A 57,671-nucleotide genomic window follows, 5' to 3' on the forward strand; every position below is an offset into this window, starting at 1 on the left:
GACGACTTCTTGCCCTGGAACTGCGCCAGCAAACTTCCTGGCACTTAAACTCCGCTTCCCAGCGGTGTTGGGCACATCATCAGCTAAAGTAGCGTGGCGCTCAAGACGGCGCTGCTTTGACGCTTACTTTTCGGGCAACTTCTAGACTGAATTAGACCGATACAGCCCGTTCTAGACTGAATTAGACCCCAACTGAATCCGCGGATGCCCCTATGCACCGAGGCCGTACTGCCGCAGCGCATGCGGCTATCTCCGTGCTGGCTTTTTGTCCTAAAAGCTGCTATAGTCGCGGGCTTACCTCTTCCCACACCTGTCTTGACGCCAGGGTGGGCATATTCACAGTCCTTAAGGGAGTTTGCATGCGTCACTATGAAATAGTATTTATCGTCCATCCGGACCAAAGCGAGCAGGTGCCTGCCATGATCGAACGTTACAAAGCATCCGTAACGAGCCGTGGCGGTAACGTACACCGTGTGGAAGATTGGGGCCGCCGTCAAATGGCTTACTCGATCCAGAAACTGGCGAAAGCGCACTACATCTGCATGAACATCGAATGCGACAACGAGACCCTGGTCGAGCTGGAAACCGCCTTCAAATTCAATGATGCCGTGCTGCGTCACCTGACCGTCAAGATGAAGAAAGCGGAAACCGCTCCTTCGCCTATGATGAAGTCGGTACAACGTGAAGATGCAGCGAAATCGCATCGCGCCGAAGCTCCTGCAGCTGCTGCTGCCCCTGCAGCCTAAGAGCTGAAGGAGGCGAACTGAATCAGCTCCAGTTCATTGCCCTGATCGCCGAACGGGAAGCCTTGCGCTACACCCCGGCCGGTATGCCGATCGTGAACGCTGTTCTGCAGCACCGGTCGCAGCAAGTCGAGGCGGGAATTGCCCGGGTGAGCGAGTTTGAAATAGCCGCAGTTGCTGCAGGCGAAATTTCCAACAGCTTTCATCAGGCGCCACTGGGAGGTCTGTATCAGTTCCGCGGTTTTCTGAACAAGAAGAACCGCAATAGCAAAAGCCTGGTGTTTCACATCATTGATTTTAGTGCTGTCCAAGACAGCTCAATTTAGATACAGGAGCCTAAAATGGCATTCGGTAAAAAGTTCGACAAAAACAAGCTCAAGCTGAAAGAAAAGCGCAAGCAACAAAACCCACTGTTCAAACGTAAGAAGTTCTGCCGCTTCACCGCTGCTGGCGTTGAACAAGTTGACTACAAAGACGTCGACACCCTGAAAGATTTCATCCAGGAAAACGGCAAAATCATGCCAGCACGTCTGACCGGCACCAAAGCGCTGTACCAGCGTCAAGTGGACACCGCGATCAAACGCGCTCGCTATCTGGCCCTGCTGCCTTACACCGATCTGCACAACGCTTAATTGCGGCGGCTAGATAAGATTCTGGAGAAGAACTATGCAAATCATTCTGTTGGAAAAAGTTGTCAACCTGGGCAACCTGGGTGAAGTCGTTAAAGTTAAAGATGGTTACGCACGTAACTTCCTGATCCCGCAAAAAATGGCACGCCGCGCTACCGCTGCTGCTGTGGCGGAATTCGAAGTAAAACGCGCTGAACTGGAAAAAGCTGCTGCCGCTAAACTGGCTGCTGCGCAAGCCCAGGGCGAAAAACTGAACGGCATGACCGTGACCGTATCGCAGAAAGCCGGCGTTGACGGCCGTCTGTTCGGTTCCGTAACCAACTTCGACATCGCTGAAGCGCTGACCAAAGCAGGTTTCCCTGTTGAGAAAGCTGCTGTGCGTATGCCTACCGGCCCTCTGAAGGCTGTGGGCGAGCACCCAGTGAGCGTGTCGCTGCACACCGACGTACTGGTGGAAGTGACCGTTGCTGTCGTAGGCGAAGCTGCCTAAAAAACTGGAACAGACGGCAACGTCTGTCTAGTTTTGCAACATCTTTGTAAAAAAGCCGGGTTCGCCCGGCTTTTTTCTTGTCATGATTCTGTAGCACTGCACAAGCAGGTATAATTCGCGCCATGAACGCCCCCTCCGATCCGCAAGTCGATTCGCTCCGCGTCCCGCCGCATTCCATCGAAGCAGAACAGTCCGTCATCGGCGGCCTGCTGCGCGATAATGCAGCGTTCGACCGCATTGCGGATATGATGCATCCGGAAGACTTCTATCGCTACGACCACCGCATCATCTTCGAACAGATCGTCAAGATGATCAATGCGTCCAAGCCGGCCGACGTGATCACCGTGTTCGAGAACCTGACCCAGCTGGGCAAGGCCGACGACGTGGGCGGTCTGGCTTACCTGAATGCGATGGCGCAGAATACCCCGTCGGCCGCGAATATCCGCCGCTATGCGGAAATCGTGCGCGACCGCAGCATCCTGCGCCAGCTGATTACCGTGGCCGACGAAATCTCCGGTCAGGCGTTCAGCCCGCAGGGCAAGGAAGTCAAGCAGATGCTGGACGAGGCGGAATCGAAAATCTTCGCCATTGCCGAGCAGGGCGCCCGCGGCGCCGCCGGCTGGACTGCCGTGCAGCCCCTGCTGACCCAGGTGGTGGAGCGGATCGACGAATTGTACTCGCGCGAAAACCAGTCGGAAATTACCGGCGTGCCCACCGGCTTCATCGACCTCGACCGCATGACCTCGGGTCTGCAGCCGGGCGATCTGGTGATCGTGGCCGGCCGTCCGTCCATGGGTAAAACGGCGTTCTCCGTCAACATCGGCGAAAACGTGGCGATCGAAGCGGGCCTGCCCGTGGCCGTGTTCTCGATGGAGATGGGCGGCGCCCAGCTGGCCATGCGTATGCTCGGTTCGGTGGGCCAGCTCGACCAGCACCGCCTGCGCACGGGCCGTCTGCTCGACGAAGACTGGCCGCGCCTGACCCACGCCATCCAGAAGATGAACGACGCCCAGCTGTTCATCGATGAAACCCCGGCGCTGAATCCGATCGAAATGCGCGCCCGCGCGCGCCGTCTGTCGCGCCAGTGCGGCAAGCTCGGTCTGATCATCGTCGACTACCTGCAGCTGATGCAGGGCTCCACCCCGGGCGACAACCGTGCCTCGGAAATTTCGGAAATTTCCCGTAGCCTGAAAGGGCTGGCCAAGGAGCTGCAGTGTCCCGTGATCGCACTGTCGCAGCTGAACCGCTCGCTGGAACAACGTCCCAATAAACGTCCCGTCATGTCCGACCTGCGCGAATCCGGCGCTATCGAGCAGGACGCGGACGTCATCATCTTCCTGTATCGCGACGAGGTCTACAACCCCGACTCGCCCGATAAGGGAACGGCCGAGATCATTATCGGTAAACAGCGTAACGGCCCGATCGGCGCAGTACGTCTGACCTGGATCGGCCAGTACACCAAGTTTGGTAATTACGTCGGTAACCTGGCCCTGTATCAGGGTGATTAATCTTTACGTAGCCCCTTATCCCCGGGGCGACGATCTGCAGTACTTAATAAACGGAGAATACAAATGTTTGGACGTTTGATGCCCACCGAGGGCAAATTTTTTGACCTGTTTAACCAGCACGCCGACCTGTGCGTCAAAGGTGCAAAAGAGATGCTGGGCCTGATGTCCAATTTCGATGATCTGGAAAATCGCGTGCACGCGATCGAGAGCATCGAGAAGCAGGCCGACAAAATCACTTACGCAACGGTAGATCTGCTGCACAAGACCTTCATCACGCCGATCGACCGCGACGATATCCACAAACTGGTCACCAAGATGGACGACATTCTGGACCTGCTGGAAGATGCGGCCCAGACCGTGTCGCTGTACGACCTGCACTCGGTGACGCCGGAAGCCAAGCGCCTGGCCGAACTGGTGCTGGCCTGCTCGGAAAAAGTACGCGATGCCGTGGCTCTGCTGCACAACATGGATAACTCGAAGCAGATCGTCGCCATCTGCGAAGAAATCGACCGTCTGGAATCGGACGCCGACCACGTGATGCGCGCCGCCATGTCGAAACTGTTCCGCGACGAACCGGACGTGCGCAACTTGATCAAGATGAAAGCCATCTACGAAATTCTGGAAACCGTGACCGACCGTTGCGAAGATGTGGCCAACATCATCGAAGGCATCATCGTCGAAAACGCATAATGCACAACGCATAACTACTACAAAAGAATAGTCCTCTATGCATACCCTACAAATCAGCATCTATGTGCTGGGCCTGCTGATTGCCCTGGCACTGGTGTTCGACTTCATGAACGGCTTCCATGATGCCGCCAATGCGATTGCCACCGTGGTATCGACCGGCGTGCTGAAACCGCAGGCCGCAGTGGCCATGGCGGCGATGTTCAACTTTACCGCGATCTTCGTGGTCGGCCTGCACGTGGCCGGCACGGTGGGCAAGGGCACCATCGATCCCGGCGTGGTCGACCAGTACGTCATCTTCGGCGCGCTGGTGGGCGCCATCGCGTGGAATCTGTTCACCTGGTATTACGGCATTCCTTCCTCGTCCTCGCACGCCCTGATCGGCGGCCTGGTGGGCGCGGCAGTGGCCAAGTCCGGTACCAGCGCGCTGGTGGGCGACGGCCTGATGAAGACCGTGAAATGGATCGTGCTGTCGCCGCTGATGGGTTTCGTGTTCGGTTCGCTGATCATGCTGCTGGTGTCGTGGATCTTTGTGCGTTCCACGCCGCGCCGGGTGGATAGCTGGTTCCGCCGCCTGCAGCTGGTCTCGGCCGCTTCCTACAGTCTGGGCCACGGCGGCAACGATGCGCAGAAGACCATCGGTATCATCTGGATGCTGCTGATCGCCGTCGGCCAGGTGCCCAGCACGGCCACCGAACCGCCGCTGTGGGTAGTGGTGGCCTGCTACACGGCGATTTCGATCGGCACCCTGTTCGGCGGCTGGCGTATCGTCAAGACCATGGGCCAGAAAATCACCAAGCTCAAACCGGTGGGCGGCTTCTGTGCCGAAACGGGCGGCGCCATCACCCTGCTGATCGCCAGCCACTTCGGCGTGCCGGTGTCGACTACCCACACCATTACCGGCGCTATCGTCGGCGTGGGTTCGTCGCAGAAGATGTCGGCAGTGCGCTGGGGCGTGGCCGGTAACATCGTCTGGGCCTGGGTGTTCACCATTCCCGCTTCCGCCTTCGTGGCAGCGCTGGCATGGTGGGTAGGCCATCACATCATGTAATCGACGGCCACCTGCCGCGCCGGCGGGTGGCCAGCTCTGGCAGCGGGCGCAGGCCCGCTGCGGTCGTGTCAGCTTTGTGCTATTGCTCTATCATAGAGCGCTGGCCGCCATTCCCTCCCGTCCCGATGTTCATCCCTCGAAGCAAACTCTATACGCGCCGCAGGCAGGTGCTGCAGTCGTGCCGCCATGCGCTGCTGCTGGGCGGCTTGCTGCGTACGCTGAGCTACCGGCTAGGCCTGCACGGCCGGCTCGGAGTGAGCACGCACCATGTTATGCTGCCGCCGCGCCAGCGGCTGGCCCGTCCGCTGAAAATTGCCTTCGCTTCCGATCTGCATGCAGGGCCGTCTACCCATCCGGCCATCTTCGCGCAGCTGTTTGCCCGCATCCGTCAGGAGCAGCCCGATCTGCTCTTGCTGGGGGGGGATTATGTGGCCGGCGCGGCCCGCCATGCCGCTGCGCTGTGCGCCGGGCTGGCAGCCTGCCAGCCGCCGCTGGGCAAGTTCGCCGTGTTCGGCAACCACGATCTGGCCACCGATGATGGCCTGATCGGCACCCTGTTTGCCCAGGCTGGCGTGCAGATGCTGGTCAACCGCGCGGTGGGGCTGGCGGCGCCGTTCCAGCAGGTGTCGGTGTGCGGCATGGATGATCCGTGGACGGGCGAACCGAATCCGCGCCTGACGTTTGCGCGTGCCGGTGCGGTGCGGATTTTTCTGGTGCATGCGCCGGACGGGCTGCTCAAGCTGTCGGGCCAGCGCTACGATATTGCCTTTGCCGGCCACACCCACGGCGGCCAGATCGCGCGCCGCAATGGCCGGCCGCTGGTCTGGCCCAAGGGGCCGCTGTCGCGCCAGCTGTATCACGGCCGCTACGCCGTGGCCGGCAATGGCGATCTGATCGTCACGCGCGGGGTGGGCTGCAGCACCATCCCGGTACGCCTGAATGCCGATCCGGAACTGGTGATCTGTACCCTGCAATAAGCGGCCGGTGCCGCGCCAGCCACTACTACGCGTCAGTTCAGTTCTACCGTCATGCCTTCGTAGGCCAGCAGCACTTTGAGCTCGCCCAGCTGGCCCGCGTAGCGCTCCATCACTGCGGCAAACACGGCTTCCAGTTCGTCGTCGCTGCGGGTGGGTTCGTGGTGGGTGCAGTACAGCGCCTTGACGCCGCAGCGCAGCGCCATGGCCAGCGCCGTATCGAAAGTGCCGTGGCCCCAGCCCTGTTTGGCCGGATATTCTTCGCGCGTGTAGGAGCAGTCGGCAATCAGGGCGTCGACGCCCTGCACCGTGGCGTCGATGGCGGCGTTGCGCTCCTCCATCCAGCGCGCATAGGCCGCATGTTCGCTATGTCCGGCCGGGTAGATGTTGTACAGCGGTTCGTGGTCGCCCGTGAAGAACAGCGACTTGCCGCCCGATTCGATGCGGTAGCCCAAGTCCGTGGCCGGATGGTTCATCACCACATTGCGCACCACTGCGTCGCCCAGCACATACGGCTGTTCCACCTCCAGCGTCTGGTATTCGATGGTGGCATCCATCTGGGTTTCGCTGACAGGGAAGTAGCTGTTCTGCAGTTGCACCCCCATCACATGCTCGATGCCGTTGCCCGTATCGGGATCGGTCGCGCCGTGCAGGCGCACGCGGCTATCCTTGACGAACAGCGGAGTAAAGAAGGGCAGGCCGTGAATATGGTCCCAGTGGCTATGGGTGATGAAAATATTGGCGTGGATAGGGCCGTTTTTATTCTGCAGCAGCGACTGGGCCAGAGGGAAGATGCCGGTACCGCCATCGAGGATGAGCAGCGTGTTGTCGGCGCTGCGCACTTCGATACAGGTGGTGTTGCCGCCGTAGCGCGCCGTGCGCGGCCCTGGCGAGGGGATGGAACCACGCACCCCCCAGAATGTAAATTTCATGTGTTCTTCCCTGATTTTTTTGCCGTTGCTGCGGGCGATGATAGCTTTTTTTTTCGATAACAGGGAAAAAGTGACAATATCTGGCACAAATATATGAGGCCAATCATTTCTTCCTATACAACAGCTTGCACCGGAGATACACTCCTGATATGCACCGCGCCGGACCGCAGCGCGCACCTCTCCTACCCGCCGTTACACGAGTCACCATGCAAGAGTTGAATCAGACACAGATTGCCCAGCGCCTGGAACAGCTGATAGAGCTCAGCGTCGAACTGGGCAAGCGCCATGACACCCATGCCTTGCTGGAGCGTATCTTGCTGGTGGCGCGCGGCATGAGCAATGCCGATGGCGGTACGCTGTACCGCCCCAGCGAAGATGGCCGTACGCTGGAATTTGCCATTCTCTACAACAAGACGCTGAACATCCATCAGGGCGGCGTGGGCGGGATGCCGGTGACGGCGCCCGGCGTGCCGCTGTACGACGCCAACGGAGAAAAGAATCTGGCGGCGGTGGCCGCGTATGCGGCCCATTTCGGCCTGTCGGTCAACATCGAGGATGTCTACAAGGCCGATGTGTTCAACTTCTCCGGCATGGTCAAGTTCGACCAGATGAATGGCTACCATTCGCAGTCCTTCCTGACGGTGCCGATGAGCGACCATGAAGGCGAACTGGTCGGCGTGCTCCAGCTGATCAATTCCATCGATAGCGAAACGGGGCAGATCCGCGCCTTCACCGAAACCGATCAGCGTTTCATCGAAGCGCTGGCGGCCCAGGCGGCCGTGGCCCTGACCAACCAGCGCCTGATCGCCCAGCTGGAAAATCTGCTGGAAGCGCTGGTCAATCTGATCAATATCGGCATCGACGATAAGTCGCCCTACACGGGGCGGCATTGCCAGTTCGTGCCGGAACTGACCATGATGCTGGCCGAGGCCGTGCACAACACGGCCAGCGGGCCGATGGCCGAGTTCCGCATGAGCGACGCCGACCGCAAGGAGCTCTGGCTGGCCGGTCTGCTGCACGATTGCGGCAAGATCACCACGCCCGTGCACGTGGTGGACAAGGCCAGCAAGCTGGAAACCATCTACGACCGGATTGCCACCGTCGATACCCGCTTCGAAGTGCTGCTGCGCGACGCCGAGATCGCGGCGCTGAAACGCAAGCTGGCCGGCGACGGCGATGCTGCCGCCATCGATGCCGAACTGGCGGCGCAGCAGGCGGCGCTGCGCGCCGAGCGCGATTTCATCCGCTTTGCCAACGTGGGCGGCGAAGCCATGGCCACGGCCGATCAGGAACGGGTGCGCAGCATCGCCCAGCGGCGCTGGACGGGCCCGGACGGACAGGCGCAGAACTTCCTCAGCGAGAACGAGGTGCAGAACCTGACCATCAAGTACGGCACCCTGACCGAAGACGAGCGCAAGCAGATCAACAATCACATCTCGATGACCATCAAGATGCTGGAAGCGCTGCCCTGGCCCAAGCATCTGAAGAACGTGCCTGAATATGCAGGCGGCCACCACGAACGCATGGACGGCAAAGGCTATCCGCGCGGCCTGACGCGCGAGCAGATGTCGGTGCAGGCGCGGCTGATGGCGATCGCCGATATCTTCGAAGCGCTGACGGCAGCCGACCGCCCCTACAAGAAGGGCAAGATGCTGTCGGAAGCGCTGCACATCCTCGGCAACTTCTCGCTCAATGGCCATATCGATCCCGACCTGTTCGATATCTTCATCCGCAGCAAAATCTATCTGCAGTTTGCCCACAAAAATATGGATCAACGGCAGATCGACAGCATCGATGAAAGCCGTATTCCCGGCTACACCCCCTGAGTCCGGGCCTGACCATGCGCCTGCCTGATCGCTGGAGTAAGACGCTGTCGAAATACGGCCTGCGCTGGCTGCTCAGCGCGCTGGTCACGGCCATCGGCGTGGCCTATACGCTCAACTACTGGCAGAGCGACGCCGTGGTGCGGCTCGATAATCTGCTGGCCGGCGAGCGCATGAAGCTGGAACAGCCGGTGCTCGATCCGCGCATCGTCATCGTCGATATCGATGGCAAGGCGCTGACCGAGTTCGGCCGCTTCCCGTGGAGCCGCAACGTGCAGGCCCAGCTGATCCGCCAGCTGACCGGCCACTATCAGGTCAAAGCCGTGGGCTACGATATCTCCTTCCCCGAGCCCGACACCAGTTCCGGCTATGGCGTGCTGGAAAAACTCTCGGCGCGCGAATTGCGCGATGTGCCCCAGCTGAAAGACAAGCTGCAATCGCTCAAGACGGCGCTCGACTACGACGGCCTGTTTGCCAGCGCCCTCCGGGGCCAGCCGGTGATCCTCGGCTTTAATCTCTCGCCCGATCAGGTCAAGGGCGCGCTGCCGGCACCCCTGTTCAGCGAGGCGGACCTGAACGGACGCGAACTGCTGGCCTATAACGCGGCCGGCTACGAAGCCAATGTGCCGGTGCTGCAGCAGGCGGCCGCCGGTGCCGGCAGTTTTTCCGTGGTCACCGATCTGGATGGCGTGGTGCGCAATGCCTACCTGATCCAGCAGGTGGGCGAGCACTACTATCCTTCGCTGGCGGTGGCCACCAGCATGCTGTATCTCGATGCGCTGGCCGTCAAACCGCTGCTGACAGAATCCGTCGACCAGCTATCGCAGAGCCAGCTTGATAGCGGCGGCTACGATGCCCTGACCATATTGCTGCCGGGGCGCAAGCAGCGCCTGATCCCCGTGGGCGAGGCGATGAGTACGGTGGTGCAGTTCCGTGGCCGTGGCGGCCCCGCCGGCGGCGCATTCCGCTATGTATCGGCGGCCGATGTGCTGACCGGGCGGGCGCCGCAGCAACTGCTGAAAGGGACGCTGGTGCTGATCGGGACCACGGCGCCGGGACTGGTCGACTTGCGCGCCACGCCCGTCAATCCCGAATATCCGGGGGTGGAAATCCACGCCAACATCATCAAGTCGATACTCGACCAGCGCTTCAAGTCGCGCCACTACATGGCGTTCGTGCTGGAGGCCGGCGAAATTCTGCTGCTGGGGCTGGGCCTGGGGCTGGCGCTGGCCACGCTGTCGCCGCTGCGTTCCATCCTGCTGGGCGTAAGCGTGATGGCTGCCAGCGTGGGCCTGAACCTGTATCTGTACCGCGAGCTGGACCTGATGTTCAATTCGGCCATGCTGATCATCGTGCTGTTGGCCGTGTTTGTGCTGAATGTGGCGTGGGGCTATTTCTTCGAGGTGCGCAAAGGCCAGGCGCTGGTGTCGCGCTTTGGCGAATACGTGGCGCCCGAGCTGGTGGCGGAAATGGCGGAAGACCCGGAAAAATACAATATGGACGGCGAAAGCCGCGAGCTGACCGTGATGTTCGTCGACGTGCGCGGCTTCACCACCATTTCCGAAGGCCTGACGCCCAAGCAGCTGCGCGAATACATCAATCTCTATCTGACGGCGATGTCGGAAGATATCCGCGACAGCCACCGCGGCACGCTGGACAAATACATCGGCGACGCGGTGATGGCGTTCTGGGGCGCGCCGGTGGCGTTTGCCGATCACGCCAGCCGCGGCGTGGCCACGGCGCTGCTGATGCAGGCCAGCGCCAGGCGGCTCAATACCGACTTCCTGGCCCGTGGCTGGCCCGAGCTGAAGATAGGCATAGGCCTCAATTCGGGCCTGATGCACGTGGGCGACATGGGCTCCAGCATACGCCGCGCCTACACGGTGATGGGCGATGCGGTGAATCTGGCGTCGCGGCTGGAAGGCATTACCAAGGTGTACGGGGTGGGCATCGCAGTAGGGGCGGCGACCCGCGCTGCTGCGCCCGAGTTTGCCTACCGCGAGCTCGATCTGGTGCGCGTCAAAGGCAAGAACGAGCCGGTGGCGATCTTCGAGCCGCTGGGACTGGCCGAGCAGATCAGCCATGCCGAACGGCGCGAACTGCAGGACTGGCAGGCAGCCTTGCAGCTGCTGCGCCAGCAGCAGTGGCCGGCGGCGCAGGCGGCGATTGCCGCCTTGCAGCAGCTGGCGCCCGAGCGTTATCTGTACCAGCTTTACCAGCAGCGCATCGCCTATTATTGCGAGCATCCGCCCGGCGCCGGCTGGGATGGCGTGACGACGTTCGACACCAAGTAGGCATTCGTGCGGAATAGCTGCATTTACTGTCATTTGGGAAACTAAATTGGCAAATTTCTATTCGAAGCGCTGACACTCTGACATATAATTTGTTTCCAGTGGAATAATGCTTTTTGGCATATATTCGCTGGAACAGTTCACTGCGCTAAGGAAGTTGCCATGAAATCTACCCACCGTCGTCCGTCTGCCGGACGGGCGCCCGCGCCATTGCGCCGCAAAGTCCTGGCCGTACTGGTAGCTGCCTGCTATTCCACGGCGCAGGCCGGACCGCTGGCGCCTAACGTGGTAGCAGGGCAGGCCAGCTTCAGCCAGCAGGGCAAGACCTACACCATTACTAACCTCCCCAATACCATCATCAACTGGCAGGGCTTTTCGCTGGCCACCGACGAAATTGCCAAATTTGTCCAGCAGAGCGCCGATAGCCGCGTGCTCAACCGTATTACCGGACAGGACCCCAGCGTCATCCTCGGCGCTATCCAGTCCAATGGCAAGGTGTTCCTGATTAATCCCAACGGCGTGCTGTTCGGCGCCGGCGCGCAGGTGGATGTGAACGGGCTGGTGGCTTCCAGTCTGGCTTTATCGAATAGCGATTTCCTCGCCGGTAAGAACAACTTCAGCGGCAGTCCTGACGCGGGCAAGGTCAGCAATGCGGGCACTATCCGCACGCCGGCCGGCGGGCAGGTCTTCCTGATTGCGCCATCAGTAGAAAACCGCGGCATCATTTCGACGGAAAATGGCGAGGTGGTGCTGGCAGCGGGCCATAGTGTGCAGCTGTTCGAAGCGGCCGATCCGAATCTGCAGGTGGTGGTGTCGGCCGCCAGCGATCAGGCGCTGAACCTGGGCCAGATCGTGGCGCAGGGCGGGCGTATCGGCGTGTATGGCGCACTGGTCAACCAGCGTGGCCGCATCAGCGCCGATAGTGCCGTGCGCGGCGCCAATGGCAAGATCATGCTCAAGTCCAGCGGCACCACCTTGCTCGAAGCGGGCAGCAGCACCAGTGCCACCGGCAGCAATCTGAATATAGGCGGCGACATCATGCTGCTGGGGCCGCAGGTGGGGCTGACCGGCGATGCCGTGGTCGATGCCAGCGGCGCTGCCGGCGGCGGTACGGTGCTGCTGGGCGGCGACTATCAGGGCCGTAATCCGGCTATTGCCAATGCCAAACAAAGCTATGTAGGCAAGGATAGCGTGATCCGTGCCGATGCGATCAGCGCCGGCGATGGCGGCAAGGTGATCGTGTGGGGCGATGACGCTACCCGTATGTATGGCAGTATTTCGGCGCGCGGCGGCGCGCGCAGCGGCAATGGCGGGCTGATCGAAACTTCCGGCCATGTGCTCGATATGCGCGGCCAGGCCGATACCCGTGCGGCGCAGGGCAAGACCGGCACGCTGCTGCTAGACCCGGCCAATATCTATATCGCCGACGAACTGGCTACGGCCATCAATCTGGGCGGCATGTCGGAGGATCCGGCCAACTACAGCATCCTGAGCGGTGACACGCCGTTCTCGGCCACCGGGCCGAAAGGGGCTTCGCTGCTGACGACCGGCACGCTGGCCGCGGCGCTGCAAGGCAGCAATGTCAGCATCGTCAGCGTCGCCAGCAACGACACCATGGCGCCTGGCGCTGGCAACATCAAACTACTCAGTTCGCTGAGCTGGGATAGTAACAAGACCCTGCGGCTTGATGCGACCGGTAATATCGAACTGCGGGCCGCCGTCAGTGCCAGTCAGGGCGGACTGGATCTGCATGCTGGCGGCGCCATCAGCCAGTCCACCAGTCCGATCGATGCGCTGCAGCTGAAAAACCTGTCGGCCATTGCGGCGGACTCGCTGAATCTGATCAATGAATACAATCAGGTGACCAATGCGGTCAGCCTGCAGTCGACCAGCAGCGCGGTCAGCCTGTCCGGCCACAATCTGCTGCTGGGCACGGTGAGCGCGCAGGACACGCTGACAGTGGCGGGCAGCGGCACGCTGACGGTGAATAACGGCGCCACGCTGACCTCGGGCGCCAGCATGACCCTGTCGTCTCTGGCGTCTGATGGCAATCTGGTGATCGGCTCGAGCAGCCATCTCAATGCCGGCAGCGCCATTACGCTCAGCGTGCCGGACACGGGCAACCACCGGATTACCAATAATGGCAGCGTGCATGCCAGCGGCAGCCTGCTGGTGAGTGCAGGCAAGATGACGCTGGCCAGCGGCTCGCTCTATGGTTCCGGCGGCACCACGCTCAGCACGGGCAACCCGATCAACCTCGGCGTCAGCGGCAACGCAGCCGATACGCTGGAGCTGGTGGATAACGACTTTTACGGCGTGTCGAATACGCGCGTCTATCTGACTAGCACCCAAGCCGCCGCGGCCGATAGCATACTGGTCAGCGGCGCCCTCAGCCTGGGCCGCAGCGTGACCATGACCACCAACGGCAGCATACGCTTCGCTGCGCCGGTCCAGCTGGGCGACTACAGCGGCCTGACCCTGTATGCCGGCGATGGCCAGACGGTGACGGCCAGTAGCGCGCTCGATATCAGCGGTACTTTCTCGCTCCAGCGCGGCAACTGGAATCAGGTCAGCGCTACGCTGCCGGCTTTCAGCGCAGGCAATTTCGTCATCGGCGCCAATAGTACTTTCCTGCGCGCCAAGGGCGGCAACGGCAGTTCGGCCACGCCGTATCTGATCAGCGATATCTACGGCTTGCAAGGCGCCGCCGGTCTGGCGATGAGCAACTCCTACACGCTGACCAATAACATCGACGCCGCCGGCACGGAAGACTGGAACAGCCACGCCGGCTTTGTCCCTATCGGCAGCGAAGGCAATAAGTACACCGGTGTGTTCGATGGCGGCGGCTTTGCCATCAGCGATCTGACCATCCATCGTCCGTCGCAGCAGAACGTCGGCCTGTTCGCCTATCTGGGCAATGGCACAGTACGCAATCTGACGCTGGCCAGCGGCGAGGTAAGCGGCGCCGGCGTGGTGGGCGCGCTGGCCGCTGCCACCGATAGCAGCAGCCAGATCAGCAATGTCAGCAGCGCCATCGATGTGGCCGGCGACTGGGATACGGGCGGTCTGGTGGGCCAGAATCGCGGCAGCATCAGTCACGCCGGTTTCAGCGGCACGGTGACTGCGGGCGACGCCGGACAGCAATCGAATATTGGCGGCCTGGTCGGTTATAACGGGGGCAGTATCAGCTACTCGCAGTCCAGTGGCAGCGTGCATAGCACCTCCGTGACGGGCAATGTTGGCGGGCTGGTAGGCAGCAATCATGGCCAGGGCAGCACCTCGGCAGAGATCAGCAATTCCTATGCGACCGGCGAGGTGTATGGCGCCGGCCAGAATGTCGGCGGACTGGTGGGCGATAATCTGGGGGGGATCATCCGTACCTCCTATGCCAGCGGCAGCGTCAGTGGCGGGCGCAATATCGGCGCGCTGGCCGGGCACATGGACGCTGATGGCAGCCTGTATCCGCTGATCGAAAATTCCTATGCCACGGGCAATCTGAGTTCGAATGACGCCAGTGCCATCGAGCATGAGAATATGGGCGGCGCCGTGGGACTGATGGCGGCCGGCACCTTGCAGCAAGTATTTTATAGCGGCAGCTTGGATGGCTCGGCTATGCAAGGCAATGTGCACCCGCTGGTAGGCAGCGCCGCTGGCGGCAGCAGCGCGCATCTGTATTACAACAGCGAAACGGTGAACGCCAGCGGCGGCCCCGGCACGGGTCTGACGGCGGCGCAGATGATGCACGCAGAGAATTTCAGCGGTTTCGATTTTGCCAGCACGCCGGTCTGGCGTATCTACGAGGGCTACACCCAGCCGCTGATCAAGAGTCTGCTGACACCGTTGACCGTCACACTGAGCGGCGGCAGCAACGTCAGCAAGACCTTTGATGGCCAGAGCTCGGTGCTGAGCGGCGTCACCACCAGTGCCATACCGAATGGCGTGAGCGGTACGCTGGGCTGGGCTGGCGCACGCAATGTCGGCACCTACAATGTGGGCGGACTGTATTCGACCCGGTATGACATCAGCTACGCCGGCAGCAGCCCGCAGCTGGTGATCACGCCGCGCCAGATCACCGCCACTGCCACGGCAAACAAGGTGTATGACGGTCTGGCCACGCTCTCGCGCGCGCAGTACGGCTTCACCATCCACGGCGCGATCAGCAACTACGGCGATCTGGAGGTGGAAGCCGACGCCACGTTCGCCAACAAGAATGTCGGCGCGGGCAAGGCGCTGACAATTTCCAGCGCCACGCTGTCCGGCAGCGAGGCCGGCAACTACACGCTGGTGGGCAGCGTAACTGGTACGGGCACGATCACGGCGCGGCCTATCTACCTGAATAACCTGTCGCTGCAATCGACGCGCCCATACAACGGCAGCGATATTGCGCAAATCACGGGCGGCACCAGCATAGGCTCCGCGCTCAATGGCGACGACGTCCACCTCGCCACGGTGGGCACGGCCAGTGCCTATTTCAGTAACAAGAACGTGGGCAACAATAAGCCGGTGACGGTGATCCTGAGCGGCTACCAGCTGGGCGGTAACGACGCCGGCAACTACATGGTCAGCGTGGCCAACGAACTGACGGCCAGCATTACGCCGGCAGCGCTGACGCTCAGTGGCGTGACGGCGCTAGACCGCGTGTATAACCGCAACCTCGATCCGGGCAACGGCTACGCCACCGGCACGCTGGCCACGCTCAATACCAGCCAGAGCGTGCTGACCGGTATCTACGGCAGCGATCAGGTTTCGCTGGCCGGCGCGACGGCATCGTTCAGCGACCGTAACGTCGGCACGAACAAGAGCGTGACCGTGCATGGCGCCACGCTGAGCGGCGCCGATAGCGGCAACTATATGGTGAGCACCCTGCCGACCGGCCTGACGGCCTCGATCACGCCCGTCAGCCTGAACCTGACGCTGGCCAGCCGCCAGTACAACAATAGCACGCTGGCTAATCTCGAAGGTGCCGCACTGAGCGGCGTGCTGACCTGGGGCGAGGGCGGTTCCGATAACGTGACGCTAGTGCCCGGTTCGGCCGTCGCCACCTATGCCGACAAGAATGTGGGCGTCGCCAAGGCCGTTACGATCAGCGGCGGCGCGCTGACACTGGGCGGCAGCGATGGCGGCAACTACGTGCTCAACCCGGCTATCGTCGGCACCATCACGGCCCGTCCCGCCTCGACCTGGATAGGCAGCGGCGGCGGCTTGTGGAGCAGCGCTGCCAACTGGCAGGATGGGATTGCCCCCGATGGCAGCAATGTGCTGGCCGCCGTGCTGGGCAGCGGCGCCGGTACGGTGACCTATGACGCCAGCGCTGGCAATACCAGCGTCAACACCCTCAGTGGCGGCAGTGGCACCTCGCTGACCTTGACGGGCGGCAACCTGACGCTGGCCAGCGGCAGTTCCAGCCTGTCTGGCGGTGCGCTGACGCTGAACGGCGGCAATCTGGCGGCGAACGGCAATCTCAGTGTGGGCGTGCTCAATCTCAGCAGCGGCGTGCTGAGCGGAACTAATAGCGGCGCGGTGCTGACGCTGGGCCAGATCAATCACACGGGCGGCAGCATCAATACCAGCGGCATGCTGACGCTGGAAGGCAGCGGTAATATCGCCATGGGCACGGTGCGAGCCCAGCACGGCATCGTGCTGGCGACCAGCGGCGGCGCCGTCAGCCAGACGGGGCCGTGGACTAGCGACAGCCTGACGGTCTCGGCCCATAGCGGCGTGGTGCTGAGTAATCCGGACAATCATGTGAACGCTTTCAGCGCCACCAGCGGCAGCGGCGATATTACCCTGTATAACAACGTCAGCAGCGGCGCGCTGATGCTGGGCACGCTGTCCACGGAAGGCAATATCCTGATCGATAACCACGGCGGCATCGTGCTCAATGGCCCCGTCCATGCCCTGCACGCGCAGGCCAGTCACGGCCACGTATCGATCACGGCGCACAGTCCCGTCACCGTCAACGATGTGGTGGAGGGAACGGAGCTGGCGTTCTCGGCCAGCACCTCGATCAACTTGGGTTCGGCGGCGGCCCTGAATGCCGTCAACCAGATCCAGCTCACGGCCGGTACCGACATCGTGCTGGGCGGCGCCCTGAGCGTGACGTCGGGCTCGATTACGGCCACGGCCACCAATGGCAGTATCTCCGTCGGCAGCGCTACCTCGATCTCGACCAATGGCGGCAGTCTGAGCCTGAGCGCACCCCAAGGCTCGGTTAGTTCGAGCAATATTACGCTGGGCAGTAATACGGTGGCGACCATCGATTCCGGCAGTGCGGCGGCCGCTGCCGCTGCCGCGGCTCAGGCTGCGGCCGCCGCCGATGCGGCCGCTAAAGCCGCCGCCGATGCGGCCGCCAAAGCTGCCGCCGATGCGGCCGCCAAAGCTGCTGCCGATGCCGCCGCCAAAGCTGCCGCCGATGCTGCCGCCAAAGCTGCTGCCGATGCCGCCGCCCAGGCTGCCGCCGATGCGGCCACCAAAGCTGCTGCCGATGCGGCCGCCAAGGCTGCCGCTGATGCCGCGGCTAAAGCGGCGGCTGATGCAGCGGCCAAGGCTGCGGCTGATGCGGCGGCCAAGGCTGCGGCTGATGCAGCGGCCAAAGCGGCGGCCGATGCTGCGGCTCAGGCGGCGGCTGCTGCTGCCGCCAAGGCTGCTGCCGACGCGGCTGCCAAAGCTGCGGCGGACGCCGCCGCCGATGCTGCGGCTAAAGCGGCCGCGAATGCCGCTGCCGGCAGCGGCCAGCCATCCGAACCGATTACCCAGATTATCAATACCACGGTGAATCTGGTGAATGTTGCGCCTTTAGTCCAGACTGACCAGTACCGCGAACCGCCTCATGCAGTTGCCCCCGCCAGCGTCCCTGCGGCCAGCGGCAGCGGCAGCGGCAGTGGCAGTGGCACAGGCGCGGGCGGCAGCACGGCCCAGGCCAGCAGTGGCGGCCCTAGCAGCGGCAGTGCCCCGCCCGACGACAAGAAAACGGAAGAAAAAACCACCGATAAGGCTGCGGACGTGAGCAAACCGGCGACGGAAAAACCGCTCGCCAAGACTTATTGCAATTGAGCGCCCCAAGACCGACCTATGAAAAAACGCCACGAGTCTGTTTCCCCCGTACTGCATCCTGCCAGCATGCTCGCTGGCGCCGTGCTGGCCAGTGCCTTGCTGCTGCCGGCGCTGTCCCGCGCTGCCGACGACGACATCGTCCGGTTTGAAATCAGCCGCTTCGAAGTGCAGGGCAACTCCCTGCTCAGTGGCGCCGAAATCGATACGGCACTGGCGCCCTACACGGGCCGCAACAAGGATTTCGGCGATGTCCAGCGCGCGCTGGAAACGCTGGAAGCCATCTACCACGGGCGCGGCTACCGCATCGTCACGGTCGAACTGCCGGAGCAGGAGCTCAATGGCGGCAAGGTGCTGCTGCGTGTGGTGGAAACCCGCATAGGCCGGGTAAGGGTAGTGAACAACCAGTATTTCGACGAAGCCAATATCCGCCGCACCCTGCCTGCGCTGCAGGAAGGCCGCTCGCCCGACCTGACGGCGCTGTCGGCCAACCTCAAGCTGGTCAACGACAATCCGGCCAAGAATGTCACCATGAAGCTGCAAAGCGGCGAGGCCGATGACGAAGTTGATGCCGAACTCGAGGTCAAGGACCAGCGGCCATGGAAAGTCATGGCCAATCTGGACAACACGGGCACCGAGCAGACCGGCAAGACCCACGTCAGCACGGTGCTCCAGCATGCCAATCTGTTCGGGCGCGACCATGTGGCCACGCTGCAGTACACCACCACCGCCGAGGAGCCGGGCCGTGTCAAGGTGTATGGTGCCGGCTACCACATTCCCCTGTACCAGCTGGGCGATACGGTGGATCTGTATGCCAGTTATTCGAACGTGGATTCGGGCAAGGTGACGGCCGGTATTTTCAATCTGGCCGTCAGCGGCAAGGGGGCCACTTATGGCGCCCGCTACACCCACAATCTGGCCAGGCAGGGCGAGCTGGAGTCGCAGCTCTCGCTGGGGCTCGATTACAAGGCCTACAAGAACAGCGTACTGTTGCAGGGGCTGGAGCTGGGCAATGATGTGACCGTGCATCCGCTTAGCCTCGGCTATCAGGCCAGCCTGAGCAGCGGAGCCGGCAGCGTGAGCGGACAGCTGACCCTGTCGCAGAATCTGCCGGGCGGCAGCAAAGGCGACCAGCATGCCTTCAATGCCGTGCGCGACGGCGCCAAGGCCGGCTATACGGTGCTGCGCGCTCTGGGTAGCGCGGTAAAGGGTTTCAGCAATGACTGGCAGGTGCGTGCCATCTTCAATGGCCAGTACAGCCCGCACGAGCTGGTGCCGGGCGAGCAGTTCGGCGCCGGTGGCGCCAGTTCGGTGCGCGGCTTCCTTGAGCGCGAAATTGCCAATGACTCCGGTGCCACCCTGAATCTGGAAGTGTATGGCCCGAATCTATGCCCGCGCGAAGGCTGGAATTGCCGCCTGCTGGGTTTTTATGACAGTGCCTATATCCGCCGCAGTCATCCTGCTGCAGGCGAGCTGGCCAGCACCAGCATCGGCAGCGCCGGTATCGGCGCCCGTTTCGTGCTGTCCACCTACGTCAATCTGCAGTTCGACCTGGGCCACATCGTCAAAATGGGCGCAACCAGCCATCACGACGCCAACCGTCTGCACATACGCCTGGGCCTGGCCTACTAGGGAAGGAAATCTTCATGTTTTGCCTGAATTTCAAGTCATATGTCCGCTGGCTGCAGGTGCTGATGCTGGGCCTGCTGCTGGCCGGCGCCAGTGCGGCCTGGGCGGCGCAGGTGGCCGGCACCATCGTCCAGCTGAGCGGTCCCCTGCTGGCCAAAAAAGCCGATGGCACGGCGCGCATCCTGTCGCTCCGCTCGGAAGTGGAGGGCGGCGATACGCTGATGACGGAGAAGAACACCTATGCCATGGTGAAGTTCATCGACAACAGCGAAATTACCCTCAAGCCCAACACTACCTTCAAAGTGGAGAAATTCAGCTATGAGGCCGACAAGCCGGACGGCGACAGCGCTTCCTTCAATCTGGTCAAGGGCGGCTTGCGCTCCGTGACTGGCCTGCTGGGCAAGCGCAACAAGGAAAAGTTTTCCATGAAAACGCCGAGCGCCACTATCGGTATCCGTGGCACCACCTTCACGGCCGACTGGATAGCCCCCGATGCCGAAGCGCTGGCCGCCTACAACATGGCCAGCACGGCGGCGCTCGATCAATTTGCCGCACCGGTGAAACCGCTACAGCTGGCGCAGGCGGCGAATATGCCGAATGCGCCCAATGCACCCGGCTTGCAGCCCGGCCTGTATGTGCAGGTCATCGACGGGATGATCAATCTGAGTAACAGAGGCGGTAGCCAGAATTTTTCCGCTGGCCAGTTCGGCTACACGGCCACTTTCACCCATCCACCGGTAGTGGTGCCGGCCAATCCCGCCTTGCAGTTCAATCCGCCGCCGTCATTCAACTCGTCGCAGAACAGCCCTGGCAGCAGCACGGCCACACCGGCCAAGCCCAAGGATGTTGATTGCATCGTGCGGTGACGCTGTACTACGCAGACAGCGCTTGACCTTCCCATCGTGGGATACTCGATGCTATGGTTACCGAGTTGTCCCGCGAGATCATCATGCCTGCTACTAACACTCCTGCGCACACCCTGTCCTTCAAAGTCGAGGGCATGACCTGTGCATCCTGCTCCGGCCGCGTCGAGCGGCTGCTGGCGGCCATGCCCGGCGTGGCCGCGGCTAATGTCAATCTGGCGACGGAAACGGCGCGCGTCAGTTCGGACCAGCCGCTGGCGTTCGATACGCTGACCCAAGCCATAGCACAGGCCGGCTATCACGCGCTGGCACCGGCTGCGCCGCCGCAGGCTGCGCCCCTGCTGGCCACGGGCGGCGGTACGGCCGTGCTGCTGGCGGCCCTGTTTGCGCTGCCGCTGATGCTGCCCATGCTGCTGGAACTGGGCGGCAAGCACTGGATGCTGGACGGCCGGCTGCAATGGCTGCTGGCCACCCCCGTGCAGTTCTGGCTGGGCGCGCGTTTCTACAAGGCCGGCTGGGCGGCGCTGAAAGACCGCAGCGGCAATATGGACCTGCTGGTGGCGCTCGGTACCAGCGCGGCCTACGGCCTCAGCGTGTACCAGCTGCTGGCGGCGCCCAGCACCATGCCGCACCTGTATTTCGAAGCCTCGGCCGTGGTGATTACCCTGATCCTGCTGGGCAAATGGCTGGAGGCGCGCGCCAAGCGCCAGACGACCTCGGCCATCCGTGCCCTGCAGGCGCTGCGGCCGGAAACGGCGCGCGTGCAGCGCGGCACGCAGGAGGTGGAACTGCCCATCGCCGCGGTGCAGGTGGGCGATCTGGTGCTGGTGCGGCCGGGCGAACGGATCGCCGTTGACGGCATCGTGCAGCAGGGTGCCAGCCATGTGGATGAAGCGCTGATTACCGGCGAGAGCCTGCCGGTAGCGCGTAGTGCAGGGCAGCGCGTGACGGGTGGCGCGATCAACGGCGAAGGCCTGCTGCTGGTGCAGGTGACGGCGGTGGGCGCGCAGAGCACGCTGGCGCGCATCATTGCGCTGGTAGAGGATGCGCAGGGGGCCAAGGCGCCGGTGCAACGGCTGGTCGACCGCGTTAGCGCGATCTTTGTGCCGGTGGTGGTGGTGCTGGCGCTGCTCACGCTGGCGGGCTGGCTGCTGGCCGGTGCCGGAGTGGAACACGCGCTGATCAACGCGGTGGCCGTGCTGGTGATCGCCTGCCCCTGCGCGCTGGGGCTGGCCACACCGGCGGCCATCATGGCCGGTACGGGCGTGGCGGCACGCCACGGCATACTGATCAAGGATGCCACGGCGCTGGAACTGGCGCACCGCATCAGCAGCGTAGCGTTCGACAAGACGGGGACCCTGACCGAGGGCAAACCGGCGCTGCTGGCGCTGCATGCGCTCGATCACGATCAGGATGGTTTGCTGCGGGCAGCCGCCGCCATCCAGCGCGGCAGCGAGCATGCGCTGGCCCGTGCCGTGCTTGATGCTGCGGCGACGCGCGGGCTGGCACAGGATCTGGCTGCCAGCGAACTTTCAGCGCTGCCGGGACGGGGCGTGGCGGCGACGGTGGCAGGGCGGCGCCTGTTGCTGGGCAGCGGCCGGCTGATGAGCGAACAGGGCGTATCGACTGCGCCGCTGCAGGCCGAGGCCGACGCACTGGCACGGCAAGGCCGCACCATTGCGTGGCTGGCCAGCGTGACGCCCGCACCTCAGCTGCTAGGCCTGCTGGCCTTCGGCGACCGCATCAAGCCGCAGGCGCAGGCGGCGCTGCAGGCGCTGCACGCGCTGCATGTGGAAACCATATTGCTGACGGGCGACAATCAGGGCAGTGCCGATGCCGTAGGGCGCGAACTGGGCCTGACGCGGGTGATCGCCAATATGCTGCCAGCCGATAAGGCGGCGGCCATCACGGCGCTGCAGCAGCCCGGCGCCTGCATCGCCATGGTGGGCGACGGCATCAACGATGCGCCTGCGCTGGCGGCGGCCGATGTGGGCATCGCCATGGGCAGCGGCACCGATGTGGCCATGCATGCAGCCGGCATTACCCTGATGCGCGGCGATCCGGCGCTGGTGGCGGCGGCCATCAGCATCTCGCGCCTGACCTACCGCAAGATTCGGCAGAATCTGTTCTGGGCATTTATCTACAATCTGGTGGGCATACCGCTGGCCGCTTTCGGCCTGCTCAACCCCATGGTGGCAGGGGCGGCGATGGCGCTGAGTTCCGTCAGCGTGATCAGCAATGCGCTGCTGCTGCGGCGCTGGAGGCCAGCATGAATATCGGACAGGCCGCTGCCGCCACGGGCGTCAGCGCGAAAATGATACGGCATTACGAGAGCATCGCCCTGATCCCGCCCGGCAAGCGCAGTGCGGCGGGCTACCGTATCTACGCCGACAGCGATCTGCACGCGCTGCGCTTCATCAAGCGCAGCCGCAGCATGGGTTTTTCGCTGGAACAGATACGCGAACTGCTGTCGCTATGGCAGGACCCCAGCCGCGCCAGCGCCGACGTGAAACGCCTCGCGCTGGGCCATGTGGCGGAACTGGACACGCGTATCGCCGAGCTGACGGCCATGCGCAACAGTCTGCAGCAGCTGGCGGGCTGCTGCCATGGCGACCAGCGCTCCGAGTGTGCCATCCTGCAGTCTCTGGCCGACTAGTCTAGAACGATCTAGATCGCACTAGATCGGTCTAAAAAGGTCTAGAACGGGCTAAAAACGAGGGGGATAGTCTGGAACAGACTAAATCGGCCTAATATAGACTGGTCTAGACCGTATTAGACTGATCTAGACCTGTTTAGACCTGTTTAGACCGGATTAGACTAGGCGCGGACAAACATCCACACGGTCAGGCTGGCGCCGACCAGCACGACAAAACCGCGCATGACTTTTTCCGGCAGGCGGTGGATCAGCCAGCCGCCGACGAAGCCGCCCGCGATGCCGCCGGCACACAGGGCCAGCGCGGCTGGCCAGCTGATCAGCGAAGAGCTGGCGAAGATGGCGGCGGCCGCAGCATTCATGGCCATGGCCAGTACGTTCTTGGTGGCTGCTGCAGCGCGCACCTGCTGGCCGGCGATGGTCAGCGCGGCCAGCATCAGAAAACCTATCCCGCCACCGAAGTAGCCGCCGTACACGGCGATGCAGCTCTGCACCAGTATCAGGGTCCAGCGCGGCATGCTGCTGGCGGCGTGCAGCGGTTTTTTGCGGAAGCTGCCCCAGGCGAACACGCTGGTGGCGAACAGCACCAGCCAGGGCACCAGCCGGGCAAAGAAGGAAGGCGGCGTATTGAGCAGCAGAATGGCGCCGAACAGGCCGCCGATGGCGCTGATGATCAGCATCTGGCGGAACGTCAGCGGGCCCACATCGGCCACCAGTTTGCGGCCGGCATAACCGGAAGTGATCTGGCTGGGGAAGAGCGCGATGGTGGACGTCATATTGGCTGCCAGCGGATTCAGGCCGGCCAGCAGCAGGGCCGGGAAGGTAATGAACGAGCCGCCACCGGCAAGAGCGTTCTGTACGCCGGCCAGAAAACCGGCCGTGGCAACCATCAGTATCAGGGTAAGATCAAGCGCGGGAGCGAAGTGCATGGGAGAGGCGGCCGGCGGGTGTAGCGCAACGGTTAAAGTGAAATGGTTACCGTTGATTATAACCGCGCCAGCCACAGCCGGCCTGAACCGGCAGATTTCCCGCTGTGCCGGGGCTAGGCTGCTGAGGTGACGGGGTAACCGGCTTGCACGATGGCAGCCGTCAGGGCGGGCAGCGCCGAGCTGCTGTCGATACGTACCTGTTTGCTGGCCAGATCGATCTCGACGCGGGCGGCAGCATCGACTGCCTGTACGGCTTTGGTGACGGCGCCCACGCAGTGGCCGCAGCTCATGTTTTCTACCTGTAATTGATACATCGTGATTCTCCTGTTGGGGTGACGATGATCATACTGTAGCCCTTGCCACCGTGGGAAGGGCAAGCATTCTTCAGGTTTCCGGCGGATCGTCGAGTTTGGAGAGGTCCAGACAGACCAGCGCCCAGATGCCGCCAGCGTAGTCGGGCTGGCTGGACAGGCGCTCCACTTCCGAGGGTTTGATTTCGAAGGCCTTGCCCTGTTCCACCAGCTGGCCCACATGGCCATAGATGGCTTTGGTGGCATTGCTCATGGCTTTGCCCATGGTTTCGCCGCTGGTGACGCAACCGGGAATATCGGGCACGGTCACACCGTAGCGGCTGCCGTCTCGCTTGCGGATCAGGATAGGAATGTCCATGGTCACACCTCGGTTCGGTCCGTGGGGCAGGGAATACAGGGCTAGGCAGTCTAGTGTCATACAGCTTGCAGCCGGTTTCAAGCACTTTCGACGCCGATTGCGCGCGAGCGTAGCGAAAAATTTATTCCTGTTATTGATTGTTTCCTCAGGGGATAATTTTCCCGGATTCCGGACTGTGGGTGCGGCAGCGCTGGCAGGTGAAGCAAGGCGTGGCTGTCAGCGCTGGCAGCGGTGACGAATTCCTGTTGTCTGTGTGCGACAAGCACCGGACGGAACTGACTGCCGGCTCGGCTGCAGGCCGGCCGGCTCGCTTCAGAATTCCGTGTGCAGCCGTACCGAGCTCACATCTACCGGGCCGCGCGCGGCGTTGTAGGCGGGATGGCGGATGCGCTGCCAGTCCAGCGTCAACGCCAGCGATTTGCTGATGGCCAGATTGTAATAGGCTTCCACGGCCTGTTCCTGACGGTACTGCAGGGCGCCGTCGCCGATGAAGAAACTGATGCCGCCGGCGGCCAGATAGGCCCGGCGCTGGGCCGACAGGCCGTTGCTGGCCACGGCCAGGCCCACAGTATCCTGCGCACGCTGCCAGGCTGCGCCCTTGAGCACGGCGCCAGCCGTGATCGACTGGTCGATTTCCGTGAAGGCATAGGTTTCCGTCTTGCCGTCCGCCTTGCTGTAGCGCCCGAACAGGCCCAGTTCGGGGCTCACAGCCTGCTCGAAGCTGAGGCCCAGACCACGCTTGTGCTGGTTGCTGTTGCGCACCAGATTGATGTCGGGCGTGCTGCCGCTGCGGGCTCCCAGTTCGCTGGCATCCTGATAGCGCGCCATGCGCAGATGACTGTTGAAGGCCAGCAGCCGTACGCGGCCCGGCTGGCCGGCCAGCGTGTGAGCGTGTTCGAGTTCGATCTGGTCGCCATAGTGCTGCCAGATTTTCGGATCCAGCACCTGCTGGTTGGGCTGGCGCGGCTCGATAAAGCGGCCGGCCCGCAGCACCCAGTCATCGTGGTACCACTCGAGCGCGGCGCCCCAGGTGTAGCCGCGCGCATCGGCGGCGTAATCGTAGGCGCCGTAGGTCATCATGGCCCAGTTGAGGAACTGGGTACGCGGATCATGGCTATAGCTGTTGGGATCGAACACGTCGAGGATGGACAGATTGCCCGCCGTGAGCACCCAGCGGCGCCGGCTCTGCATGCCGGCCAGCTGGTTGGCGGCCGATTCCACGGCATCCTGTTCGCCTTGCTGTTCGCCGCCTTCCGGCCAGCTCTGGCGCAGGAACAAGCGGGCGCGGTAGATCTTCAGCGTCTTGCCGGAAGCTCGGCCCATGTCGCCATTGGTAAAACCGCCCAGACCCGTCAGGCCGGACAGGGGCACGCCCTGAGCCGCTTCGGGATTGAAGTACAGCTCGCCACCCCGCCATGGCCGCCAGCCCAGCGCCAGTGTCGTGGTCCAGGAATAACTGAGTTCGCGTTCTGGGCTCAGGCTGTTGGTGCCCGAATAGGCTGCAGGGAAAGCATGTTTGTTCTGCCACGTATAGGTCGATTGCAGGTGGGCATTCCAGTCTTCGGCGCTGATGTCGTCGCCGGCGTGGGCCAGTCCCGCCAGCAGAGGCAGGCTGTAAAGGGTGAAACGAGAAAAGAGACTGCGCATACAAACTCCCGGTTCCTGTACCGCGCTGGTACAGGAGCATGCCCGCGCTGGTGCGCGGGGCTGATTCATGATGATATGGGGAAGCATGTGCACGGATGTTGCTATCCGTGCAGGCTACTACCCGCCGTGCAGGCATGGTAGCAGCACGATATGTCGTGCGGATTACCTTGCCTGTGTGGGGTCGAAGTTTCGACGACTATAACTGTCCACAGCAGAGGCTCCGAAATGCAGAAGCCGAGATTATAACCGTTTCTTTTCCCAAATAAACAACCCCGCCGGCAGCAGGCTGCGGGCGGGGTTGCGGGTTGGTCGTGGCCGGCGGCTAGAGCACGTCGCTGGCGTGGTCGGCCAGACGCGAGCGTTCGCCCCGTGCCAGCGTCACGTGGCCACTGTGCGACCAGCCTTTGAAGCGGTCCACCACATAGGTCAGGCCGCTCGAACCTTCCGTCAGGTAAGGCGTGTCGATCTGGGCGATGTTACCCAGGCAGAGGATCTTGGTGCCCGGACCGGCCCGGGTCACCAGCGTCTTGACCTGTTTCGGCGTCAGATTCTGTGCCTCGTCGATGATCAGGAACTTGTTGACGAAGGTACGGCCACGCATGAAGTTGAGCGATTTGATCTTGATGCGCGAACGGATCAGATCCTGGGTGGCCGCCCGGCCCCACTCGCCGCCGTCGGAATCGGACTTGTTGAGCACTTCGAGGTTGTCGTCGAAGGCGCCCATCCATGGCGACATCTTTTCTTCCTCCGTACCGGGCAGGAAGCCGATGTCTTCGCCCACAGGAACCGTGACGCGGGTGACGATGATCTCGTTGTACAGCTTGGTCTCCAGCACCTGCGCCAGACCGGCCGCCAGTGCCAGCAGGGTCTTGCCGGTACCGGCCTGACCCAGCAGGGTAACGAAGTCGCACTCGGGATTCATCAGCAGGTTGAGGGCGAAGTTCTGCTCGCGGTTGCGCGCCGTCACGCCCCACACGCTGTTCTTGTTGTGGCTGTAGTCGCGCAGCGTCTGCAGCACGGCCGTCTTGCCGTTGATCTGCTTGACCTGACCATAGAACGGCGCTTCGCCATTCTTCGGTTCGAGGAAGACGAACTGGTTGACCAGCAGGCTGGGGATGAAGGGGCCCGTGACGCGGTAGAAGGTAGCGCTCTGGCCGTTCTTGTTTTCCTGCCAGCTTTCCAGATCCTTGCCGTGCTTGCTCCAGAAGTCATCCGGCAACTGCACGATGCCCGAGTACAGCAGGTCGGTATCTTCCAGCACGTGGTCGTTGAAATAGTCTTCCGCCGGCAGGCCCAGCGCGCGCGCCTTGATGCGCATATTGATGTCTTTCGACACCAGCACCACATGGCGGCCATCCTGCTCCGCTTCGAGCGAACGTACCACCGACAGGATCTGGTTGTCGGCCTTGCCGACCGGCAGGCCGAGCGGCAGATCGGCCGTCTGGATGCGGGTCTGGAAGTACAGCCGGCCCTTAGCATCCTTGTTGCCCAGCTTGGACAGGGGGATGCCCTGATCGATCGCATCGTCGTCCGTGTTGGACATCAGCGCGTCCAGCGTGCGCGACACCTGACGCGCATTGCGCGCCACTTCGGTCATGCCTTTCTTGTGGTTGTCCAGTTCCTCCAGCGTCATCATGGGCAGATAGACGTCGTGCTCTTCGAAGCGGAACAGCGACGTCGGGTCGTGCATCAGCACATTGGTGTCGAGTACGAACAGCTTGGTGGCGCCAGTCTGGTCGGCATGGCGGCTGGCGGACGATTTGAGCGGCACTTCCACCGGCTTGTGCTTGGCCGGATGGGGCGTTTTGGTACTGATCGGCGTGACTTTGCTGCGCGCCGCCGGCGCCACCTTGGCCCTGGCTGGTGCTTTGGCAGGCTGGGCCGCCGGTTCGGCGGCCGCTGCCGCCTTCAGCACGGCCGGTGCCGCTTTCAGCACGGCGGCGACCGCGCTGCTCTTGCCCGCTTTGGTGCTGGCAGGCGCTTTGGCCTGGACGGCTTTGGCTTTGGCCGGCGCCGCTTTCTTCGGCGCTGCGGCCGGCTCGGCCGGCACTGCCAGCGGCGCTATCGCGTGCGTACCGCTGGCTTTGGGATAATCTTTGGCCAGCAGGATGGTCGCTGGCTGACTTGGAATTTTTGGCAGTGGCATCAGGATCTCATTTTCTAAAAAGCTGGAGGAATCCGCCCATAGGCGCAGCGCGCTGTCCGGCGCTCGCGGCGCTGGCAACGTTGCAACCGGATGGGGTGGATGCGAGGGAAAACAACTTACAAGACTGCCGACGGGCGCTCATCTTGCCCGGGGAAAGAACCGCATGGCGACCGGCTGGCCACCATGTTGGGTGGGAGATAGTACAGTGCTGACTCAAGGATAGGTGCCGTTAAGGCTGTTCGCCTGCTTGGTTAACAAACGTCTTGCGACGTTCAGCAACGCTGGCGCTTGCAACACGCAACCGGTGATTAAGCCTGGCGCGCTACAAATTCCAGCACTTCATCGACGTGACCTGCTACCTTCACGCCTCTCCATTCTTTCACTATTTGACCTTGAGCGTCAATCACAAACGTGCTGCGTTCAATGCCACGTACAGTCTTACCATACATCTGTTTCATCTTCATGACGCCGAACTGCAGACACAGTGCTTCATCCGGATCGGAGATCAGTTCGAACGGCAGGCCCAGTTTGGTTTTGAAGCCTTCGTGCGAGCGCAGCGAGTCGCGGCTGATGCCGTAGATTTCCGTGCCGGCCGCCTGAAATTGCGCGTACAGGTCGCGGAAGGCAATGTTCTCGGTGGTGCAGCCCGGGGTGTTGTCCTTGGGATAGAAGAACAGCACCGTGTAGCGGGCCGGACGGCCTGCCAGCTGGAAGGTCTGGCCACCCGTCATGGCGGCGGAAAAATCACTTACTGCGGTAGGGCGGTCAGCCACAGGCGTCTCCAGTTCGGTTGTTGTGTCGGTTCAAGCGCGGGCATCACCCTGAACGATCAACTGTCCCGAGCGGCCCGGCAGTTCGCCCCAGGTGATAGCGCAAACGGGCAAAGTCTGGTGCTGCACTTTCTGGTAGTAATCGGCCATCGAGGCCAGCTGATAGCCTTGTGCTTTCCAGCCAGTGAGCAATTGCTCGAATATGGGGGCAAGTTTCTGCCCTTCAAGCTCTGCGTGCAAAGTATAGACGTGGTCGCGCGTGGCGCCCGCCGTCAGCTGCAACAGGAAGTCGGCAATATTGGCGGTGCTGATGGTGACCCCATTGATCTCGCGTCCCAGCAGCTCGTCCAGCGTGGGCAGGGTGGTGGGCAGTTGCACGTGCTTGAGCACGGTGGCGCCATCGCTGAGGCGGTGCGGACCATCGGCCGGATTAGCCAGCGTACCGTCCTCGTTGAGGCGGCAGCGGCCATCGGAAGCATAGGCATAGCCGGCCGTGTCGTGTTCGGCAAAGGCGGCAGCATTCATCTGCCAGCCGGCGGCGCCATGGGTACGCGGCGCCACGCCATACACCTGGCTAAAGCGGGCGGCTGCTTTGCGCATCATGCTGGTGGTCCAGCCGGCGTCGCGCTGCGCCACATTGTCCTGCCACAGCACGTGGTCCCAGGTGTGGATGCCGCACTCGAAACCGGCCGCCTGCACGCTGCGCAGCTCGGCAGCGCACTGCTTGCCGATGTCCGGCCCCGGCAGCAGGGTGCCGTACATCAGCGTTTTCAGGCCGTAATGCTCGACCACGGACGTGCGCGAGACTTTGCTGAAAAAACCGGGGCGCAGGGCGCGCCGTAAAGCCCAGCCCGTGTGATCCGGCCCCAGCGAAAACAGGAAGGTAGCGCCGGCCTGATGGGCCGACAGCATGCGCACCAGATTCAGCGTGCCTTCCCGGGTGCCGCGATAGGTGTCGATATCGATCTTCAACACCATCAGCGGTTTAGTCGTAGCAGTGGTCTCGCTCAAGGTCAGGTCTTAGTCCATCAGTTTCTGCGCTTCGGCTACCTGGCTGCGGTAGGCGTCGAAGATTTTTTTCAGGGCGTCGGCCATGGTGGTGGTCGGTTTCCAGCCCAGCTCTTCGCAGGTGTTGGTGATTTTCGGTACGCGGTTTTTCACGTCCTGATAGCCGGCGCCATAGTAGGCACCCGAGGTGGTTTCCACGATCTGCACTTTGGCAGCGCCGTCGGCGTACTCAGGGTACTGTGGCGCCAGTTTCAGCATCATGTCGGCCAGTTCGCGGATCGAGTAGTTATTCACCGGATTGCCGATGTTGTAGATCTTGCCGGTGGCAGCACCGTTCTTGTTCTCGATGATTTTCATCAGCGCATCGATACCGTCGTCGATGTCGGTGAAGGCACGCTTCTGATGGCCGCCATCGACCAGCGAGATGTTCTCGCCGCGCACGATGTGACCGAAGAACTGGGTCACTACGCGCGAAGAACCTTCTTTCGGGGTGTGGATGGAGTCCAGGCCGGCGCCGATCCAGTTGAACGGACGGAACAGGGTGAAGTTCAGGCCTTCCATGCCGTAGCCCCAGATCACGCGGTCCATCAGCTGCTTGGCGTTGGAGTAGATCCAGCGCGGTTTGTTGATCGGGCCGCAGATCAGTTCCGAATTTTCCGGATCAAACTCTTCGTCGTGGCACATGCCATACACTTCCGAGGTCGACGGGAATACCAGATGCTTGCCGTACTTGGCAGCCGAACGCACGATAGGCAGATTGGCTTCGAAGTCCAGTTCGAACACGCGCAGCGGTGCTTTGACGTAGGTCGACGGGGTGGCAATCGCCACCAGCGGCAGGATCACGTCGCATTTCTTGACGTGGTATTCCACCCATTCCTTGTTGATGGTGATGTCGCCTTCGAAGAAGTGCATGCGCGACTTGTAGCTCTCATTCTCCAGCAGGTCGGTGATACGGTCGGTATTCATGTCCATGCCGTACACGTGCCAATCGGTGGTTTCCAGAATGCGCTTGGACAGGTGATGGCCGATGAAGCCATTGACGCCGAGGATGAGGACTTTTTTCATATGCTGTTTTCCAGTAAGTGTTCAGTAGCCGCCGGCCAACTAGGCTGCCAGGCGGGCTTGCAGCTGCTCGGCCGAAATGGCAAGGCCATCGGCCGTCAGAGCGAAAATGGTAATAATGCCACCATCGCCGCAGACGCCAAAAATGCAATTATCCACTACTGTCAAGCCGAGTGGCAAACTTCGCGCTGCAACATTGGCGGAATTGCCATTTTCAAAAGCGCCGTGACGGTCGCCCAACCGGGCCCGTTCGATCACATAGCGTACCCCGTTATGCTCGGTGAAAGCGCCCGGATAGGGCGGGGCCACGGCGCGGTGCAGGTTGTACACCTGCTGCGCTGGCAGGTGCCAGTCGATACGGCCGTCTTCCGGCTTGCGGCCACCGAAGTAGCCGCCCTTGCTCAGGTCATTGTTGATGCGCATGGCCGTGCCATCGAGCAGCGAAGGCAGCACGCGCCACAGCGCCTGTTCGGCCGCCACGGTAACCTTGCCGAACACTTCGAACGCCGTATCGTCCGGCAGGATGGGCACCACCATCTGCGAGACGATGGCGCCGGCGTCGGGCTTGACCGTCATCTCATGCAGGGTCGCGCCGGTTTCGCTGGCGCCATGCAGCACGGCCCAGTTGACGGGCGCGCGGCCACGGTATTCGGGCAGCAGCGAACCATGCATATTGAAGGCCGGCGCCACGTCCAGCAGGCTGGCCGGCAGCATGTGGCGGTAGTAGAAGCTGAACATGAATTCAGGATCGGCTGCCTTCACCTGCGCCAGCAGTTCGGGCGATTTGGCATCGGGTGGCGTGATGTAGGGGATGCCCTCGGTCTGGCACAGGCTGACCACGGATTCGAACCAGATGTTTTCCGTCGCGCTGTCCTCGTGGGTGACCACCAGCGCCACATCGACGCCGCCGGCCAGCAGCACTTTCAGACAGCGCACGCCCACGTTATGGTAGGCGAACACCACGGCGCGTGCGCGCGGTTCCAGTTCCAGGTTATGCGATGTTTCAGTCATGGCGGCGTCCTACCGTACGTTTTTCTGCGCCTTGCGACGTTTCAAAGGGCTGACCGGGCTGCTGCTCGAGGATGGTCTGTACCACGTAGCGCGGACGGGCGCGTACTTGCTGGAAGATGCGGCCCACGTATTCGCCCAGCAGGCCGATGCCGAACAGGATGGTGCCCATGAAGAAGAAGGCAATCGCGAACAGGGTGAACAGGCCTTCCGCCTCGGCACCTAGGAAGATGCGGCGCACCAGCAGCACGGCCACCAGCAGCGCCGATGCAAGCGAGAGCAGGATGCCGAACATGGAGAAGAACTGCAGCGGCACCAGCGAGAAGCCGGTGACCAGATCGAAGTTCAGGCGGATCAGGCTATACAGCGAGTATTTCGATTCGCCGGCAGCGCGCTCTTCGTGCTCCACCACGATTTCGGTCGGGTTGCGGGCAAAGCGGTAGGCCAGCGCCGGTACGAAGGTATTCACTTCGCCGCACTGGTTGACCAGATCGATCACATTGCGGCCATAGGCGCGCAGCATATTGCCCTGATCGGTGATCTTGATGTTGGTGATGTTCTCGCGCAGGTGGTTCATGGCCTTGGAGGCGTAGGTGCGCCACGCGCTATCCTGCCGCTTGCGGCGGATCGAGCCGACGTAATCGTAGCCCTCGCGTATCTTGGCCACCAGATTGCCGATTTCCTCGGGCGGGTTCTGCAGGTCGGCGTCCAGTGTAATCATGATGTCGCCGCGCGCTGCTTCGAAGCCGGCCAGTATCGCCATGTGCTGGCCGTAGTTACCGTTGAATAGCACCACGCGCGTCACGTCGGGACGGGCGCGGAACTGCTCGGCCAGTATCGACACGGAGTTATCGCGGCTGCCGTCGTTGACGAACACGATTTCATAGCGGCTGCCCAGCTTGTCGAGCGCCGGATACAGGCGGTCGAACAGGGTCTGCAGGCCGGCCTGCTCGTTATACACGGGGATAACGACGGAGATTTCTGGTTTCATTGCAGTCGTACTCATTTGATCAGGATCGCTTTCACGGCGGCCACGGTGCGCTCGACGTCGGCCATGGTCATGGCGTAGAACATCGGCAGCGTGACGGTCAGACGGCCGATGCGCTCGGCCACGGGGAACATGCCTTCCTTGAAGCCCCGTTCGCGGTACATGGTGAACAGGTGGATGGGCGCATAGTGGTAGCCGGTGCCGATGTTATAGCCTTCCTGCAGGGCGCGCATGAAGTTGGCGCGGGTGCCGGGGCCGTGATCGGGCAGGATGATCTGGAACAGGTGGTAGTTGCTGCTGTCAAAAGCCTGCAGCGGCAACTGGGCGCCGGACAGCGCTTCGAAATCGCTGCCGAAGCATGCGTAGTAGTGGCGCGCCAGCGCGCGACGGTGCTCGGTGATGGCGGCGATATTGGCGAACTGGCCCAGACCGATGGCAGCCATGATGTCGCTCATATTGTATTTGCCGCCCAGTACATCGACATCGATGCCGTCGACGCCGCTGCGGGTGACGCCTTGCAGACGGTATTTCTCGGCCAGACGGGCTTCTTCCGGCGTGTTCAGTACCAGCGCGCCGCCTTCGCCGGTGGTGATGTTCTTGTTGGCCTGGAAGCTGAACGAGACGAAGTCGCCGAAGGCACCGATGCGCTGGCCTTTCCATTCCGAGCCGAAGGCTTGCGCCGCATCTTCCACCACGCGCAGATTGTGCTTGCGGGCGATGGCGTACAGGCGGTCCATGTCCACCGGCAGGCCAGACAGATAGACTGGGATGATGGCCTTGGTACGCGGGGTGATGGCCGCTTCCACCTTGTCCAGGTCGAGGTTGCGGGTGATCGGATCGATGTCGGCAAAGACGGGCGTGGCGCCGACTTCGATGATGACGTTGGCCGTGGCTACCCACGAAATCGGCGTGGTGATCACTTCGTCGCCGGGACCGATGCCGGCGATGCGCAGGGCGATCTCCATGGTGCAGGTGCCGGAATTGAAGGTGCGCACAGGGCGGCCACCGAAGTATTCCGACATCTGCGCTTCGAAAGCCTGTACTTTCGGGCCGCTGGTAATCCAGCCGGAGCGCAGCACTTCGCCCACGGCGGTAATGGTGGCTTCATCGATGGTGGGCTTGGAAAAGGGCAGGAAAGGCTGGGCAGAGGTCATGGTGTGCACTCGTTTCTAGTGTCAGAGCAGTCTCTGACGGTGGTCTGAAAAGGAGACCGGATCAGGTCTCCGCAGGTTTTGTCGTGGTCAGACGGCGTTGGCCGCATTCTAAAGCCAGACTCAGGTCCGCGCCAGTAAGGCAACGCCGACCAGTATCACTGCGATGGCGAACAGGCGCTGGAAAGTCAGCGCTTCGCCGAACAGATACCATGCGCCTATGGCCGTGACCACATAGCCCAGCGACAGCATGGGGTAGGCGATGGAGACATCGACCCGCGACAGGGCGATGATCCACAGTACCACTGACAGCACGTAGCAGGTCAGGCCGCCGATAATGGGCAGCTGGGTGGCGACTTTCAGGCCGACGCTGAACAGATTGTCCAGCGTCAGGTGGATTTCGCCCACATTGCGCGCGCCCGCTTTGAGCAGCAACTGGGCTACGGCGTTCAGCAGCACGCCGAAAACAATAAAACTGAAGGTGGCGATATTCATGCGGTAAATCAGGCTTTCATTTCAGGACTGGCGCCTGCACGGCGCCAGCGGGGGCTTACAGGTTGGCCACTACCACACGGCGGGTATCCTGCACGATCAGGCGCATGGGCAGGCCTTGCTGTTTCAGTTCGGCGTATTTTTCCGGGCTGATGATGGCCAGCGCTTTCACGCCCGCCCTGGTGTGCTGCTGCCAGCGTTCGACGAACTGCGGCACGGTGGGTATCGACAGTTCCGGCTGCTGGCTCAGGCCGAAGGTGAATTCATCCCAGTAGTCCACCAGCGTGACGGGGCGGCGCAGGTAGAAGGTCATCGACTGCTCGTAGGTGGCTACCGAGTAGACCGGGGTGTCAGGCGTCAGCTCCGGGCGCATTTTGAGCGCGGCGGTTTTACCGGCGCGCATGGCGCCGTAGGGCTCGAAGCCGGTGAGTATCAGCTCGGTGGCGGCAAAGCCGGCAATCGCCATGGTCAGCACGGTCAGGTCGCGGCGCAGGTGGCGTGCATGCAGCAGGGCCACGGCGCCGCCGGCGGCGGTGATGATGGCTGCCGCCAGCACCCACGGCTGGTAGGCCGTCAGCAGCGCCGTCTCGCTGGCATGGCGCACGCCGATCTTGACCATCTGCGGCACGGCGATGATGCCGGCAATGCCGATCACCACCAGCAGGCCGGCAGCGATGATGCGGCTGCGCCGTGGCGCCGTTTCCAGATAGGCGGCCAGCAGTAGGGCCAGCGCGGGGAAGATGGGCAGGATGTAGCCGGGCAGCTTGGAGCTGGAATAGCTGAAGAAGGTGAAGATGAACACGCTCCAGATCAGCAGCAGCAGGCGCGGCTGGAAGCGGGTTTCGGCGCGGCGGCGGCCGGCCGCCAGCAGTGCTTGCGGCAGCAGACCTAGCCACGGCAGTATGCCCGGTGCCAGCAGCACGAAGAAGTAGTACCACGCGCCTTCGCGGTGGTGGGTTTTGAGGAAGAAGCGTTCCCAGTGCTCGTGCACGAAGAAGAAGTGGGGCTGTTCGGGATTGCGCAGGCCCACCAGCACGAACCACGGCGTGGCGACGGCGAAGAACAGCAGCAGGCCTTTGCCCAGATGCAGACGCTTCCAGATGGCGATATCGCCCGACAGCAGCGAATACAGCACCAGCACGGCGCCGGGCAGCACCAGCCCGATCAGCCCTTTGGCCAGCACGGCCAGCGCCATGCCGGTCCAGCACAGCAGCATCCAGTTGCGCTGCTCGCTGGCCGTGGCGTCGTCGCGCTGGGCTATCAGCACCGCGCACAGCACGATGGTCATCATGCCGGACAAGCTCATGTCGAGCGAATCGATCTGGCCCGAAGCTACCCAGAACAGGCTGGAACCGAGTGCCAGCGCCGCGTAGAAGCCCGCGCGCGGGCCGAACACGCGGCTACCGGCATAGCCGCTCAGCAGCACACCGAGCAGACCGCACAGGCCTGTCCACAGGCGCGCCTGCCATTCGCCCAGACCGAAGGCGGCGAAGGACAGCGCGTTCATCCAGGTCTGCAGCGGCGGCTTTTCGAAGTATTTGATGCCGTTTAAGCGGGTGGTGACCCAGTCGCCGCTGGCGAACATTTCGCGCGCCATTTCCGCATAGCGGCCTTCATCGGGCGGCACCAGCGTGCGCACGCCCAGCGCATACAGCCAGACCAGGATGAACACCGCCAGCAGCGACCACAGGACTTTCTTGTTGTTATACAGATCGTTCATCAGGCAGCGCTCTCCCCATGCGGTGGAATGATCAGAGCCAGCGTGACCTTGCGGCCTTCGCCCATCAGGATGTTGTAGGTGCGGCAGGCCGCCTGGCTATCCATGCATTCCACGCCGATGCGGCGCATGGTCAGGGCGGCCGTCAGGCGCGGGTGGATGAAGCGCTGGCGCTCGCCCGTGCCGAGGATGACCACGTCGGGGTTGTCGGCACCGATTTGCAGGAAATGCGCTTCGGTGATGCTGTCGAAAGTAGGGGCATCCCAGGCGCGCGGCGCCACTTCGGGCATGACGATCAGGCTGTAGTCGTAGCGCTGGGCATTGATTTCGACGCCAGCGGCATCGTAGCCGGTGACGGTCTGGTATTTCTGGGTATCGCTGGCGTGAAGCTTCATGGAGCGTAGTTGGCGGTTTTAATCGGCTAAAGAAGCGTCATTGTAGCGTTTTTCCGTGCACTTCCAGTCTGAAAGGTTGATTAAATGGGATGCTTTCGGCAGAATGGGTCTTTTCGCATTGCAGCACGGGCCGGCGGGCATTTTTAGCAGGCCACAGCGGTTTGCCTCACCAGAACAGGATTTTATTTTGCGACCGATTCAAAAATCCAACAAATTAGCGGAAGTTTGCTACGAAATCCGTGGTCCGGTGCCGGAAAAAGCCCGGCAGATGGAAGAAGAGGGCCATAAGATTACGAAATTGAATATTGGCAACTTGGCCGTATTCGGTTTCGATCCGCCCGACGAGATCGTGCGGGACATGAAAATCAACCTGCCCGACGCGGCCGGCTACACGGATTCCAAAGGCATGTTCGCGCCGCGCAAGGCGGTGGTGCACTACTGCCAGCAGAAAAACATCCGTGGCGTGACCATCGACGATGTCTATCTGGGCAATGGCGCCTCCGAGCTGATCGTGATGGCCATGAATGCCCTGCTCAATAACGGCGACGAAGTGCTGGTGCCGGCGCCCGACTATCCGCTGTGGACCGCGGCCGTCAGCCTGTCCGGCGGCAAGCCGGTGCACTATATCTGCGACGAGCAGCAGGAATGGTATCCCGATATCGAGGATATGCGCAGCAAGATCACGCCCAACACCCGCGCCATCGTGGTCATCAACCCCAACAACCCGACCGGTGCGCTGTATCCGGTGGAGCTGCTGCAGCAGATCATCGAGCTGGCGCGCGAGCACCAGCTGATCATCTACGCCGACGAAATCTACGACAAGGTGCTGTACGACGGCGCCCAGCATGTGTCTATCGCCTCGCTGGCGGACGACGTGCTGTTCGTGACCTTTAACGGCCTGTCGAAAAACTACCGCGCCTGCGGCTACCGCTCCGGCTGGATGATCGTGTCCGGCGAAAAGAGCCATGCCAAGGACTATATCGAAGGCCTCAACATGCTGGCCTCGATGCGCCTGTGCGCCAATGCGCCGGGCCAGTTCGCCATCCAGACGGCACTGGGCGGCTACCAGTCGATCGACGATCTGGTGGGGCCGGGCGGACGCCTGCTCAAGCAGCGCGATCTGGCCTACAAGCTGCTGACCGATATTCCCGGCGTCACCTGCGTCAAGCCCAAGGCGGCGCTGTATATGTTCCCCCGGCTCGATCCGAAGATCTACCCGATCACGGACGACCAGCAATTCGCATACGAATTGCTGGCGGAAACCAAGGTGCTGATCGTGCAGGGCAGCGGCTTTAACTGGATTGCGCCCGATCACTTCCGCGTGGTATTCCTGCCCAATACCGACGATATGACGGAAGCATTCGGTCGCATCGCCAAGTTCATGGAAGGCTACCGCAAGCGTCACGGCAGCAGCTTCTGAGTCAACTGAATCACCAGAGAAACGGTTTATATGAAATCCATCAAAGTAGGTCTGCTCGGCGTCGGTAACGTCGGTTCCGGTACGTTCAACGTATTGCAGCGTAATCAGGAAGAAATCCGCCGCCGCGCCGGCCGCGGTATCGAAGTGGTGGCCGTATCGGCCCGCAATCTGGAGCGCGCCAAAGAACGTACCGGCGGCAAGGTCAAAGTGGTGGCCGACCCGTTCGATATCGTCAATGACCCGGAAATCGATATCGTCGTCGAGCTGATCGGCGGCTACGATCAGGCCAAGGCGCTGGTGCTGCAGGCGATTGCCAATGGCAAGCACGTGGTCACTGCCAACAAGGCCCTGCTGGCCGTGTACGGCAACGAGATCTTCGCAGCCGCACAGGCCAAGGGCGTGATGGTGGCGTTCGAAGCAGCCGTGGCCGGCGGTATCCCGATTATCAAGGCGCTGCGCGAAGGCCTGACCGCCAACCGCATCGAATGGCTGGCCGGTATCATCAACGGTACCACCAACTTCATCCTGTCCGAAATGCGCGACAAGGGCCTGGATTTCGCCACCGTGCTGAAACAGGCGCAGGAACTGGGCTACGCGGAAGCGGATCCTACCTTCGACATCGAAGGCGTGGATGCTGCGCACAAGGCCACCATCATGTCGGCCATCGCTTTCGGCATACCGGTGCAGTTCGATAAAGCCTATGTGGAAGGCATTTCGAATCTGAACGCCATCGATATCCGCTACGCCGAACAGCTGGGCTACCGCATCAAGCTGCTGGGCATCGCCAAGCGCGCCAGGGTGAACGGCGTGGAAGGCGTGGAGCTGCGCGTGCACCCGACCCTGATCCCGAGCAAGCGCCTGATCGCCAACGTGGAAGGCGCCATGAACGCCGTGCTGGTGCAGGGCGACGCCGTGGGCGCCACGCTGTACTACGGCAAAGGCGCAGGCTCCGAGCCTACCGCTTCGGCCGTAATTGCCGATCTGGTCGATATCACCCGTCTGGCTACGGCCGATGCCGAGCACCGCGTGCCGCATCTGGCCTTCCAGCCGAATGAACTGACCAATATCGAGATTCTGCCGATGGCGGAAGTCACCACCAGCTACTACCTGCGCATGAATGTGAGCGATCAGCCGGGCGTGCTGGCCGATCTGACCCGCATTCTGGCCGATGCCACCATCTCGATCGATGCCATGATGCAGAAAGAACCGGCGGACGGCGAAACCCGTACCGACATCATCTTCCTGACCCATCAGACGCAGGAAAAGAATGTACTGGCCGCGATCGCCAAGATCGAAGGTCTGGCCACCGTGTGCGGCAGCGTGACCAAGATCCGTCTGGAAAACCTGGCCTGATCAGGCTAGTGTCCGCTGCAGCCGGCATGCCTCGCATGCCGGCTGTTTTATTTGATGCGGCAGTTTTATGCCTGCCGCTTGATTCCGTGGCGCTTCAGGCCGGGCCCACGTCCATGCCGTCGTAGGATTCCAGCTGCTGGTCTGCGGCAAAGCGGTAGAACTCCTGATTGCGCGCGTGCAGGGTATCGACCGTGTGCAGCTCCACCTTCTCGATATGCAGCCACCACAGTGCAGGCGTATCGGCTTCCGGCTTGGAGTCGTAAATGCCGACCTGCTGGTAGCCTTGCGCTTGCAGCAGCTGGCCTGCCGTTTCCAGCTTAGCTTTATCCTGATCGGCAAAGAAATAGCCCCACAGCAGCGGCTTGTTCATATCCCAAGGGGCGTTCTTTTTCATATCGGCGAACAGGCCGAGCATATCTTCTCTGGAAATCATGGGAGAGCTTTCAAATACGGGTTGTGCGGTGAGGCGCTGGCGTCGCGGCAGCGCAAGCGGTGATTTTACCCGAGCAGCGCTGCCGCAGCGGGAAAACTCACCTGCACTTTCAGGCCGGGCGCCTGTGGCGTATCGGGGCTGGCGTCGCTCAGCGTAATGCTGGCGCCGTGCAGGGTGGCGATATCGCGCACGATGGCCAGGCCCAGACCGGCGCCGCCGGGATTGCGCTCCAGCGTGGCGCTGGCGCGGTAGAACGGTGCAAACACGCGCTCGCGTTCGCCGGCCGGTATGCCCTGTCCATTGTCTTCCACGTCCAGCAGCACCTGCTGCGCCACGCGACGCACGCGCAGGGTCACGCTGCCGCCGGCCGGCGTGTAGCGCAAGGCGTTATCGGTCAGGTTGGCGACCAGTTCGTGCAGCAGGAAAGCCTGCCCCTCGATCACGCATGCGGTTTCCGCTTCCAGCGCGAGATCAATCTGTTTGGCCACTGCTGCCATGGCCAGTTCCAGCCCTACCTGACGGGCGATTGCGCGCAGGTCCACGCGCTCGCTGGCAGTGCTGGCGCCTTCCAGATCGCCGCCATGTTCGATGCGCGCCAGCGTCAGCAGGCGGTTGGCCAGATTGATGGCGGAGTCGGTGGTGGCGGCGATGCTGTGGACGATGTCGTGCAAGGTGGCGCGCAGTTGTTCGGCATCGCTGGCGGGGCGTTCGCAGGCGCGCAGCGCCAGTTCGGCCTGAGTCTTGAGCACGGTGAGCGGGGTGCGTAGCTGGTGCGAGGCGTCGGCGATGAAGCGGCGCTGGCTGCTGATCAAAATCTGCAGGCGGGCGCGCGAACTGTTCATGGCCGCCACTAGCGGACGTACTTCGCGGTGCACCAGCGCCGGGTCCACATCCGAGCTGTCGTTGAGGGGGCGGGTTTCCACTGCCAGCTTGAGGCGCATGAGCGGGCGCAGCACCAGCCGCACGGCGAACCACACCAGCAGCGCCAGTGCCAGCAGCAGCAAGGCCTGCCATGCCAGCGTATCGAACAGGATCTGGTTGGACAGGCCGCGCCGCGCTTCCAGCGTTTCGCCCACCTGTATCAGCGCAATGCCGCGCATGGAGTCGTCATACACCGGCTGCAGCAGGGCGGCGATGCGCACCGGCTGGCCGTTGTAGTTGGCGTGATAGAAGCGTACCAGCGCCGGATAATTTTCCGAACGGGGCACATTGGCGGGAACTGCAGGCAGGTCGCCGTAGCCGGACACGGTTTCGCCATTGATGCCGGTGACTTTGTAGTAGATACGCCCCAGCGTATCGGTCTCGAAGCTGTCCAGCGCCACGTAGGGCACATCGGCCACGACTTTGCCATCGACAATGGAGACCCGCTCGGCCAGCGCGCGGGTAGAGGCCAGCAGCGAACGGTCGTAGGCCGTATCGGCCGCAGCGAGCGCGTTGCGGTAGACCAGATAGGTATTGAGTGCCACCAGTAGCAGCAATGGGCCCAGCAGCCAGCGTAGCAGCTGGCCGCGCAGGCTGCCCTGGCGGGCATCCGGGCCGAAGCGGCGGGCTATTCTGGCCAGCAGTGGCATACGGTGGTTGCCTAGGCGCTAGCTGGCAGGGCGCGGCTGCAGCAGATAGCCGATGCCGCGCAGGGTGGTAATCACCGCCGCGTCGGGAATCGCCAGATCGAGCTTTTTGCGCACGCGGTGGATATACAGTTCGATGGCGTCGAGGTTGGCGTCGTCGGCCAGTGCGAACACTTCGTCGAACAGCTTTTCCTTGGAGACGGCGCGGCCGGAGCGGGTAATCAGGGTTTCCAGCACCGCGTGTTCGCGCGGCGTCAGCGCCAGCGCATTGCCGCCGTAGCTGAACATGCGGGTTACCGTGTCGAAGCTGAGCGCGCCGCAGTGGTGCACCAGTGCTTCGTTGCCCACGCTACGGCGCAGCAGGGCTTTGACGCGCGCTTCCAGTTCGGCCAGTTCGAATGGCTTGGCCAGATAATCGTCGGCGCCCAGATTCAGACCCTGTACGCGGTCTTCCAGTCCGCCGCGCGCCGTCAGTATCAGAACGGGAGTCTGGCCGCGCGGCGCCGCGCGGGCGCGCAGGCGCCGTAATACGTCCAGACCATCCATGCGGGGCAGGGTCAGGTCGAGTATCACCAGCGCGTAATCCTGCGTGTGCAGCAGGGCGTCGGCGTCGGCGCCGTTATCGGCACATTCCACCGTCAGGTTGGCGTCGCGCAGGGCTTTGGCTAGCCAGTGCGACAGCTCGGTGTGGTCTTCAACTAACAGGATACGCATGGATTTGGCTTGTTTTCTTGCTGTTTTATTACTAACTGGTTGCTAAGCGATGGGAATCGGTTCAGTGTATGGACATGCATGATGGTGGTGTGCGCCGCAAAAGGGAAGTGTCGGCCGGGTTTGTGGCGGCGAGGCGACACTGAAAGGGAATTGAAAGGTTGTGACTCCTATAGTGGCAAGCCTGATCGCATATCAGGCATTACTGATAACTATATCTTCTGGAGACTCGAATGAAAAAATCCGCTTTGACTCTGGCCGTACTGGCCCTCGCTGCAGGTGCTGCCCAGGCACAATCGAATGTGCAGGTGTATGGTCTGCTGGACGTCGGCATGGAAACCGCCAATAACAAATCGGCTACCGGCGGCAGCCAGACCAGCGTGATTTCGGGCGGCATGAACACTTCGCGCTGGGGCCTGCGCGGCACGGAAGATCTGGGTGGCGGCCTGAAAGCCGTGTTCAATCTGGAAGGCGGCATCCTGATGGATACCGGTAATATGGACGGCGTGCTGTTCAAGCGTCAGGCCAATGTCGGTCTGGAAGGCAGCTTTGGCCGCGTGATCATCGGCCGTTCCTTCTCCACCGTGTATGACACCGTGATCTCGTTCGACCCTATGGGCTTTGCGCCTTACTACTCGTGGGCTGCTGGCGGCTCGGCGACCGGCGCTAGCAAATACGGCTTCACCACCGCCTACGACAACATCATCAAATACAGCGGTTCGGTGGGCGATCTGAAAGTCGGCGCCAACTACGCTGCCGGCGAACAGACCACCGGCGTGCAGGATAGCGCCAAGATGGGCTTCAGCGCCGTCTACAAACTGGGCGACGTGAATCTGATGGGTACCTGGGAGCGCAACAACGGCAACACCGTGGCCGCTACCGGCAACCGCGACAAGAACACCGTATGGCATATCGGCTTCAATTATGAAACCGGTCCGGTGAAAGTCTGGGGCGTAGTGCGCGACTACAAACTGGTGGCAGGCAAAGCCCTGACGGCGGATGTCGACGGCACCACCACCTGGGCAGGTCTGGCCTACAAGGCCGACGAAGCGACCACCCTGACCGGCGCGATCTATCACATCAATGTGAAAAATGTCGCGGCCGGCAAGGATGCCGATCCGACCATGTACGTGGCGCGCTATCGCTACGCACTGTCCAAGCGTACCGACGTGTTTGTGTCGGCCGCATACGTCAAGGCTAAAAATGGCCAACTGACCGGCATGTCGCGCGACGACGCCGGCTTCGGCACCAGCCAGCACGGTCTGGCACTGGGCATGCAGCACCGCTTCTAAGCGGACATGGGCGGCGCCAGTATCTCCGCTGGCGCCGTACTTTGAACGCTACACTGTTCGAAGATTTCATACACGATGATCAAAGTTTTGCTGGCTGGTCTGGCTGCCTTCTGGGTCAGCTGGACTGCGCAGGCAGCAGGCGCCGAGTGCATCGTGCCGTCCAAACCGGGCGGCGCAATGGACCTGACCTGCAAGCTTGCGCGCAAGGGTTTGCAGGGCTTGCAGGGCAGCGCCAAAGCGCCCCCGGCGGATATGCATATCAGCTATCTGCCCGGCGGCATCGGTGCGGTGGCTTGGCATTCGCTGGTGTCGCAGCGGCGCGCGGAGCCGAATACGCTGGTGGCTTTTTCGGGGGGCTCGCTGCTCAATCTGGCACAGGGCAAATTCGGCAAGGTGAAAGCTTCCGACGTGCGCTGGGTGGCGGCACTCGGTGCCGACTACGGCATGATCGCCGTGCGGGCCGATTCGCCTTACCACTCGCTGGGCGAACTGCTCGCTGCCCTGAAAGCCCAGCCGCAGAAAGTGCTGATCGGTGTGTCCGGCACGATCGGCAGTCAGGACTGGCTGAAGATGGCGCTGATCGTCAAAGCCGCAGGTATCGATCCGAAAGTGCTGCGTTTTGTGGCGCTGGAGGGCGGTGGCGAAGCCTTTACCGCCATGCACGCCAACTATGTGCAGGTGGTGTCGGGCGATGCCAGCGAAGCCAAGCTGTATGCGGCCAATGGCAATACGCGGGTGCTGGCTGTGCTGTCCGAGCAGCGCCTGCCCGGCGTGCTGGCCAGTGTGCCGACGGCGCGCGAGCAGGGCTACGACGTAGTGTGGCCTATCATTCGCGGCGTATGGATGGCGCCGCAGGTGCAGGAAGCTGATTATCGTCTCTGGGTTGCGGCATTCGACCGTGTACTGGCTAGCCCCGGCTACGCCGCCATGCGGGATAGTGCCGGTCTGTTCCCGTTCGGGCTGACGGGCGATGCGCTGACCCGCTATGTAAGCAAGGCCGTAGATGACTACGGCAAGCGTGCGACCGAACTCGGTCTGATGCGCTGAACACCAACCAATAAAACGACGGAGACAACAATGAAGTTACACATGACTGTGGCCGCTGCATGCGCCACCCTGTTTGCGGGCGCCGCCATGGCGCAGGCACCGGCCGGCTATCCTGCCGACTACCAGAAGATCGTCGATGCGGCCAAGAAGGAAGGCAAGCTGGTGATCTATGGCGCGACAGACAGCAAGGCTACCCAGCCACTGATCAAGGACTTCAACGCGCTGTATCCCGGCATTACCGTCGAATACAACGACATGAATTCCACCGAAGTATATAACCGCTTCATTTCCGAAGTGGCAGCCGGCGGCAATACCGCCGACGTCATGTGGTCGTCCGCCATGGACCTGCAGATGCGCCTCGCCTCGGATGGCTATGCGCTCAAGTACAAATCGGTCGAATCGGCCAAAATTCCCGGCTGGGCTATCTGGGATGACCAGGCCTACGGCACCACGTTCGAGCCGGCCGCTATCGTCTACAACAAGCGCCTGCTCGATGCCAAAGAAGTGCCGCAGAATCATGCCGACTTCGCCAAGCTGATCCTGCAGCCCAAGTTCAAGGACAAGGTCACCACCTACGATATCGAGAAGTCCGGCGTCGGCTTTATGTTCATGACGCAGGATGCGCGCGAAAATCCCAAGTTCCTGGAACTGGAAAACGCCTTCGGCGAAGCCAAGGTGCGTGTGCAGTCCTCCACCGGCACCATGATGGAGCGTATCTCCTCGGGCGAAAACCTGATCGGCTATAACGTGCTGGGCTCCTATGCGCTGGTGCGCGCCAAGACCGATCCTTCGATCGGCGTGGTGCTGCCCAAGGATTACACGCTGATTCTGTCGCGCGTACAGTTCATCAACAAGAGCGCGAAGAACGTCAATGCGGCCAAGCTGTGGGTAGACTATCTGCTGTCGCAGCGCGGCCAGACCATTATTGCCAATGACTCCAAGCTGTTCGCCATCCGCGAGGATGTGAAAGGCGAAACCACTTCGGCAGAGCTGATCAAACTGATCGGCAAAGACAAGGTCAAGCCGATTCCGGTGCATCCCATGGTGCTGCAATTCCTCGGACCAGCCAAGCGCATGGCCTTCCTCAAACAGTGGAAGGAAAGCGCGGGCAAGAAGTAAGCACCGCGATCCGTATGCCCGAAATTAGGCGTCAACGACGCTCAGGCAAGCCGGCGTGCGCCCTTTGCTGCGCGCTGGCCGTTACATCCATCCGCTACCACGGACTCACTATGCAAACTCTGAACCTCCCCGGCTCAGGCCGGCGCAGTATTAACTGGCCGCGCGGGGTGGTGGTGACGCTCGCCGCTACCGCCATCTTCCTGCCACTGCTTCTGATCTTCTATCAGAGCTTTCTGAATGCGCCTTTCTTCATGCCCGCCAAAGAGCTGGGACTGGACGCCTACCAATTTATTTTCGAGGACCCCGATTTTTCGGTCGCCTTCAAGAACGCGCTGGCGCTGGCGGCCGGTCTGACCGTCATCGCCGTGCCGCTGGGCGGCATGCTGGCCTTCCTGATGATACGTACCGATCTGCCGGGCCGCGGCTTGATCACGCCGCTGCTGCTGGTGCCTATCTTCGTCTCGCCCATGGTGATGGGCTTCGGCTACGTCGTGGCAATGGGGCCGGTGGGCTTCTATTCGCTGTGGGTGAAAGACCTGCTGGGCTTCATTCCATGGAATATCTACTCCTTCACCAGCATCGTGGTGATCGCCGGTCTGACCCATGTACCGCACGTGTATCTGTACGCTTCATCGGCCCTGAAAAGTCTCGGCTCCGATGTCGAGGAAGCGGCTCGGGTTACCGGCGCTTCGCCACTGCAGGTAATGTTCAATGTGTCGCTGCCCATGGTGACGCCGGCGCTGGCCTATGCCGCTGTGCTGGTATTCTTCCTCGGCTTCGAAGTATTCGGTCTGGTGCTGGTGCTGGGCGATCCGGAAGGCCATCTGGTGCTGGCCACCTATCTGTATAAGCTAACCAACAAGCTCGGTACGCCTTCCTACCACCTGATGGCGGCCGTGGCCGTGTGTCTGGTGGCCGTGACCATGCCGCTGGTGATGCTGCAGCGCTGGCTGCTCAAGTCGGCCAATAAATTCGTCTCCATCAAGGGCAAGGGCGCGCGCAGCAAACCCATGCCGCTGGGTCAGTGGAAATGGCTGGCCTTCGCGCTGATCTTCGGCTGGCTGATGATCACCATCATCATGCCGCTGTCGGGCATCCTGCTGCGCTCCTTCGTGCAGTACTGGGGCGAGGGCGTGCGTCTGGCCGATGTGCTGACGCTGCAGCACTTCCGCGAAATTCTGGAACAGCCGGCGCTGATGCGCGGCATCCTGAATACGGTGCTGATCGGCGTGATCGGCGGTGCCTGTGCCGTGATCTGCTACTGCGCAATTGCGCTGGCCATGCACCGCAAGCCCGATGGCATTACCCGCTTCCTCGATTACAGCGTGCTGGTGCCACGCGCCATACCGGGCCTGCTGGCTGGCCTGTCCTTCCTGTGGGTGTTCCTGTTCGTGCCTAGCTGGCTCGATGGCGTACTTAAAGGCATGGATAACGGCGTTGCGATCTGGCTGAGCGAACACGCGATTCCGCTGCTGCGCTCCCTGCGTTCGACCATCTTCGCTCTGTGGCTGGCTTATTCGGTGGTGTGGCTGGCCTACGGCATGCGTCTGATCTCGACGGCGCTGCTGCAGGTGGGGCCGGAACTGGAAGAAGCCGCTCGTGCCGTCGGCGCCAGCCGCGGTCAGGTCACGCGCGATGTCACCGTGCCGCTGGTGAAATACGGCTTGCTGGGCGCATGGCTGATGGTGTTCCTGATCTTCGAACGCGAATATTCCACCGGCGTGTATCTGCTCTCGCCCGGCACGGAAGTGATAGGCGCGCTGCTGGTTTCGCTGTGGGCAACCGGCTCCACCGATCTGGTGGCGGCGCTATCGTTCATCAATATTACGCTGGTGGCGATCGGGCTGGGCGTGGCGCTGCGCTTTGGCGTGAAGTTACATAACTAGTTTAAAAAATATGAAACGAGACATCATCATGAATGAACTGACCGTCAATGATCTGCATCTGGACTATGGTTCCGGCGCCCATGTGAACCACATCCTGAAGGGCGTATCCATGCACCTGCAGAAGGGCGAAGTGGTGGCGCTGCTGGGGCCTTCCGGCAGCGGCAAGACCACGCTGCTGCGCGCCGTGGCCGGACTGGAGAGCCCCAAAGCCGGCACCATCGCCATCGGCGAACGCAGCGTATTCGATGGCAGCCGCGCTTTCGAACTGCCTGCCGAGCACCGCAATCTCGGCCTGGTGTTCCAGTCGTATGCGCTTTGGCCGCACAAGACCGTGTTCGACAACGTGGCGTATGGCCTCAAGCTGCGCAAGCTGGGCGCCAGCGAAATCAAGGACAAGGTCAACGATGTGCTGAAGAACCTCGGCCTGGGCCATCTGGGCGAGCGTTTCCCCCACCAGCTGTCCGGCGGCCAGCAGCAGCGCGTGGCGATTGCGCGTGCGCTGGTGTATAACCCACCGGTGATACTGCTGGACGAGCCCTTGTCCAACCTCGACGCCAAGCTGCGCGAAGAAGCCCGCGCTTTCCTGCGCGAGCTGATCGTGCGCCTTGGCCTGTCGGCCCTGATGGTGACGCACGATCAGGCCGAAGCGATGGCGATTTCCGACCGTATCCTGCTGCTCAATAACGGCAAGATCGAGCAGCAGGGCACGCCGCAAAGCATGTACGAAACGCCGGAGACGCTGTTCTGCGCCGAATTCATGGGCAGTAATAACCGCCTGCCTGCCAGGGTGACGGCGCGCAGCGGCCAGCAGGTGACGCTGGCGCTGGGCGGCGCAACGCTGCAGGCAACGGCACGCGGCGCCGGTGGCGCCGAACCGGCCACCATCATCCGGGTGGAAGAAGTGAAGATCAGCGCCACGCCGGTGGACAACGCTATCGAATTGCCGCTGCTGACCTGCATGTATCTGGGCGATCGTTTCGAGTGCCTGTTCAAGAGTACCGACGGCAGCGACATCAGCGTGCGCGCCCATTCCAAGTACAAGCTGGAGGCGGGCAACTACTGGCTGCAACTGCCTGCCGATAAGCTGTGGGTGTTCTGATTCATCCTGTTTTCCTTAGTAGCGGCGCCCGGCTAATGCCCGGCGCCGTCTTTTTATAGGCAGCGAATTTTCTGCGCTGGCCGCTTTGCGCAAACCGGGGCCAAAACCTGAGGTTATAATCCGTTCAATCTTTCCGGTTTCCCTATATTGAACGGACCTGCCCAGCATGAGCCAGCCCAATCAGTTTTCCCTGTTGATGCAACGCCGCTTCGCGCCGTTTTTCTGGACCCAGTTCCTTGGTGCGCTCAACGATAATCTGTTCAAGACCGCACTGGTCGTCATCATTACCTACGACGCCCTTAGCTGGACCGATCTGTCGCCGGCCCTGATTACCAACTTGATTCCGGGGCTGTTCATCCTGCCCTACGTGCTGTTCTCGGCCACGGCCGGACAGCTGGCAGAGAAATACGAGAAGGGCGCGCTGACCCGGCTGGTGAAGTGGCTGGAACTGGGCATCATGACGGTGGCGGCGCTAGGCTGGTTCACCCATACCTTGTGGCTGCTGGTGCTGGGCGTGGTCGGCATGGGCGTGCATTCCACCCTGTTCGGCCCCGTCAAATATGCCTATCTGCCGCAGCAGTTGCAGCCCGAGGAGCTTATGGGCGGCAACGGCGTCACGGAAATGGGCACCTTTGTCGGCATCCTGCTGGGCGAGATTTTCGGCGCGCTGCTGGTGGTGCAACAGCCCCATGGCATAGCCTACGAAGCGCTGGCGACACTGGCCGTGGCGGCACTGGGGCTGGTGGCCAGCTACCGCATCCCGTATTCACCAGCGCCGGTGCCGGAGCTGAAAGTGAGCTGGAATTTTGTCGGCGAATCGGTGCGCAACATCAGCTACTCGCGCAAGAACCGCGTGGTGTTTCTGGCCATGCTGGGCAATTCGTGGTTCTGGTTCTACGGTGCGCTGGTGCTGGCCCAGTTCCCCGTGTTCGCCAAGGATTATCTGCTGGGCGACCATAGCGTATTTGTGCTGCTGCTCACGGTGTTCTCGCTCGGTGTGGGCTGCGGCTCGCTGCTGTGCGAGCGCCTGTCTGGCCGCAAGGTAGAAATCGGGCTGGTGCCGTTTGGCGCTATCGGTCTGACCCTGTTCGGCGCCGACCTGTATTTCGCCAGCCGCGGCATCCATACTACGCTGGCTGCCGCTGCAACTTCGGCTGCGCAGTTCGATGCGCTGGCTCTGCTGCATCAGCCGGGCGTGCCGCATATTCTGGCCGATGTGCTGCTGATCGGGCTGTTCGGCGGCTTCTACATCGTTCCCCTGTTTGCGCTGATCCAGACCCGCTGCGAGCCATCACACCTGTCGCGCACTATCGCCGGCATGAATATTCTGAATGCGCTGTTCATGGTGACGGCTGCCGGTGTGGCCATTCTGCTGCTGGGGCAGGGCTACACCATCCCTCAACTGTTCCTGGTCACGGCGCTGCTCAATGCACTGGTGGCGCTGTACATCTTCTCGCTGGTGCCGGAATTCCTCATGCGCTTCCTCGCGTGGCTGCTGATCCAGACGGTGCACCGCGTACGCAGCGTCGATGCCGAACGGATTCCCGTCGACGGCGCAGCGGTGCTGGTGTGTAATCACGTGAGCTATGTCGATGCGATAGTGATCATGGCGGCCAGCCCGCGTCCCATCCGCTTCGTGATGGACCACCAGATTTTCAGGACCCCGCTGCTGGGCTGGGTGTTCCGCACGGCGCGCGCCATTCCGATTGCATCGGCTAAAGAGGATCCATGGCTGATGGAAAAGGCCTTCGTGGATATCGCGCAGGCGCTGCACGAGGGCGATCTGGTGTGCATTTTCCCCGAAGGCCAGCTGACCCGCACCGGCGAGATCAATCCCTTCAGGACTGGCGTCAGCAAGATCGTTGAGCGCAGCAAGGTGCCGGTGATTCCTATGGCCCTGCGTGGCTTGTGGGGCCATCTGCTGAGCCGTAGCGCCGATAATGTGCTGGAGCGGGCCTTCCGCAGCGGCCTGCGTTCGCGTCTGGAGCTGGCCGTGGGGGAAGCTGTAGCACCGCAGGACGTTACGCCGGAACACCTGCAGCAACTGGTGCTGCGCTTGCGCGGCGACTGGAAGTAAGCGCCGCGAGTTTTTCCGCTGGCTGCGGCCAGATAGTCTAGCGGCGTATGCGCTGCGGTTTGCCTAGCTGCTTGTCCTGATACATGGCACGGTCGGCCCGGCCCAGCAGCATTTCGATATCGTGCGGATCATCGGGATGGTGCACGGCGATACCGATGCTGGCCCCCAGCGTGACGCTGGTGGTTTTCAGTCTGAAGGGCTGCAGCAGTGCAGGGCGCAGCTTGTCGGCGGTCTCCTGCGCCGCGCTATCGTCCTGCAGATTTTCCAGTATCACGACAAATTCATCGCCAGCCAGCCGGCCCACGGTGTCGGTCTTGCGCACGTTGTCGCGCAGGCGCGCGGCAAACTGGCGCAGCAGCTCGTCGCCTTCTTCATGGCCGTAGCGGTCATTGATCTGCTTGAAGCGGTCCAGATCGACGAAGAATACCGCGCAGTTCTGGCGCAAGCGATTGGCGCGCTGTATGGCTTCGTTCAGGGCCACCAGCAGGGCGCGCCGGTTAGGCAGACCAGTCAGGGTATCGCGCAGTGCCATCGCCTCCATCGAGGCAAACAGCGATTTGCGCTCGCTGATATCGTGCAGGAAGGCGATGAACAGATGGCCCGTACTGCGCGGCACGTAGGCCAGCGCCACTTCCACAGTCAGTTCCTGTCCGGCGCGGTTATGCAGGGTCAGCTCGATGCGCCGGTTCAGCACAGTGTCGCCACCGCTCTCGGCCAGCTGGCGCATATCGCGTTCGTAGGCGCGGCGCAGTAGCGGCGGCAGCACCATGGAGGCCAGCGGCTGGCCGATCACTTCGGCGCGGCGCCAGCCCAGCAGTTTTTCGGCCTGCCGGTTCCAGTCCAGCACCACGCCGCCGGGATCGAGCGCGATGAAGGCATCGTAGGCGTTATCGAGAATCGCGCGCAGTTCGGCAGCGCGTTCCTGCAGCAGCATCTGGGTGCTCTGTTCCTGCGCCAGTGCGCGCTCCAGCAGCATGGCCTTGCCGGCGATTTCACGCGTACGCTGGGCGACGGTGGATTCCAGCCGCTCGTTCAGGTTGCGCAGCGAATCAAGATGGCTTTCTTCCTTGCGCACCAGTTCCGCCAAGGCTTGCGACAGTACCTGCGCTTCGTGGAAGCTTTCGACCGGTGCAATCGGCGGCAGGGGGGCGCTGCTGTCCTGTGCGGCCAGCCGCTTCTGGATGTCGCCACTGAGAGCATTGAGCGGTGCCAGCAGGCGGCGCGTCAGCAGCATGCTTAGCAGCGCTGCCAGTACCGCCAGCAGGCCACCCAGCAGCAGTATGGGGCGCTGCAGGGCATCGGCACCGGCCATCGCAACAGCGTCGGGTTGGCGCACCAGCACGGTCCAGTCCAGATTGCCGGGTTCCTCGCTATTGCCCGTGTTGGCGTAGGCGGTCAGATAGGTTTTGCCATCGCCCCAGCTTTCGCGCACGCTGCCTGCTGTGCCGTTCCGGGCTAGCGTCAGGCTGGTGCTGCGCACCACGGTTTCTTCCGTTCCCTGTGGCCCGAGGATGACGGTGCCGTCAGCGCGCAGCACGAATAGCTCCACTTCCTTCTGGCCGCTGGTGGACGGCAGCATGGTCTGAACCAGACGGCGCACCCAGCCCCAGTTCATCTGCACGCACAGCACGCCGCGCAGTTTGCCATCGGCGTCTGGCACGGGGCCGGCCACATCGACGAAGCGCCACGGGTCGGTACCGCCCGGCAGCTTTTTGCCCAGCAGGGTGGTGGGGTGGTAGTCGCTGGCGTAGTAGCGCTCGCGCCCATGGTTGAACCAGTTGCGCGTACTGATGTCCTGCCCTTCCAGCGTGCTCTGGGTGGCGGCATACACTTTGCCGTCGGCCCGGGCCAGCCCTATCCACGCGTAATCGGGCGAGGATTTCTGCAGTGCTTCCAGCACCTTGCGCGCTTCCTCCGGCGTATGGGGATGGCTGATCTGGGGCAGTTCGCGCACCAGCTTGATGTCGTTGATGGCGGTCTGCACCACGCGGTTGAGAGTGTCGCGCATCTGCCATGACAGCTGCTGCAGGTGCTCGCGCGCATCGCGCTCGGTGTTTTGCCGGGTGTAGTGGTTCACCAGCCCCAGAGTGACCAGTACAGCAAGCAGCACGGCGGCAGCCAGACCCGCTGTGATCAGCATAGTCAGGCGGGGCCGTCTGGCACGTGTTGGGGACGCGAAAATCATGTACAGACGACCAAAACAATGACTGTGGGAAATAAATCATTGTAGCACCGGCCCGAGTGCGCAGCGGGGAACGGAAGGAGATTTCACTCTTGCGAGCGGCCGAAACACCACGTTTTCGACAGCTTGCTCGGGGAAATGTTGCTTGACTTAATTAGAATGATCGTTCATTCTAATGTCTGTGCTTATTTTTTATTCAGAAAGAATTCACATGGAAGCTCGTTTCTGCCCCCCGAATCTGCGCACGACCCGCCTCGTCGCACTGATTTCTGCCAGCGCTGTGCTCACTCTCAGCGCTTGTTCCCGTTCCAGCTCCGAAGCACCTCATGCGCAGGTGGCGGAGGTGGGCGTTTTCAAAGTAGCGCCGCAAGCGCTACAGATCAGCACCGAACTGCCGGGCCGCACCAGCGCCTATCAGGTGGCCGAAGTGCGCCCGCAGGTCGGAGGGCTGATCCGGAAACGTCTGTTTGTCGAAGGCGCCGATGTGCAGGCTGGCGCTGCCCTGTACCAGATCGATGCGGCCAGCTATCAGGCGGCCTACCAGTCGGCCAAGGCGGCGCTGGTCAAGGCGCAGGCCAATCTGCTGAGCAGCGCACCCAAGGCAGCGCGCTACAAGGAGCTGCTGGCGATCGAAGGCGTGAGCAAGCAGGAATATGACGATGCCGTGGCCGCGCACGAGCAGGCCAAGGCCGATGTGTCGGTGGCCGCGGCGGCGCTGGAAACGGCCAGCATCAATCTGCAGTACACCAAGGTGGAAGCGCCGATCAGCGGCCGTATCAGCCGCTCCAGCGTGACAGCCGGTGCGCTGGTGACGGCGGGGCAGAGCACGGCGCTGGCCACCGTGCAGCAGCTTGATCCTATTTATGTCGATGTCACCCAGTCTAGCGAAGATCTGCTGCGCCTGAAACGGGAACTGGAAAGCGGCAGCCTGAAACGGGGCGCCCAGCAGGCTAGCGTGCACCTGTTGCTGTCGGACGGCAGCCGCTACGCGCAGGAGGGCAAGCTGCAGTTCTCCGATGTGACGGTGGATCCCGGCACGGGCAACGTGACGCTGCGCGCCATCTTCCCCAATCCGCACCATGATCTGCTGCCCGGCATGTTCGTGCGCGCCGTGGTTGATGCAGGCGTGAGCGAGCAGGCCATCGCCGTGCCGCAGCAGGGCGTGAGCCGTAATCAGAAAGGCGAAGCTACCGCACTGGTGCTGAACCCGCAGGGCAAGGTGGAGCAGCGCATGCTGGTTACTGGCGGTACGCATGGCGATAAGTGGCTGGTCAAGTCCGGCCTCAAGGCAGGCGATCTGCTGATCGTGGAAGGCTTGCAGAAAGTCCAGCCGGGTGCGGCGGCACAAGTGGCCAAGCCAGCGGCAGCCACGGCGCAGGCCAGCAGCTCCGCTGCGCATGGCAGCGCGCAATAAAGGAGGCAGTTCATGTCACGATTTTTTATAGACCGGCCTATCTTTGCGTGGGTCGTGGCCATCGTCATCATGCTGGCGGGCGCAATTGCCATTAGCGGCCTGCCGATCGCACAATACCCTAGCATTGCGCCGCCTTCGATTTCGATTACGGGTTCGTATCCGGGGGCCTCCGCCAAAACCGTGGAAGACGCGGTGACGCAGGTGATCGAACAGAAAATGAAGGGCATCGATGGCTTGCGCTACATGTCCTCGTCCAGTGATGGCACGGGCGGCATCAGCATCACGCTGACCTTCAAGAGCGGCACCAATCCCGATATCGCGCAGGTGCAGGTGCAGAACAAGCTGCAGCTGGCCACGCCGCTGCTGCCGGCCATTGTTACCCAGCAGGGGCTGGTGGTGACCAAGGCCACCATGAACTTCCTGATGGTGCTGGGCTTCGTGTCGGAAGATGGCAAGATGACGCAGGCCGATCTGGGCGACTACGTGGCCTCCGATGTGATCGATAGCCTGAGCCGCGTAGAAGGCGTGGGCGATGTGACCTCGTTCGGCGCGCAGTATGCGATGCGGATCTGGCTCGATCCGGCCAAGCTGCACAGCTACCAGCTCACGCCGGCCGATGTGACGGCAGCTATTCAGGCGCAGAATGCCGAAGTCTCGGCCGGTGAGCTGGGCGGCGCGCCTGCGCTGCCGGGCCAGCAACTGAATGCCACCGTGTCGGCCCAGAGCCGCCTGCAGACGCCGCAACAGTTTGGCGCGATATTGCTGAAAACGGCCAGCAGCGGCGCTACCGTGTATCTGCGCGACGTGGCGCGCATCGAGCTCGGTAGCGAGAACTACAATGTGCTGGCGCGCTACAACGGCAAGCCTGCTACGGGCGTGGCGGTGAAGCTGGCCACGGGCGCGAATGCGCTCGATACGGCCAAAGCGGTAAAAGCCAAAATCGCCCAGATGGAAAAGCAGTTCCCGGCCGGGATGAAAGCTGTGGTGGCTTATGACACCACGCCCTTCGTCAAGCTGTCTATCGAAGAAGTGGTGAAGACGCTGGTTGAAGCGGTGCTGCTGGTATTCCTCGTGATGTATCTGTTCCTGCAGAACTTCCGCGCTACCCTGATTCCTACCATGGCCGTGCCGGTGGTGCTGCTCGGTACTTTCGCCATTCTGTCGGCGTTCGGCTACTCGATCAATACGCTGACCATGTTCGCCATGGTGCTGGCTATCGGCCTGCTGGTGGACGATGCGATTGTGGTGGTGGAAAACGTCGAGCGGGTGATGACGGAGGAGGGCTTGTCGCCGCTGGAAGCGACGCGCAGATCCATGGGGCAGATCAGCGGCGCGCTGGTGGGCATTGCGTTGGTGCTGTCGGCCGTGTTCGTGCCTATGGCTTTCTTCGGCGGTTCCACCGGCGTGATCTATCGCCAGTTCGCCATTACTATCGTTTCGGCCATGGTGCTGTCGGTGCTGGTGGCGATGGTATTTACGCCTGCACTGTGCGCTACGCTGCTCAAGCCGGTGGAGCAGGGCCATCACGCCAGCAACACCGGTTTCTTCGGCTGGTTCAACCGCAGTTTCGAGCGTGGCAGCAATACCTATCAGGGCTGGGTCAGCGCCATTCTCAACCGTCAGGGCCGTACGCTGGTGCTGTATGCAGTGCTGCTGGCCGCACTGGCTGCGCTGTTCATGCGTCTGCCCACCTCCTTCCTGCCGGAAGAAGATCAGGGCGTGCTGTTCGCCCAGATCCAGCTGCCTACTGGCGCTACCCAGCAGCGCACGCTGAAAGTGATCGAACAGGTCGAGCAGCATTTCATGAACGAGGAAAAAGCGGCGGTGGACTCGGTGTTCGCCGTGGCCGGCTTCAGCTTCAGCGGCAATGGCCAGAATACCGGCATCGCTTTTGTGCGCATGAAGGACTGGTCGGAACGTAAAGGCGCTGCCATGCGGGTGGACGCCATTGTTGGCCGTGCCATGGGCAGCTTCTCGCGCATCAAGGATGCGATGGTGTTCGCCTTTGCGCCGCCTGCCGTGATCGAACTCGGTAATGCCAGCGGTTTCGATCTGCAATTGCAGGATCGCGCTGGGCTGGGCCACGAAGCGCTGATGGCTGCCCGTAACCAGATGCTGGGTATGGCGGCACAGAACCCGCTGCTGATGGCCGTGCGTCCTAACGGCCAGGATGATACGCCGCAGTACAAGATCACCATCGATCAGCAGAAGGCGGCAGCGCTGGGCCTGTCCATCGACGAGGTGAACAAGGTGCTCAGTACCGCATGGGGCAGCGCCTACGTGAACGATTTCGTCGACCGTGGCCGTGTCAAGAAAGTGTATATGCAGGGTGCCGCCGAGTCGCGCATGGCGCCGGAAGATCTGGGCAAATGGTTTGCGCGCAATGCCCAGGGCGAGATGGTGCCATTCTCGGCCTTCGCCAGCGGCCAGTGGATCTATGCGTCGCCACGGCTGGAACGCTACAACGGCATGCCGTCCACCGAGATCCTCGGCATGCCGGCGCCGGGTCTGAGCTCGGGCGTGGCAATGGCGGAGATCGAGAAGATGGCGGCCAAGCTGCCACCCGGCATCGCCTACGAGTGGACCGGCCTGTCGACGGAAGAACGTGATTCCGGTTCGCAGACTACCCAGCTGTATGCGCTGTCGCTGCTGATCGTGTTCCTCTGTCTGGCGGCATTGTACGAGAGCTGGTCGATTCCGTTCTCGGTGCTGCTGGTGGTGCCGCTGGGCGTCATCGGTGCCGTGCTGGCTACGTTTGTGTTCAA

Annotated in this window: 44 protein-coding genes (1 of these 44 running past the window's edge); 25 read left to right on the plus strand and 19 right to left on the minus strand. The window is 62.1% G+C overall.

The genetic code is table 11. The annotated features are described in order from the left end of the window. The first annotated feature begins 359 nt into the window (after positions 1 to 359). The 8 genes from rpsF to GTP27_RS20860 all read left to right on the plus strand — a co-directional run bounded on the left by rpsF (position 360) and on the right by GTP27_RS20860 (position 6,085). Positions 360 to 746, plus strand: coding sequence for a 30S ribosomal protein S6 (gene rpsF / locus GTP27_RS20825; RefSeq protein ID WP_155433394.1), 387 nt, complete (start codon positions 360 to 362; stop codon positions 744 to 746). 17 nt (positions 747 to 763) lie between these two features. Next, positions 764 to 1,069 (plus strand): primosomal replication protein N, encoded by a 306-nt coding sequence (gene priB, locus GTP27_RS20830; RefSeq protein ID WP_161041067.1) that lies wholly within the window; start codon positions 764 to 766, stop codon positions 1,067 to 1,069. Positions 1,070 to 1,084: 15 nt separating this feature from the next. Further along, positions 1,085 to 1,375 carry a 30S ribosomal protein S18 gene (gene rpsR / locus GTP27_RS20835; protein WP_155433396.1) on the plus strand — a complete coding sequence of 97 codons (291 nt, stop codon included), beginning with the start codon at positions 1,085 to 1,087 and terminating at the stop codon, positions 1,373 to 1,375. A gap of 34 nt (positions 1,376 to 1,409) precedes the next feature. Continuing rightward, the gene (gene rplI, locus GTP27_RS20840; RefSeq protein ID WP_155433397.1) at positions 1,410 to 1,862 is read left to right on the plus strand and encodes a 50S ribosomal protein L9; all 453 of its coding nucleotides are present in this window, start codon (positions 1,410 to 1,412) and stop codon (positions 1,860 to 1,862) included. A 122-nt stretch (positions 1,863 to 1,984) separates the two neighbouring features. Beyond that, positions 1,985 to 3,370, plus strand: coding sequence for a replicative DNA helicase (locus tag GTP27_RS20845; RefSeq protein WP_161041028.1), 1,386 nt, complete (start codon positions 1,985 to 1,987; stop codon positions 3,368 to 3,370). Between the two features lie 63 nt (positions 3,371 to 3,433). Then, the gene (locus GTP27_RS20850) at positions 3,434 to 4,060 is read left to right on the plus strand and encodes a DUF47 domain-containing protein (RefSeq protein ID WP_155433399.1); all 627 of its coding nucleotides are present in this window, start codon (positions 3,434 to 3,436) and stop codon (positions 4,058 to 4,060) included. A gap of 37 nt (positions 4,061 to 4,097) precedes the next feature. Then, a complete protein-coding gene (locus GTP27_RS20855) occupies positions 4,098 to 5,108 on the plus strand; it encodes an inorganic phosphate transporter (RefSeq protein ID WP_161041029.1) in 1,011 nt (336 codons plus the stop codon). A 167-nt stretch (positions 5,109 to 5,275) separates the two neighbouring features. Further along, positions 5,276 to 6,085: a metallophosphoesterase gene (locus GTP27_RS20860; protein ID WP_371865970.1), complete on the plus strand. Its 810-nt coding sequence runs from the start codon at positions 5,276 to 5,278 to the stop codon at positions 6,083 to 6,085. A gap of 32 nt (positions 6,086 to 6,117) precedes the next feature. Here GTP27_RS20860 and GTP27_RS20865 read toward each other — a convergent pair whose 3' ends face one another. Then, positions 6,118 to 7,014 (minus strand): MBL fold metallo-hydrolase, encoded by an 897-nt coding sequence (locus GTP27_RS20865; protein WP_161041031.1) that lies wholly within the window; start codon positions 7,012 to 7,014, stop codon positions 6,118 to 6,120. A gap of 206 nt (positions 7,015 to 7,220) precedes the next feature. On the opposite strand from GTP27_RS20865, the gene GTP27_RS20870 reads away from it, so the two are divergent. The 7 genes from GTP27_RS20870 to cueR all read left to right on the plus strand — a co-directional run bounded on the left by GTP27_RS20870 (position 7,221) and on the right by cueR (position 23,326). Continuing rightward, positions 7,221 to 8,840 (plus strand): HD-GYP domain-containing protein, encoded by a 1,620-nt coding sequence (locus tag GTP27_RS20870; RefSeq protein ID WP_161041032.1) that lies wholly within the window; start codon positions 7,221 to 7,223, stop codon positions 8,838 to 8,840. A gap of 14 nt (positions 8,841 to 8,854) precedes the next feature. Further along, positions 8,855 to 11,131 (plus strand): CHASE2 domain-containing protein, encoded by a 2,277-nt coding sequence (locus GTP27_RS20875; protein ID WP_161041033.1) that lies wholly within the window; start codon positions 8,855 to 8,857, stop codon positions 11,129 to 11,131. A gap of 159 nt (positions 11,132 to 11,290) precedes the next feature. Further along, a complete protein-coding gene (locus tag GTP27_RS20880) occupies positions 11,291 to 18,181 on the plus strand; it encodes a YDG domain-containing protein (RefSeq protein ID WP_161041034.1) in 6,891 nt (2,296 codons plus the stop codon). Between the two features lie 18 nt (positions 18,182 to 18,199). Next, positions 18,200 to 19,810 (plus strand): ShlB/FhaC/HecB family hemolysin secretion/activation protein, encoded by a 1,611-nt coding sequence (locus GTP27_RS20885; RefSeq protein WP_229634267.1) that lies wholly within the window; start codon positions 18,200 to 18,202, stop codon positions 19,808 to 19,810. Between the two features lie 14 nt (positions 19,811 to 19,824). Further along, positions 19,825 to 20,673, plus strand: coding sequence for a FecR family protein (locus GTP27_RS20890; RefSeq protein WP_371865971.1), 849 nt, complete (start codon positions 19,825 to 19,827; stop codon positions 20,671 to 20,673). Between the two features lie 83 nt (positions 20,674 to 20,756). Continuing rightward, entirely contained in the window at positions 20,757 to 22,943 is a 2,187-nt protein-coding gene (locus GTP27_RS20895; RefSeq protein WP_229634268.1) for a heavy metal translocating P-type ATPase, read from the plus strand. Further along, positions 22,940 to 23,326: a Cu(I)-responsive transcriptional regulator gene (cueR, locus tag GTP27_RS20900; RefSeq protein WP_161041035.1), complete on the plus strand. Its 387-nt coding sequence runs from the start codon at positions 22,940 to 22,942 to the stop codon at positions 23,324 to 23,326. The genes GTP27_RS20895 and cueR overlap by 4 nt, the downstream gene beginning before the upstream one ends. 161 nt (positions 23,327 to 23,487) lie before the next feature. On the opposite strand, the gene GTP27_RS20905 is transcribed toward cueR, so the two are convergent. The 14 genes from GTP27_RS20905 to GTP27_RS20970 all read right to left on the minus strand — a co-directional run bounded on the left by GTP27_RS20905 (position 23,488) and on the right by GTP27_RS20970 (position 37,305). Next, positions 23,488 to 24,252: a sulfite exporter TauE/SafE family protein gene (locus GTP27_RS20905; protein ID WP_161041036.1), complete on the minus strand. Its 765-nt coding sequence runs from the start codon at positions 24,250 to 24,252 to the stop codon at positions 23,488 to 23,490. Positions 24,253 to 24,365: 113 nt separating this feature from the next. Continuing rightward, positions 24,366 to 24,566, minus strand: a complete 201-nt coding sequence (locus GTP27_RS20910) for a heavy-metal-associated domain-containing protein (RefSeq protein ID WP_161041037.1) — start codon at positions 24,564 to 24,566, stop codon at positions 24,366 to 24,368. A 70-nt stretch (positions 24,567 to 24,636) separates the two neighbouring features. Continuing rightward, positions 24,637 to 24,921, minus strand: coding sequence for a type II toxin-antitoxin system HicB family antitoxin (locus GTP27_RS20915; protein ID WP_161041038.1), 285 nt, complete (start codon positions 24,919 to 24,921; stop codon positions 24,637 to 24,639). Positions 24,922 to 25,233: 312 nt separating this feature from the next. After that, entirely contained in the window at positions 25,234 to 26,568 is a 1,335-nt protein-coding gene (locus tag GTP27_RS20920; protein ID WP_161041039.1) for a carbohydrate porin, read from the minus strand. 322 nt (positions 26,569 to 26,890) lie between these two features. Beyond that, complete coding sequence (locus tag GTP27_RS20925) at positions 26,891 to 28,714, minus strand: PhoH family protein (RefSeq protein WP_161041040.1); 1,824 nt, start codon at positions 28,712 to 28,714, stop codon at positions 26,891 to 26,893. A gap of 308 nt (positions 28,715 to 29,022) precedes the next feature. Further along, the gene (locus GTP27_RS20930; RefSeq protein ID WP_161041041.1) at positions 29,023 to 29,487 is read right to left on the minus strand and encodes a peroxiredoxin; all 465 of its coding nucleotides are present in this window, start codon (positions 29,485 to 29,487) and stop codon (positions 29,023 to 29,025) included. Between the two features lie 30 nt (positions 29,488 to 29,517). After that, a complete protein-coding gene (locus GTP27_RS20935) occupies positions 29,518 to 30,462 on the minus strand; it encodes a polysaccharide deacetylase family protein (protein ID WP_161041071.1) in 945 nt (314 codons plus the stop codon). Positions 30,463 to 30,504: 42 nt separating this feature from the next. Then, entirely contained in the window at positions 30,505 to 31,557 is a 1,053-nt protein-coding gene (locus tag GTP27_RS20940; RefSeq protein ID WP_161041042.1) for a bifunctional UDP-4-keto-pentose/UDP-xylose synthase, read from the minus strand. 39 nt (positions 31,558 to 31,596) lie between these two features. Continuing rightward, positions 31,597 to 32,565: a formyltransferase gene (locus tag GTP27_RS20945; RefSeq protein ID WP_161041043.1), complete on the minus strand. Its 969-nt coding sequence runs from the start codon at positions 32,563 to 32,565 to the stop codon at positions 31,597 to 31,599. Next, the gene (locus tag GTP27_RS20950) at positions 32,558 to 33,553 is read right to left on the minus strand and encodes a glycosyltransferase (protein WP_161041044.1); all 996 of its coding nucleotides are present in this window, start codon (positions 33,551 to 33,553) and stop codon (positions 32,558 to 32,560) included. Before GTP27_RS20950 ends, GTP27_RS20945 begins: the two co-directional genes overlap by 8 nt. Before the next feature lie 11 nt (positions 33,554 to 33,564). Beyond that, the gene (locus GTP27_RS20955) at positions 33,565 to 34,704 is read right to left on the minus strand and encodes a DegT/DnrJ/EryC1/StrS family aminotransferase (protein WP_161041045.1); all 1,140 of its coding nucleotides are present in this window, start codon (positions 34,702 to 34,704) and stop codon (positions 33,565 to 33,567) included. Between the two features lie 120 nt (positions 34,705 to 34,824). Further along, positions 34,825 to 35,196, minus strand: coding sequence for an SMR family transporter (locus GTP27_RS20960; RefSeq protein WP_161041046.1), 372 nt, complete (start codon positions 35,194 to 35,196; stop codon positions 34,825 to 34,827). A gap of 55 nt (positions 35,197 to 35,251) precedes the next feature. Continuing rightward, positions 35,252 to 36,913, minus strand: a complete 1,662-nt coding sequence (locus GTP27_RS20965; RefSeq protein WP_161041047.1) for a glycosyltransferase family 39 protein — start codon at positions 36,911 to 36,913, stop codon at positions 35,252 to 35,254. Continuing rightward, complete coding sequence (locus GTP27_RS20970; RefSeq protein ID WP_161041048.1) at positions 36,913 to 37,305, minus strand: Mth938-like domain-containing protein; 393 nt, start codon at positions 37,303 to 37,305, stop codon at positions 36,913 to 36,915. Before GTP27_RS20970 ends, GTP27_RS20965 begins: the two co-directional genes overlap by 1 nt. Positions 37,306 to 37,492: 187 nt before the next feature. Between GTP27_RS20970 and GTP27_RS20975 the strand changes: the two genes are divergently transcribed. Continuing rightward, on the plus strand, positions 37,493 to 38,725 hold the full coding sequence (locus tag GTP27_RS20975; protein WP_161041049.1) for a pyridoxal phosphate-dependent aminotransferase: 1,233 nt from the start codon (positions 37,493 to 37,495) through the stop codon (positions 38,723 to 38,725). Between the two features lie 30 nt (positions 38,726 to 38,755). Beyond that, positions 38,756 to 40,078 (plus strand): homoserine dehydrogenase, encoded by a 1,323-nt coding sequence (locus GTP27_RS20980; RefSeq protein WP_161041050.1) that lies wholly within the window; start codon positions 38,756 to 38,758, stop codon positions 40,076 to 40,078. Between the two features lie 94 nt (positions 40,079 to 40,172). On the opposite strand, the gene GTP27_RS20985 is transcribed toward GTP27_RS20980, so the two are convergent. The 3 genes from GTP27_RS20985 to GTP27_RS20995 form a co-directional block, all read right to left on the minus strand. Next, complete coding sequence (locus tag GTP27_RS20985) at positions 40,173 to 40,511, minus strand: ribonuclease E inhibitor RraB (protein WP_161041051.1); 339 nt, start codon at positions 40,509 to 40,511, stop codon at positions 40,173 to 40,175. 65 nt (positions 40,512 to 40,576) lie between these two features. Next, positions 40,577 to 42,082, minus strand: a complete 1,506-nt coding sequence (locus GTP27_RS20990; RefSeq protein ID WP_161041052.1) for a sensor histidine kinase — start codon at positions 42,080 to 42,082, stop codon at positions 40,577 to 40,579. An 18-nt stretch (positions 42,083 to 42,100) separates the two neighbouring features. Next, positions 42,101 to 42,793, minus strand: coding sequence for a response regulator (locus GTP27_RS20995; protein ID WP_161041053.1), 693 nt, complete (start codon positions 42,791 to 42,793; stop codon positions 42,101 to 42,103). 230 nt (positions 42,794 to 43,023) lie between these two features. Between GTP27_RS20995 and GTP27_RS21000 the strand changes: the two genes are divergently transcribed. The 6 genes from GTP27_RS21000 to GTP27_RS21025 all read left to right on the plus strand — a co-directional run bounded on the left by GTP27_RS21000 (position 43,024) and on the right by GTP27_RS21025 (position 51,310). Beyond that, a complete protein-coding gene (locus GTP27_RS21000; RefSeq protein WP_161041054.1) occupies positions 43,024 to 44,082 on the plus strand; it encodes a porin in 1,059 nt (352 codons plus the stop codon). 75 nt (positions 44,083 to 44,157) lie between these two features. Next, positions 44,158 to 45,129 (plus strand): Bug family tripartite tricarboxylate transporter substrate binding protein, encoded by a 972-nt coding sequence (locus tag GTP27_RS21005; RefSeq protein ID WP_161041055.1) that lies wholly within the window; start codon positions 44,158 to 44,160, stop codon positions 45,127 to 45,129. Between the two features lie 30 nt (positions 45,130 to 45,159). Beyond that, positions 45,160 to 46,248 carry an ABC transporter substrate-binding protein gene (locus GTP27_RS21010; RefSeq protein ID WP_161041056.1) on the plus strand — a complete coding sequence of 363 codons (1,089 nt, stop codon included), beginning with the start codon at positions 45,160 to 45,162 and terminating at the stop codon, positions 46,246 to 46,248. Between the two features lie 110 nt (positions 46,249 to 46,358). After that, entirely contained in the window at positions 46,359 to 48,134 is a 1,776-nt protein-coding gene (locus GTP27_RS21015) for an ABC transporter permease (protein ID WP_161041057.1), read from the plus strand. A gap of 28 nt (positions 48,135 to 48,162) precedes the next feature. Then, positions 48,163 to 49,233, plus strand: coding sequence for an ABC transporter ATP-binding protein (locus GTP27_RS21020; RefSeq protein WP_161041058.1), 1,071 nt, complete (start codon positions 48,163 to 48,165; stop codon positions 49,231 to 49,233). A 166-nt stretch (positions 49,234 to 49,399) separates the two neighbouring features. Continuing rightward, the gene (locus GTP27_RS21025) at positions 49,400 to 51,310 is read left to right on the plus strand and encodes an MFS transporter (RefSeq protein WP_161041059.1); all 1,911 of its coding nucleotides are present in this window, start codon (positions 49,400 to 49,402) and stop codon (positions 51,308 to 51,310) included. 37 nt (positions 51,311 to 51,347) lie between these two features. Here GTP27_RS21025 and GTP27_RS21030 read toward each other — a convergent pair whose 3' ends face one another. Beyond that, positions 51,348 to 53,450, minus strand: a complete 2,103-nt coding sequence (locus GTP27_RS21030; protein WP_229634269.1) for a diguanylate cyclase domain-containing protein — start codon at positions 53,448 to 53,450, stop codon at positions 51,348 to 51,350. Between the two features lie 253 nt (positions 53,451 to 53,703). Here GTP27_RS21030 and GTP27_RS21035 point away from each other — a divergent pair, with 253 nt between their 5' ends. Next, a complete protein-coding gene (locus GTP27_RS21035; protein ID WP_161041061.1) occupies positions 53,704 to 54,906 on the plus strand; it encodes an efflux RND transporter periplasmic adaptor subunit in 1,203 nt (400 codons plus the stop codon). Between the two features lie 12 nt (positions 54,907 to 54,918). Continuing rightward, positions 54,919 to 57,671, plus strand: the 5' portion of a protein-coding gene (locus tag GTP27_RS21040; RefSeq protein WP_161041062.1) for an efflux RND transporter permease subunit. 382 nt of this gene lie beyond the right edge of the window; only the first 2,753 of its 3,135 coding nucleotides appear in the window; it begins with the start codon at positions 54,919 to 54,921; the stop codon falls past the right edge of the window.

The sequence above is a fragment of the Duganella qianjiadongensis genome (genome assembly GCF_009857915.1).
Classification (GTDB): domain Bacteria; phylum Pseudomonadota; class Gammaproteobacteria; order Burkholderiales; family Burkholderiaceae_D; genus Rugamonas; species Rugamonas qianjiadongensis.

Bases quoted from the DNA above. Each gene is read 5' to 3' on its own strand.
- GTP27_RS20910 (WP_161041037.1), bottom strand. From the start codon at position 24,566: ATGTATCAATTACAGGTAGAAAACATGAGCTGCGGCCACTGCGTGGGC.
- GTP27_RS20890 (WP_371865971.1), top strand. From the start codon at position 19,825: ATGTTTTGCCTGAATTTCAAGTCATATGTCCGCTGGCTGCAGGTGCTG.
- GTP27_RS20960 (WP_161041046.1), bottom strand. From the start codon at position 35,196: ATGAATATCGCCACCTTCAGTTTTATTGTTTTCGGCGTGCTGCTGAAC.
- GTP27_RS21035 (WP_161041061.1), top strand. From the start codon at position 53,704: ATGGAAGCTCGTTTCTGCCCCCCGAATCTGCGCACGACCCGCCTCGTC.
- GTP27_RS21025 (WP_161041059.1), top strand. From the start codon at position 49,400: ATGAGCCAGCCCAATCAGTTTTCCCTGTTGATGCAACGCCGCTTCGCG.
- GTP27_RS21020 (WP_161041058.1), top strand. From the start codon at position 48,163: ATGAATGAACTGACCGTCAATGATCTGCATCTGGACTATGGTTCCGGC.
- GTP27_RS21000 (WP_161041054.1), top strand. From the start codon at position 43,024: ATGAAAAAATCCGCTTTGACTCTGGCCGTACTGGCCCTCGCTGCAGGT.
- GTP27_RS20950 (WP_161041044.1), bottom strand. From the start codon at position 33,553: ATGAAACCAGAAATCTCCGTCGTTATCCCCGTGTATAACGAGCAGGCC.
- GTP27_RS20925 (WP_161041040.1), bottom strand. From the start codon at position 28,714: ATGCCACTGCCAAAAATTCCAAGTCAGCCAGCGACCATCCTGCTGGCC.
- GTP27_RS20970 (WP_161041048.1), bottom strand. From the start codon at position 37,305: ATGAAGCTTCACGCCAGCGATACCCAGAAATACCAGACCGTCACCGGC.
- GTP27_RS20845 (WP_161041028.1), top strand. From the start codon at position 1,985: ATGAACGCCCCCTCCGATCCGCAAGTCGATTCGCTCCGCGTCCCGCCG.
- GTP27_RS20985 (WP_161041051.1), bottom strand. From the start codon at position 40,511: ATGATTTCCAGAGAAGATATGCTCGGCCTGTTCGCCGATATGAAAAAG.
- rplI (WP_155433397.1), top strand. From the start codon at position 1,410: ATGCAAATCATTCTGTTGGAAAAAGTTGTCAACCTGGGCAACCTGGGT.
- GTP27_RS21010 (WP_161041056.1), top strand. From the start codon at position 45,160: ATGAAGTTACACATGACTGTGGCCGCTGCATGCGCCACCCTGTTTGCG.
- GTP27_RS20885 (WP_229634267.1), top strand. From the start codon at position 18,200: ATGAAAAAACGCCACGAGTCTGTTTCCCCCGTACTGCATCCTGCCAGC.
- GTP27_RS20965 (WP_161041047.1), bottom strand. From the start codon at position 36,913: ATGAACGATCTGTATAACAACAAGAAAGTCCTGTGGTCGCTGCTGGCG.
- GTP27_RS20850 (WP_155433399.1), top strand. From the start codon at position 3,434: ATGTTTGGACGTTTGATGCCCACCGAGGGCAAATTTTTTGACCTGTTT.
- GTP27_RS20940 (WP_161041042.1), bottom strand. From the start codon at position 31,557: ATGAAAAAAGTCCTCATCCTCGGCGTCAATGGCTTCATCGGCCATCAC.
- GTP27_RS21030 (WP_229634269.1), bottom strand. From the start codon at position 53,450: ATGCTGATCACAGCGGGTCTGGCTGCCGCCGTGCTGCTTGCTGTACTG.
- rpsR (WP_155433396.1), top strand. From the start codon at position 1,085: ATGGCATTCGGTAAAAAGTTCGACAAAAACAAGCTCAAGCTGAAAGAA.
- cueR (WP_161041035.1), top strand. From the start codon at position 22,940: ATGAATATCGGACAGGCCGCTGCCGCCACGGGCGTCAGCGCGAAAATG.
- GTP27_RS20905 (WP_161041036.1), bottom strand. From the start codon at position 24,252: ATGCACTTCGCTCCCGCGCTTGATCTTACCCTGATACTGATGGTTGCC.
- GTP27_RS20915 (WP_161041038.1), bottom strand. From the start codon at position 24,921: ATGGACATTCCTATCCTGATCCGCAAGCGAGACGGCAGCCGCTACGGT.
- GTP27_RS20875 (WP_161041033.1), top strand. From the start codon at position 8,855: ATGCGCCTGCCTGATCGCTGGAGTAAGACGCTGTCGAAATACGGCCTG.
- GTP27_RS21005 (WP_161041055.1), top strand. From the start codon at position 44,158: ATGATCAAAGTTTTGCTGGCTGGTCTGGCTGCCTTCTGGGTCAGCTGG.
- GTP27_RS20935 (WP_161041071.1), bottom strand. From the start codon at position 30,462: ATGGTGTTGAAGATCGATATCGACACCTATCGCGGCACCCGGGAAGGC.
- GTP27_RS20990 (WP_161041052.1), bottom strand. From the start codon at position 42,082: ATGCCACTGCTGGCCAGAATAGCCCGCCGCTTCGGCCCGGATGCCCGC.
- GTP27_RS20955 (WP_161041045.1), bottom strand. From the start codon at position 34,704: ATGACCTCTGCCCAGCCTTTCCTGCCCTTTTCCAAGCCCACCATCGAT.
- GTP27_RS20920 (WP_161041039.1), bottom strand. From the start codon at position 26,568: ATGCGCAGTCTCTTTTCTCGTTTCACCCTTTACAGCCTGCCTCTGCTG.
- rpsF (WP_155433394.1), top strand. From the start codon at position 360: ATGCGTCACTATGAAATAGTATTTATCGTCCATCCGGACCAAAGCGAG.
- GTP27_RS20865 (WP_161041031.1), bottom strand. From the start codon at position 7,014: ATGAAATTTACATTCTGGGGGGTGCGTGGTTCCATCCCCTCGCCAGGG.
- GTP27_RS21015 (WP_161041057.1), top strand. From the start codon at position 46,359: ATGCAAACTCTGAACCTCCCCGGCTCAGGCCGGCGCAGTATTAACTGG.
- GTP27_RS20980 (WP_161041050.1), top strand. From the start codon at position 38,756: ATGAAATCCATCAAAGTAGGTCTGCTCGGCGTCGGTAACGTCGGTTCC.
- GTP27_RS20855 (WP_161041029.1), top strand. From the start codon at position 4,098: ATGCATACCCTACAAATCAGCATCTATGTGCTGGGCCTGCTGATTGCC.
- GTP27_RS20995 (WP_161041053.1), bottom strand. From the start codon at position 42,793: ATGCGTATCCTGTTAGTTGAAGACCACACCGAGCTGTCGCACTGGCTA.
- GTP27_RS20880 (WP_161041034.1), top strand. From the start codon at position 11,291: ATGAAATCTACCCACCGTCGTCCGTCTGCCGGACGGGCGCCCGCGCCA.
- GTP27_RS20895 (WP_229634268.1), top strand. From the start codon at position 20,757: ATGCCTGCTACTAACACTCCTGCGCACACCCTGTCCTTCAAAGTCGAG.
- GTP27_RS20945 (WP_161041043.1), bottom strand. From the start codon at position 32,565: ATGACTGAAACATCGCATAACCTGGAACTGGAACCGCGCGCACGCGCC.
- GTP27_RS20870 (WP_161041032.1), top strand. From the start codon at position 7,221: ATGCAAGAGTTGAATCAGACACAGATTGCCCAGCGCCTGGAACAGCTG.